The organism is Deltaproteobacteria bacterium GWC2_65_14 (genome assembly GCA_001797615.1).
Classification (GTDB): Bacteria; Desulfobacterota; Deferrimicrobia; order Deferrimicrobiales; family Deferrimicrobiaceae; genus GWC2-65-14.
In genome coordinates, this window is the sequence record MGPV01000023.1 from 1 (window position 1) to 42,852 (window position 42,852).

Consider the following 42,852-nt stretch of genomic DNA (forward strand, 5'->3'; position numbering starts at 1 on the left):
GTCCCCGGAAGGGTTTCGTCGCGAGACAAGGGAGACCCGAGGCGAGGCGGGCAAGCGCAGGAGCGAGCGCGGAGGCGTACGGTCAGTACGCCGCACAAGCGAGCGACGAGCACGCCCGACGCAGCCCGGGGATCGCTTGTCGCAGCAGAAAAGGCAGCCCTGGCGACCGGCGCCTGCGGCTCGGTCTGCACCGCCAGCCCTTTGTCGGACTCCCTGCGCCCGGCTCGGCGTACCGGAAGTACGCCTTCGCCGTGCTCGGTCGTCCTTCGCGGTCTGACGGCGCATCCGCTTCGCCTCGGCTGCCGACCCTTCCGGGGACAGGCCCCTCGCGCCAGCTTCGTTGCGCTTCTTGCGCAGGGGGGGACACTCTTGGTTTTCTCGCTGATCACACAAAGAGTGTCCCCCGCCATCCTCAGTCGCGCGCCTCGCTGGCGCGGCGCATCGACGCTCTCGGTGCCTCAAGCTATTTACGAGACGGTACACTAGGGGAGGAGACCCGGGCATGGCGAAGGTCGTGGTGTGCGGCGCGATGGGGAGGATGGGGAAGGCGATCCTCTCGGTGCTCGCGGGCAGCCCCCGCGTGTTCTCCCTCGCGGCCGCGGTGGAAACGCCGGGGCACCCGATGCTCGGACGGGACGCCTTCGAGGCCGCGGGGGCGGGGAAGGCCGGGATCCCGGTGACGGCGGATTTTCCCGGGGCGATCGCCGGCGCGGACGTGGCGATCGATTTCACCCATCCCGCCTCCTCCGTCGGCCACGCGCGGGAGGCGGCCTCCGCGGGGAAGCCGATCGTCATCGGGACCACGGGGCTCTCGCCGGAGCAGACCGGGGAGATCCGGGAGGCGGCGAAGTGGATCGCCTGCGTCCTCTCCCCGAACATGAGCGTCGGGGTGAACCTGATGTTCCAGGTGGCGGCGGACGTCGCGCGGACCCTCGGAGAGGAGTTCGACGTGGAGATCGTCGAGGTCCATCACCGCTTCAAGAAGGACTCCCCCTCCGGCACGGCGGTGAGGCTGGCCGACGCGGTGGCAGGCGCACTGGGGCGCGAGATGCGGGAGGCGGGCGTCTACGGCCGGCAGGGGATCGTGGGGGAGCGCACGAAGCGGGAGATCGGGGTCCTCGCGGTCCGGGCGGGAGACGTCGTGGGGGAGCACACGGTGATCTTCGGCGGGATCGGGGAGCGCTTCGAGATCACCCACCGTGCGCACAGCCGGGACACCTTCGCGAGAGGGGCGGTCCGTGCAGCCGGCTGGGTACTCGGCAGGCCCGCCGGCCTCTATGACATGAAATCGGTGCTGGGGCTGTAACGGGATGAAGATCGGGCGGTACGAATCGGACGGAAGGATTTCGTTCGGAATCGTCGACCCGAAAGGGGGGACCGTCCGGGAGATCGACGGAGCCCCGTTCGACGGGATCCGGGAAACGGGCGCAGTCCGGCGTCTTTCGGAGGTCCGCCTTCTCGCCCCTGTCGCTCCCACGAAGATCGTCGCGGTGGGGCTGAACTACCGGGACCATGCGAAGGAGATGGGGAAGAAGATCCCCGAGGAGCCGCTGATCTTCCTCAAGGCCCCCTCCGCCCTGAACCGTCCCGGCGGGGACGTGGTCTACCCGGCCGCCTCCCGCCGCGTGGACTACGAGGCGGAGCTGGCCGTCGTCATCGGGAAGAGGGCGAAGGACGTACGGGAAAGCGAAGCCCCCTCGGTGATTCTGGGGTACACCGGCATCAACGACGTGACCGCCCGGGACCTCCAGGCGAAGGACGGGCTCTACGCCCGCGCGAAGGGGTTCGACACCTTCGCCCCGCTGGGGCCCTGGATCGAGACGGAGCTGGACCCGTCCGGGCTTTCCGTCCGCTGCACCGTGAACGGCGTGGTGCGCCAGGACGGGAACACCCGGGAGATGGGGGCCTCGGTGTTCCGGCTCGTGGAGTTCATCTCGCACGTCATGACCCTCCTCCCGGGCGACGTCATCGCGACGGGGACTCCCCCCGGCGTGGGCCCCGTGCAGGTGGGCGACGAGATGACGGTCGAGATCGAGGGGATCGGCAGGCTCACGAACCGGATCGTCGCGCAGTAACGAAAACCAATCAAGGGAGACACCGCAGAGATGACCCGATTTACCCTGTCCGGGCGGATCCAGGCCCTTCCGCCCTACCTGTTCGCCGAGATCGACCGGAAGAAGCAGGAAGTCCGGGCCCGCGGAATGGACATCATCGACCTGGGCGTGGGAGACCCCGACCGCCCGACCCCGAAATTCATCGTGGACCGGATGAAGCGGGAGGCGGCCGTCCCGGCGAACCACCGGTATCCCTCGTACGAGGGGCTCCCGGCCTTCCGGGACGCGGCGGCAAAGTGGTACCGGCGGCGGTTCGGCGTTGCGCTGGATCCCGCCTCCGAGGTGGTCGCCCTGATCGGCTCGAAGGAGGGGATCGCCCACTTCCCGATGGCCTTCGTGAACCCGGGGGATGTCGTGCTCGTCCCCGACCCCGGGTATCCCGTCTACCACATCGCCACGATGTTCGCCGGAGGGAAGTCCCACCTCCTCCCCCTGCTGCGCGAGAACGGGTTCCTCCCCGAACTGGAGCGGATTCCCGCCTCCGCGCTGCGGAAGGCGAAGATCCTTTTCCTGAACTACCCGAACAATCCCACCTCGGCGGTGGCGGACCGGGCCTTCTACCGGAAGGTGCTGCGCTTCGCGGAGGCGCACGACCTGATCGTCGCGCACGACGTCGCCTATACGGAGATCTACTTCGGCGACGAGAAGCCGATGAGCATTCTCGACCTGCCGGGGGCGAAGAAGCGGTGCATCGAGTTCCACTCCCTCTCCAAGACCTACAACATGACCGGGTGGAGAATCGGGTTCGCGGTGGGGAACCCCGACCTGGTCGCGGGGCTCGGGAAGGTCAAGACGAACGTGGACAGCGGCGTGTTCCAGGCGATCCAGGGGGCGGCGATCGCCGCGCTGACGGAGGGGGACGCGGCGGCGGAAGCGATCCGGAAGGTCTACCAGGAGCGGCGGGACCTGCTGGTCCCGGGACTGCGCGCGCTGGGGCTCGACCCGGTCGACCCGAAGGCCACCTTCTACGTCTGGATCCCCGTGCCGAAGGGATACGGCTCGGCCTCCTTCTGCACCCACCTGCTGACCAACGCGGGGATCGTGACCACCCCGGGGAACGGGTTCGGCCGGAGCGGGGAGGGGTATGTCCGGATCGCCCTGACGCAGGAGAAGGGGCGGCTCCGGGAGGCGCTCGACCGGATGAAGCGGATCGGGTTCTGAACCCGGGGAAGGGGATCGCGGGCCGGTGTCGGAAGAGGTTCTCCTGCTCCTGGGAAGCAACCTGGGGCGCCGGGTGCGGCATCTCCGGGAGGGGATCGACCGGATCTCCCGGGAGGTCGAGGTGACCCGGGTCTCCGGGATCTACGCCGGGGAGCCGAGCGGCAGACCGCACCAGCCCTGGTTCCTGAACCTGGCGCTCCTGGGGACGACCGCCCTCCCGCCGGAGGAGCTGCTGGCGTTCGCCAAGGAGGTGGAGCGCGCCGGGGGACGCCGGGGGGCGGCCCGGTGGGGCCCCCGGGAGCTCGACGTGGACATCCTCCTCGTGGGCGGCCTTGTGATGAGGAAACCGCACCTGAAGATCCCACATCCCATGCTGGGGGAGCGGCGATTCTGCCTGATGCCCGCCGCCGAGATCGCCCCCGACAGGGCCGTCCCGCCGGGAGGGGAAACGGTGCGGGAGCTGCTCTCCCGATGCCGGGACACGCACGAGGTGACGCCTCTATGACGCTACGCACGGGCAGGATCCTGATCCTGGGAGTGGCGCTGGTTTCCCTGATCGTGGCGGGGGGATGCCGGAAGAAGGAGGCTCCGCGGGGAGGGGAGGGGGAGCCGATCCACCTCAACGCCCTCGCCGAGATCGAGAACTACAAGGAGATCCTGAGGCGGGACCCGAACAATCTCCAGGCCCGCATCAACATCGGGAATCTCTATTTCGACACGCGGCAGGACCTGTCGGCCATCGAGCATTACCGGAAGGCGCTCGAGCTGGACCCCCGGAACCCGAATGTCCGCACCGACATGGCGATCTGCTACCGGCGGAAGGGCGACCCCGACAGGGCGGTCGAGGAGCTGAAGAAGGCGATCTCCACCGATCCGCGCCACGCGCAGTCGCGATACAACCTCGGCGTCATCCTGATCCACGACAAAAAAGACATCGAGGGAGGGGTCCGCGCCTGGGAGGCGCTCCTCGAGAATGTCCCCGGCTATCCCTATCGCGATTCCCTGAAGATGGAAACCACCCGGATGCGGGCCCTGCTCGAGTCGATGAAGCCGAAGGGCAAGTAGTCCGGGTTCGCGCTCGAGATTCCTCCGGGAAAAACGACGAACAAACTTAATCCGTTCGCCGAGTTGCGCCCACACCGTGGCGTTTCCACCCCGGTTTCTTTCCCGAAAGGGACCCCCATTCCCATTTTGCTATTGACAGTATCGGCATCAGAGAATATATGTAACATTGTTTTGTTTGTTTCGATCCGGATCCCGCGCAGGGGGAGAATTCCATGGTGCGTCGTGACAAGTCGAACTATATCATCCAGTCCGTTTCCCACGCGCTCGATGTCCTCGAACAGTTTCGGGGGGAGCACGACGAACTGGGGGTCACCGAGCTCAGCAAAAAGCTGAAGCTGCATAAAAACAACGTGTTCCGGATTCTCGCGACTCTCCAGTCTCGCAACTACATCGAGCAGAACAAGGCCAACGAAAACTACCGCCTCGGGGTGAAGTGCCTCGAGCTGGGGCAGACCTTCATCCAGCAGAGGGGGATGCTCAAGCAGTCCAAGGCGATCCTCCGGGAGCTCGCCGAGAGCTCCGGGGAGACCAGCTACATCTCGCTCCTGCGGGGGAACGACGTCGTATACATCGACGCGGTGGAGACTTCCTCGACCGTGCGGGTCGTTTCCCGTCTCGGGTTGCACATGCCCACCCACGCGACGGCGGCCGGAAAGGCGCTGGTCGGGTTCGATTCCGAGGAGGAACTCCGGAAGCGGTTCGGGAAGGAGCTTTCCCGGCACACGGAAAACACCTTCCGCTCGTTCGACGATCTGCTGCGGGACCTCGAGAAGATGCGGGAGAGGGGGTATGCCACCGACCTCGAGGAGTTCGAGGATGGGCTCCGGTGCATCGCCGCCCCGGTGCGCGACTACACCCGCAAGGTGATCGGCGCGGTCAGCGTGTCCGGTCCCGCCAACAGGATGACCGACGAGCGGATCGAGCAGACGATCGCCCCCGCGGTGGTCCGCTCCGGGAAGGAGCTTTCCGCCCGTCTCGGGTACCGCGATTAGGAACGTTTCCGCGGTCGTTTTCCAGGCAGCCCTCCGGACCCTCTTGACATCGACCTCCCCCCTTGGTACCGTTTTTATTGAATGACGGTTCATTCAAGGGAGGCGCGATGGCCAGGCGGGGGCCACAGGGAGGCGGAACGGCGAAGCGGGTGCGGATCCTGCGCGCCGCCATCCGGATCTTCTCGCAGAAGGGGTTCTTCAACTCGAAGGTCTCGGACATCGCGCGGGCCGCGGGCGTCGCCGACGGGACCATCTACCTCTACTTCAAGAACAAGGACGACCTGCTCATTTCCCTGTTCGAGGAGAAGATGGGTGAGGTCGTAGCGGATGTCCGCGAGCGGGTTGCCCAGGGAACCGGGCCCCTGCATCGCCTGCGGATCTTCATCGAGAACCACATGGATCTCCTGGTGCGGGAGGCGGGGCTGATCGAGGTCATCCAGGTCGAGCTGCGCCAGAGCAACAAGTTCATGAAGGAGTATGTGCCGGTGAGGTTCCTGGAGTATCTCGACGTCCTCGGCGGGATCCTGGAGGAGGGGATACGGGACGGGACCTTCCGGGCGGACCTGAACGTGAAGACGGCCCGGCGCGCGATCTTCGGAGCGCTCGACGAGATCTCGCTGGCGCACGTGCTCTCGAAGAAAAAGAGATACCTGCCGACCGAGGCGGCCGCGGAGATCTACCGGATCTTCGCGGACGGCCTCTGCGCGGAAGGGACCCGGAGGGAGGAACGGAGATGATCGGATTCGATCTGACCCAGGAACAGGTCGCGCTCCAGGACATGGCTCGCAAGTTCGCGGCGAACGAGATCCGCCCCAGGGCGGCCGAGCATGACCATGCGGGGACCTTCCCCAAGGAGATCCTGGAGAAGGCCTTCGGGCTGGGACTGATGACCGGCTTCATCCCGGAGGAGTACGGAGGGCTCGGCCTCTCCGCGCTCGAGGCCTGCCTCATCGAGGAGGAACTGGGGTGGGGATGCTCCGGGATCACCACCTCGATGACCGCGAACGGGCTGGCGCTCTCGCCGATCCTGATCGCCGGGACCGACGAGCAGAAGAAGCGGTTCGTCACCCCCTTCGCGGAAACGCTGCAGTATGCCTCCTTCTGCCTGACCGAGCCGGGGGCCGGCTCCGACGCCGGCGCGATCGCGACGACCGCGAAGCCGGACGGCGACGGCTACATCCTGAACGGGCGGAAGTGCTTCACCACGAACGGCAGCTACGCCTCCCAGTACACGGTCTTCGCCTCCACCGACCGCTCCAAGGGGCACAAGGGGCTCTCCGCCTTCATCGTCCCCCGGGAGACCCCGGGAGTTTCCGCCGGAAAGAAGGAGGACAAGATGGGGCAGCGCGCCTCCGACACCGCGGACGTGCTTTTCGAGGACGTCCGGATTCCCGCCGGAAACCGGATCGGGAAGGAGGGTGAAGGGTTCAAGATCGCGATGATGACGCTCGACTACGCCCGCCCCACGGTTGCCGCGATGGCGGTCGGGGTCGCCCGGGCGGCCTTCGAGCTGGCGATGCAGTACTCCAAGGAGCGGGTCCAGTTCGGCGTCCCGATCGCCATGAACCAGGCGATCCACTTCATGCTGGCCGACATGGCGATGGATATCGAGGCGGCACGCCTGCTCACCTACAAGAGCGCCTGGCTCCTGGACCAGGGGAAGCGGAACACGAAGGAATCCTCGTTCGCGAAGGCCTTCGCGGCGGACCTCGCCATGCGGGTTACCACCGACGCGGTGCAGATCTACGGGGGCTACGGGTACATGAAGGATTACCCCGTGGAGAAGCTGATGCGGGATGCGAAGCTGCTGCAGATCTACGAGGGCACGAGTCAGATCCAGCGGATGGTCATCGCGAAAGAGATCATGATGCGGTAGCTTCGCGGCGGGAGAGGGCGAGGAGCGCGTCCGCCGCGGCTTCCGCCTCCTTCCTCCACGGGATCCCTGCGAGAAGCCGGTCCGGGATCCCGGAAGCCCCCCGGTAGGCCCCCGCGAGGCTTCCCGCCAGCGCCCCGTTCCCCTCCGCGTTGTGGCCGAGGTTCACCGCGGAGAGCACCGATTCCGCGAAATCCTCCGGCGTGCGCAGGAAACAGGCCCAGGAGAACGGGATCCCCTCCAGGGGAGACGGGCCGTTTCCCAGCAGCTCCCGGATCTCCTCGATATCCGCTCGCCGCAGCAGCAGCGCCGTAAGTTCCGTCCCGAGCTTCCGCCAGAGGGTGGGGGAGGGGCGGCCCGATTTTCCCCGTCCTCCCCTGTCCGGCTCGATCCCGGAAACGGCATGGGAGAGGGAGCGGCCGAACCCGATCACGTCGAGGCCGCCGGCGGGTGTGTGGAGAAGCCGCGCGATCGCCGTGGCCTGGGCGACGGATCCCGCGATGGAAGCCGCCGCAGGATGGGTGATCGCGGCCTCGATCCCGGCTTCCAGCCGCATCCTCCGGGAATCCCCTGCGCGCAGCAGGGCGAGCGGTGCGATCCGGGCGGCCGGCGCGCAACTCGGCTCCGGGTTTCCCGCCTCGAACCAGGGGTACCCCCGTTCCAGCAGGTTTCTCGCGAATTCCCCGCCGGAGCTCCCCCCCCCGCGGGATTCCGATGCGTAGGCCGCCGCGGCTGCATCCGGGTCGAGCATCTTCTCCCTGAGGAGGACCCTGGCGAGAAGCAGCAGGGAGGGGGAACCGGCGTCCGCCTCCGCAAGCCCTCCGCAGGATTCGATCCGCCCGAACAGCGCCTCGACGTCTTTCGGGGACAACCCCTGGGACCGCCGGCCGAGCATCTCCCCGATCCCGGCCCCCAGCAGGGCCCCCCGGAATCGGTCCCGGTACTCGATCCCCTCGACGAACGAGAGTGGAACCGGCTCTCCCTTCGACATGTAGGAGGGAACGGTTCCCTTCCGGACCAGGAAATGGTAGACGGCCTCCGGCTCCTTGCCGAAGAGCAGCGGCTGCTCCGCTTCGCGCTTCGCCTGACGGGAGGCCTTTCTCTCGGCGAGGAGGGCGATCGCGTGGAGCGTCTCCCAGAAGTCCTCGTTCCCCCTCCGGGGGATCCTGGGGAGGGATCGCGTCAGGCCGGCGAGGATCTCCGCGGGATCCTCGCCCGGCTGGGGCGGGGAGATCCTCTCCCCGTTGTCCGAAGGAACGGAAACCCCGGGCTCCCCGGATTCCTGGCGCATCGCTTTCCCCGCCCGGTCCCGCTCCTCCGCATCTCCCCGGACGGCGGGGTCCGGCTCCCGCCGTTCCTCCAGCGGAAACCCCCGGATGCAGAGCTCGAGGATCTTGCGGACCTGGGACGGGGGAAACCGCATCGCCCGGAGGACCGCAAGGAGCGTCTCCGCCCGGGGTACCCTTCCCCCGTACACGACCTGGCGGAGGAGCTCGTAGCTGAACCCGATTTCCGGGCGGTCCTGGTGGAACTTCTTGAGGGAGGGATACCCGAGGGATTCGATCCGTTTCTTCAAAATATCCGTGAGGATGAGTTTTTCAGAAGGAGGCATCGGTTCAGGTCGCTCCCCGGGGACTGGCGCTCCTGTTGTCCATGGTTACAAGAAGTATTGTACAAATACAAGTACAGGTGTCAATCAAAATAATAATATTGTACTAAGGCAAAGTTCGTTGTATGGACGGTTTCCGAGAAGGGCGGCGCTACAGGGATTCCGCCACGATCTCCGCGATATCCTTCGCCTGGACCGATTCCTCCAGGTCGTGGAACTTCACGGCGTCGTCGAACATGATCAGGCAGTAGGGGCAGGAGGAGACGGTCGTGTTCGCGCCGGTGCGCATCAGCTGGTCGAACCGGAGGTGGTTGATCCGCTTCCCCGGAAGCTCGAGCCACATCCCTCCTCCTCCCGCGCCGCAGCAGAAGGCGTTCTCACGGCTCTTGTCGGGCTCGTTCAGGGTGATCCCCGGGACGGAAAGCACCGCCTCCCGCGGAGCGTCGTAGAGGTCGTTGTGCCTGCCCAGGTAGCAGGAGTCGTGAAACGCCGCCAGCCGGTTGATCGGCTTCACGGGGGAGAGGCGCCCCTGCGCCACGAGATCCCGGATCAGGACCGAGTGGTGGATCACCTCGACGTTCACGCCGAACTGGGGGTACTCGTTCCGGAAGGAGTTGAAGCAGTGGGGACACTGGGTGATCACCTTCCGGACGTCGTAGGTCGAGAAGAGCTCGCGGATCCTCTCCACCATCCCGAGCTGGAAGAGCCCCTCCTCTCCCATTCTCCGGGCCGACTCGCCGCAGCAGAACTCCTCGGGACCCAGCGTTGCGTACTTCACCCCGGCGCGGTTCAGCAGGGAGACGATCGTCCGGGTCACCTTCTGGTTCCTCGGGTCGTAGGCCCCTGCGCAGCCGACCCAGTAGAGGTACTCGAACTCCTTCGTGTCCGAGGCGAACGGGACCGTAAGCCCCTTCGTCCACTGGACCCGGTCATCCTGGGGCAGCCCCCAGGGGTTCCCCGTGTCCCCCATCTTCCGGAGCGCGGTGCGCGCCGTGTCGGGAATCCTCGCGTTCGCCACGTATCCGCGGCGGACGTCCACGATCATGTCGATATGCTCGATCAGGACCGGGCAGGACTGCATGCAGGCCCGGCAGGTGGTGCAGGACCAGATCTCGTCCGGGGTGAGCACTTCCTTCGAGAAGTCCGGGACGACGGGTTGCCCGGTCTTCTTGTCCAGCACGGCGGCGGCGGGGACCAGACTCCAGTAGAGGTCCCGGCTCATCTGCTCCCTCGTCTTCAGGACCACGTCCCGCGGCGAGAGAGGCATCTCCGCGGCGTACGCCGGGCACTCGTCCTGGCACCGGCCGCACTTCGTGCAGGCGTCTGCGGAGAGCAGCTGCTTCCAGGAGAAGTCCCGGACCTCCACGACCCCCGGCTTCTCCTCCTCCTCGATCCCCGGGATCGGCTGGAGAGCTCCCTTCGGGCGGGAGGTCCGCAGGAAGATGTTCGCCACGCCGGCGCCCAGGTGGTACATCTTCGTGAACGGGATCGTGGCGAGGAAGCCGAAGGCGAGGAGCAGGTGGATCCACCAGAGGGCCCGGTGGGTGGACAGCAGCGGCTCGATTCCGCCTCCGCGGAAAAACGGGGCGATCGCGTTGGCGACGTAGGAGACGTTCGCTGCGGCCGGATTCGTCGCGGCGATCCGGGCCGCCTCGACCAGGAAACCGGTGGCGGCGATCGCGCCGATCAGGAGCAGCTGCAGGAGGTCGTCCCCGTCGCGGGTCAGCCCCTCCGGGCGGAAGAGGTATCGCCGTACAAGGGCCACCGCGATGCCGACCAGGAGCAGCAGCCCGAAGGTGGTCGTGAAGAGCTTGAAGACGATGTAGAAGTTCCCGTCCAGGATCCGCACGCCGAGGTCGAATTCGACCGCGACGAGACAGGTGGCGATGAAGAGGACGATGAAGGCGGAATAGATGGCGAGGTGCATCAGCCCGCCGATCTTCCGCTCCAGCACCTTCGTCTGCCCGAGCCCGATCCGCACGGCGTCGAGGAGGCGCGCGAAAAGGTCGTCCAGACGGTCCTCCCGCTCCGCGCGGCCCCGGAGGTATCCGCCGATCCGCTCGTACATCCCCCACGCGAAGACGAGCAGGACCACCCCGAACAGGGAGTACAGGATCACGGCGGCCGAGTGTGGGAGATTCCAGAGGATTTCGCGGCCGACGGTTTTCATGAACGCCTCCTTCCGGAAATTCGGCGGATAGTATACGCCGGAACCTCGGGGTGCGTCTCAAGACAATTCTTGGCGGGGGAGCGTTCCTTTTTTGGCTATACTGGAACGAATCTTTCCCGGAGGTCCGCCATGCCGGAAGCCGTCGTCGCGGGAAAGCAGGTGCACTACCAGGACACGATCCAGCCGGCCGGGCGCACGATCCTGTTCCTCCACGGTGCGGGGGGAACGCACCATTCCTGGCGGGACCAGTGGGCGGGGCTGAAGGGGACCGCGCGGCTGGTGATTCCCGACCTTCCCGGGCACGGCGGATCCCCGGGGCCGCCCCGGACGTCGATCGGGGAGTATGCCGCGTGGCTGCGGGAGTTCGTCCGGGAGGCGGGACTTGGGCGGTTCGTCCTCGCGGGCCACTCGATGGGCGGTGCGATCGCCCTGCAGGCGGCGCTCGACCGGATCGGGGGGCTGGAGGCGCTGGTGCTGGTGGCCACCGGGGCGAAGCTGAAGGTGAGCCCGGTCATCACGGACGGGATCGGGATGCGGTTCCGGGAATTCGCGCGGGAGCTGGCCGAGATGATGATGGCGGGGGCGTCCGCCCCCTACCTGAAGGAGGACGTGTCGAAGGACATCCTCTCCACCCGTCCGGAAACCTTCCTGTCCGATTTCCGGGCCTGCGACGGGTTCGACGTCCGGGAAAGGCTCGGGGAGATCCGCCTTCCCACCCTCGTCGTCGCCGGCGGCGAGGACCGGCTCACGCCGCTGCGGTACGCGGAATTCCTGGCCACGAGGATTCCGGGGGCGGTCCTGAAGATCCTCCCCGGAGCGGGGCACATGGTGGCGCTCGAGAATGCGTCCGAGGTCAACGACGTCCTCTCCGCCTTCGTCCACTCTCTGGGCGGGTGAGGGAACGGAACCGGGGGAAACGGAGAAGAGCCGTATGGCGATCCGCTGGACGGAAGATCTGGCCGTCGGGGTGGAAACGATCGACGGACAGCACCGGGACCTGTTCGACGCCGCCGCCTCGCTGATCGAGGAGGCGGGCCGGGGAGGGGGGACCGGCGAGGCCGCGAAGACGGTCGTCTTTCTCGAGGAGTATGTCCTGAACCACTTCGCCCTCGAGGAGCTTTACATGAAGCGACTGTACTACCCCGCGTTTCCTTCCCACAAGGCCGAGCACACCGCCTTCATATCCTACTTCTACGACCTGCGGGAGGCGATCGACCGCGACGGGGCCACCCCGGAGCTGGCGGTCCGGCTGGCCGACTGGATCGGCAGCTGGCTCGTGGAGCACATCGGCCGGCAGGACAGGGCGCTCGGGGCATTCCTGAAGAAGAGCCGCGGGCAGCGATCCTGACCCCGCCGCTCCTGCCGGATCCTCTCCTCGTGATACCATAATCCGATGGATGAACTTGCAATTTCCGCCCTCCGCGGGATCTTCGGGGGACGCCTCCGGACCTCCCGGGAAGAGCGGGTCTGCTATTCCTACGACGCCACGGGGAAGGAGCATCTCCCCGACGCGGTCGCCTTCCCGGAGACCGCCGAGGAGGTCCGCAGGGCGATCCTCCTCGCGAACGAGCTCCGCTTTCCGGTGATCCCCCGGGGGGCCGGCTCGGGGTTCTCCGGAGGATCGGTGCCGGTCCGCGGAGGGCTGGTGCTCTCCACGGAGCGGATGGACAGGATCCTGTCGATCGACGAGGAGAACCTGGTCGCGGTCGTCGAGCCGGGCGTGGTGACCGAGCGGCTGAAGGAGGAGGTGCGCCGCCGCGGCCTCTTCTACCCGCCCGACCCGGCCTCCCAGCGGTTCTGCACGATCGGGGGAAACATCGCCGAATGCGCGGGCGGGATGTGCGCGGTCAAGTACGGCGTCACGAGGGACTATGTCCTGGGGCTGGAGGCGGTCCTGGGGACGGGGGAGCTCATCCGCACCGGCGTCTCCACCGTCAAGGGGGTGGTGGGGTACGACCTCACCCGCATGCTCGTCGGGTCCGAGGGAACGCTGGGGGTCGTCACGAAGGCGACGCTCCGGCTGATCCCCCACCCCGAGACGGTCGAGACGCTGGTGGCCTTCTTCCGAAGCAACTCGGAGGGGTCGAGGGCGGTGGCCGGGATCGTCCGGGAGCGGATCGTTCCCTGCGCCCTGGAGATGATGGACCGCACGGCGATCGACTGCGTCCGGGAGGCGGCGGGGCTGCCGGTGCCGGAGGAAACCGGGTGCGCCCTGCTGATCGAGGTGGACGGTCCGGCGCATTCCACGGCGGCGGAGGCTGTCCGGGTGGAGGAGGCCTGCCTCCGGTTCGGCGCGGTCGAGGTCCGGAGGGCCTCCGACGCAGACGGGCGGGAGCGGCTGTGGAAGCTGCGCCGGTCGATCTCCCCCGCGCTCCGGAAGGTGAACCCGGTGAAGATCAACGAGGACATCGTCGTCCCGCGCAGCCGGCTCCCCGCGATGATGGACTTCCTGTCGGAGCTGGCGGTCCGGAAGAACCTGAAGATCGTCACCTTCGGCCACGCGGGGGACGGCAACGTCCACGTGAACCTGATGCTCTCCGGGACCGACCTGGAGGAACGCCGGAGGGCCGACGAGGCGGTGGCCGAGATCTTCCGAAAAACCATCGAGCTGGGCGGTACGATCTCGGGGGAGCACGGCATCGGGATCTCGAAGGCGCCGTTCCTCGAAATGGAGGTGGGGCCGCTCGGCGTCTCCGTGATGAAGCGGCTGAAGGCCTGCTTCGACCCGAACGGGATCCTGAACCCGGGGAAGATCTTCCCGGACGAGCAGGCGGTCAGGGCATGAAGGACGCAGGGATCGCCTCCCGGATCGCCGCCTGCTCGAAGTGCGGGACCTGCCGTACGGTCTGCACCCTCTATCCGGAGAGGAAGGCCGAGACCGCCGTCGCCCGGGGGAAGATCGCCCTCCTGGACGCGGCCTCCCGGGACGGGAAGGGGAGCGCGGAAAATCTCCGGGAGGCGCTCTCCGACTGCCTCCTCTGCGGGCGCTGCGAGCGGGGCTGCCCCAACCAGGTCCCCGTCGAAGAGATTCTCCTGAAGGGGAGGGCCGCCCTCGCGGAGGAACTGGGGATCCCGGCCTGGAAACGGGTCCTGTTCGGAAAGGTGATGGGCTCGGACACCGCGAAGGGGGCCGCGCGGGTCGCGGCGGCCGCCGGGCAGCGGCTCCTGCTCCGGAGAGTTCCCACCGCGAGCGGGCTTCACTACCGGTTCCCGGAGGCGTTCGGCCTTTCCGGGCGGACCCTGCCGGCCCTCCCGCGGGAGCATTTGACCGGCTCCCTCCTTCCGGGGGAGGCCGGGCGGGGGGAGGTGACCCTCTTCCCCGGCTGCGTCTTCGACCATGTCTTTCCCGAGGTGGGGCGGGCCGCCTACGAAACGATCCGGCGGTCCGGGAACAGCGTCTCCGTGTACCGCGGGGGGGCCTGTTGCGGGCTTCCCGCGATGGTCTCCGGCGACCGGGAGGCGGCCCTGGCGAACGTCGAGGAAAATGTCCGGCGCCTTGCGGACTCGGGGACCGGGAAGGTCGTCTTCCCCTGCGGCTCCTGCCTCCTGATGTTCCGGAGGAACATGTTCTATCTGCTGGAGGAGGACCACCCGCTGCGTCCCGCCGCCGAGCGGGTATCCGAAAGGTGCGAGGACTACGCCGGATTTCTCCTCTCGTCGGGGGCGCTCTCCCGCCTCCCGGAACCGGGGGCGGGTGGCGGAACCGTGGGCTACCACGACCCCTGCCACTTGTCGGGGACACTCGGGAAGGGGGAGGAGGCGCGGGAGCTGCTGCGCAGAACGGCGGGCGGCTCCTACCGGGAGATGGAGGGGGCCTCCCTCTGCTGCGGGTACGGCGGCACCTTCAACGTGCGCGACTACCCGACCTCCGGCCGGATCGGGGAGAACAAGGTCCTGCTCGCGCAGCGGGGGGGGACCTCCGTGATTGCGACCTCCTGCTCCGGCTGCATCCTCCAGATGCGGGACATGGCCGCCCGGTCGGCGCCCTCCCTTCGGGTGGTCCACCTCGCGGAGCTGGTTTTCCGAAAGATTTCCCGACGTTGACATCCCGCAAGGCGGGATGGTATGGAACGTTATCTCCGTTTCTCACACCGCCCGGGGGGGATCGCATGTCACTTCAGGGGAAGTTCGACGAGCTCCGCAGGAAGAATGCGCTCGCGCTGGAGGGGGGAGGCGGGAAGCGGATCGAGACGCAGCATGCCCAGGGCAAGCTCACCGCCCGCGAACGGATCGACCTTCTCCTCGACCCGAACTCCTTCGTGGAGCTGGACCGCTTCGTCCAGCACCGCTGCACCGATTTCGAGATGGAGAAGTTCCTGGGCGACGGGATCGTCACCGGGTACGGGCAGATCAACGGACGGCTCGTCTACCTCTTCGCCCAGGACTTCACCGTATTCGGCGGCTCCCTCTCGGAGACCTACGCGCAGAAGGTCTGCAAGATCATGGACCACGCCTCGCGCAACGGGGCGCCGGTCATCGGCATCAACGATTCGGGGGGAGCCCGGATCCAGGAGGGGGTTCAGAGCCTCGCCGGGTACGCCCACATCTTCCTGCGGAACACGCTCTATTCGGGAGTCGTCCCGCAGATCTCCGCCATCATGGGGCCCTGCGCGGGAGGGGCGGTCTACTCCCCGGCGATCACCGACTTCATCCTGATGGTGAAGAACACCTCCTACATGTTCGTGACCGGCCCCGACGTCATCAAGACGGTGACCCACGAGGAGGTCACCAAGGAGGCGCTGGGCGGTGCGATGTCCCATAACGAACGCAGCGGCGTCGCCCACTTCGCCGCCGAGGACGAGAAGGAGTGCCTGTTCCTGATCCGCGAACTCCTCTCGTTCGTTCCCCAGAACAACATGGAAGACCCTCCGGTCATCGCCACCAACGACCCCCCCGACCGGATGGACGAGAGCCTGAACCAGCTCGTACCGGACATCCCGACGAAGCCGTACGACATCCGGGACGTGATCAAGAAGGTGGTGGACGACGGCTATTTCTTCGAGGTCCAGGAACATTTTGCGAAGAACATCGTCATCGGCTTCGCGCGGATGAACGGCCGGCCCGTCGGGATCACGGCCAACCAGCCGGCGGTTCTCGCCGGCTGCCTCGACATCAACTCCTCGATCAAGGGAGCCCGGTTCGTCCGGTTCTGCGACGCCTTCAACATTCCCCTCCTTACCTTCGTCGACGTCCCCGGCTTTCTCCCGGGGAGCGGGCAGGAATACGGGGGGATCATCAAGCACGGGGCGAAGCTTCTGTACGCCTTCGCCGAATCGACCGTCCCGAAGGTGACGGTCATCACCCGGAAGGCGTACGGCGGGGCCTACGACGTCATGGCTTCCAAGCATATCCGGGGAGACGTGAACTACGCGTACCCGACCGCCGAGATCGCCGTGATGGGGCCGGAGGGCGCGGTGAACATCATCTTCCGGAAGGAGCTCGTCAAGTCGGACAATCCGGAGAAGACCAAGGCGGAGCTGGTGGCCGACTACCGCGAGCGCTTTGCCTCTCCCTACAAGGCGGCCGAGCTTGGGTTCATCGACGAGGTCATTTTGCCGGAAGAGACGCGCCCCAAGGTCATCAAGGCCTTCGAGATGCTCAAAAACAAGAGGGAATCCAATCCGCCGCGCAAGCACGGCAACATTCCCCTGTAGAGGAGGCCGGCCTTGTTCCAGAAAATCCTGATTGCGAACCGGGGAGAGATCGCAGTCCGCGTGGAGCGGGCCTGCCGGGAAATGGGGGTCCGGACGGTGGCGGTCTACTCCGATGTCGACCGGCACGCCCTCCACGTCCGGTACGCCGACGAGGCGTACCTCATCGGGCCGTCCCCCGCGTCGGAATCGTACCTCGTGATCGACAAGATCATCGACGTCGCGAAAAAAAGCGGCGCGGAAGCGATCCACCCTGGGTACGGCTTCCTGGCGGAGAACCCCGTCTTCGCCGAGCGGTGCGAAAAGGAGAAGATCAAGCTGATCGGCCCTTCCGCCCATTCGATGCGGACGATGGGGTCCAAGACGCTCGCCCGGAAGACGGTGCAGGCGGCGGGGGTTCCGGTGGTCCCCGGGACGCTGGAGCCGATCGCCACGGAGGAAGAGGTGTTCCGCGTGGCGAAGCAGATCGGGTTCCCGGTCATGCTCAAGGCCACCGCCGGCGGCGGCGGGAAGGGGCTTCGGCTGGTCCAGGGAGAGGGCGACCTGCGCTCCGCGCTGCGGATGGCGAAGTCGGAGGCGAAATCGGCCTTCAGCGACGATTCGGTCTACCTCGAGAAGTATATCGAGAACCCCCGGCACGTCGAGATCCAGATCCTCGGGGACCGGCACGGGAACTACGTCCACCTGTGCGAGCGGGAGTGCTCGATCCAGCGGCGTCACCAGAAGGTGATCGAGGAATCCCCCTCGGTGATCATCACCCCGGGAATCCGTGCGGCCATGGGGAAGGTGGCGATCGATGCCGCACGCGCGGTCCGCTACGAAGGGGCCGGGACGATCGAGTTCCTCGTGGACAGGAACCGGAACTTCTACTTCCTCGAGATGAACACCCGGCTCCAGGTCGAGCACCCGGTCACGGAGATGGTCACCGGGGTCGACATCGTCAAGGAACAGATCCGGATTGCCGCCGGCCTGCCGCTCTCAATCCGGCAGGAGGAGGTCCGGCAGGACGGGCACGCGATCGAGTGCCGGGTCTACGCCGAAGACCCCGACCGGAACTTCATGCCCTGCCCGGGGAGGATCACGTCGCTGCGGACGCCCGGCGGGCCCGGGGTGCGGGACGACTCCGGGGTCTTCGAGGGGTTCGAGATCCCGATCTTCTACGACCCGATCATCTCCAAGCTGATCGCCTGGGGGAAGACCCGCGAGGAGGCGATCGCCCGGATGAAGCGGGCGCTGCGGGAATATGTCGTGACGGGGGTCAAGACGACGATCCCCTTCCACATCCGCGTGATGAGCAACCGGCATTTTCTCGAGGGAACCTTCGACACGAATTTCATCGACAAGGTCTTCTTCAAGGAGGAGCGGGAGCGGGAACTCCCCGAGCCGGATGCCGCCCTGATCACCGCGGCGGTCCAGCTCTTCCTGGACGAGAGGAAGCGCGCCGTCGCCCGGCGGCCCGCGGAGGCGGGGGAACCGGTCTCGATGTGGAGATATTCCTCCCGCCCCGGCGTGCGGAAAACCCTGTAGGAGCGGACCATGAACTATATCGCCACGATCGGGGAGAGGGAAGTCCAGGTTGCGGTGGAGGAGGTCGGGGTCGCCCGCTACAAGGTGACGATCGACGGGACGGAGCACCTGGTCGACGCCCACCAGGTCCAGGAGAGCCTCTGGTCTCTCCTGTGCGGCGCGCGGGCGTTCGAGGTGGATGTCCACCACCGGGAGGACGAGTACGAGGTCCTGATCGGAGGGGACTGCTACAAGTTCTCGCTGATGAACGAGCAGCACAAGGCGCTGGTCCGCTCCGGGGGGAAGGGGGCGGCCGGGAAAGCGCTGCTCACCTCCCCGATGCCGGGGAAGGTCGTCAAGCTGCTGGTGAAGGGAGGGGAGGAGGTCCAGGTTGACCAGGGGGTGATCGTCGTCGAGGCGATGAAGATGGAGAACGAGCTCAAGTCGGCGCTCGCGGGAAAGGTCAAGGAGATCTTCGTGAAGGAAGGCGAGATCGTCGAGTCGGGAGCGAAGCTGCTCCTGGTGGAATAGCGGGGGGCGGGATGGCGAAGCGGGGCAAGGCGACGGGGAAAGGGTCCCGCATCCGGGAGGCGAGAGGGCGGTGGGAGCGGGAGACCCTCCTGCCCGTGACGGCGAAGGCCCCGGAGCGGGCGAAGCGCTTCGAGAGCACCTCCGGGTCGGAGATCGAGCGGCTCTGCGATCCCGGCCACCTGGAGGCGTTCGACTATCTCCGGGACGCGGGGTTCCCCGGGGAGTACCCGTTCACCCGAGGGGTCCAGCCGACCATGTACCGGGGGCGCTTCTGGACGATGCGCCAGTACGCGGGGTTCGGGGACGCGCGGGAGTCGAACCGGCGGTACCGGTTCCTCCTCGAGCAGGGGCAGACCGGCCTGTCGGTGGCCTTCGACCTTCCCACCCAGATGGGGTACGACTCGGACCACCCGATGGCCTTCGGCGAGGTCGGGAAGGTCGGGGTCGCGATCGACTCCCTCGAGGACATGGAGGTCCTCTTCGCCCGGATCCCCCTCGGGGAGGTCTCCACTTCGATGACGATCAACTCCACGGCGGCGATCCTGCTCGCCATGTACATCGCGGTGGGGGAGAAGCAGGGGGTGCCGGCGGAGTCTCTGAACGGGACGATCCAGAACGACATCCTGAAGGAGTACATCGCGCGGGGGACCTACATCTATCCCCCGGCCCCCTCGATGCGGATCATCACCGACATCTTCGCCTACTGCAAGGACCGGGTGCCTCGGTGGAACACGATCAGCATCTCCGGGTACCACATCCGGGAGGCGGGGTCGACGGCGGCGCAGGAGATCGCCTTCACCCTGGCGAACGGGATCGCCTACGTCCAGGCGGCGATCGACGCGGGGATGTCCGTCGATTCCTTCGCCGCGCGTCTCGCCTTCTTCTTCAACGCGCACAACAGCTTCCTGGAGGAGGTGGCGAAGTACCGGGCGGCCCGCCGCCTCTGGGCGAGGATCATGCGGGAGCGGTTCCGGGCGAAGGACCCCCGCTCCTGGATGCTCCGGTTCCATACCCAGACGGCCGGCTCGTCGCTGACCGCGCAGCAGCCGGACAACAACGTCGTCCGGGTGACGCTCCAGGCGCTGGCGGCGGTGCTCGGAGGCACCCAGTCGCTCCACACGAATTCCCGGGACGAGGCGCTCTCCCTGCCCACCGAGGAATCGGTCCGGATCGCGCTGCGGACCCAGCAGGTGATCGCGCACGAGAGCGGCGTCGCGGACACGGTCGATCCGCTCGGCGGGTCCTATTTCGTCGAGGCGACGACCTCCGCCCTGGAGCGGGAGGCGGAGGAATATCTCGCCCGGATCGACGGGATGGGCGGGGTGGTCCGGGCGATCGACCGCGGGTATATCCAGAAGGAGATCCAGGACGCCGCCTTCCGGTACCAGCAGGAGATCGAGCGGAAGGAACGGATCCTCGTCGGCGTGAACGCCTTCGAGGTCGAGGAGCCGAGGCCGGAAAATCTGCTCACCGTCGACCCGAGGGTGGAGCGGGAGCAGCGGAAGCGGCTTGCGGCCCTGCGGAAACGGCGGGATCCGGCGGCGGTCCTGTCGGCGTTCGCGGCCCTGGGGAAGGCCTGCCGCGGGACGGAGAACCTGATGGTCCCCATCCTCGCGGCGGTGAAGTCCTACGCCACGCTCGGGGAAATCTCCGACGTCCTGCGGGAAGTGTTCGGCATCTATCGGGGGAAGGTGACGGTCTGAGCCGGGGACTGCCCTTCCGGCTCGCGCTCCTCCTGCTCGCTGCAGCGTCGTCGGTCCGGGCCGCGGAGACGCCCCCGGGGATCCGCTCCCTGGCGCAGGAGCGGCGGACGGCCGCCGCCGCGGGCTCTCCCGTCATCGCCGTCCTCTGCTATCACGACATCTCGGACCGGCCGGGGGCTCCGTCGATCACGATCTCCCCCTCCCTGCTGCGCGCACAGGTCCGCAGCCTCAAGCAGGGAGGATGGACCTTCCTCTCCCTGTCGGAGCTTCTGGCCTTCCGGGGCCGCCCGGAGAAGATCCCTCCCCGCGTCGCCGTGCTGACCTTCGACGACGGGTACCGGAGTTTTTCGGAGGCGGTCCTCCCGATCCTCCGGGAAGAGGGGGTCAAGGCGACACTGGCGGTGGTCACCTCGTTCCTCGAACGCCCTCCTCCCGATCTGCCCCCCATGATGTCCTGGGACCAGGTCCGGGAGGCGGACCGGAGCGGCCTGGTGGAGATCGCCTCCCACAGCCACGACCTGCACCGCTACGTGGCGTCGAACCCGTACCGGGACACCGATCCGGCGGTCACGACCCGCCTCTACCGGGTCGGGGAGAAGCGGTACGAGGATCGGGACGAATACTGGAGCCGGATCCGGAAGGATCTCCGGACATCCCGGAGGATCCTGGGGGAGCGGCTCGGGCACGACGTGTCCTTCCTGGCGTGGCCCTACGGGGAGCACACGGCGGTCGCCCGGCGGATCGCGGCGGAGGAAGGGTTCACGGCGACGCTGGGGCTCGACGGCGTCCCCGCCGCCCCCGGGGACCTTTCGGGCGGATATCTGCCCCGTGTGATGGTGTACCGGGGGAGCGGGATCGACGGGAAGAGCGTGCGGTGGCTGTTCGACCCCCGGCCGACCGTGCGGGCCGCGCAGGCGGACCTGGACGAGGTGTACGACCCCGATCCGGCCATGTTCCGGCTCAGGCTCGAGCTGCTCAAGGACCGGATCCTGCGTCTCGGCGCCACCGACGTCTTTCTCCAGGGGTGCCCGGACCCGGGCGGCGACGGGTTCTTCCGGGCGGTCTGGTTCATGAACCACCAGGTGGCCGTCCGTGCCGACGTCTGGTCGATGGCGGCCCACCTCTTTTCCCGGGCGGGGCTGCGCGTCTGGATCCGCGCCCCGGTCATGAACCTCTCCTGGGAGTGGGAGAAGCATCCGGAGTGGAGGATCCCTGCCGGGGAGAAAGGCGCGGGGAAGAGCCCCGCCCCCTGGTACCGGAGGCTCTCGCCGGACCTCGAGGGGGCGCGCCGCGCGGCGGTGGATTTCTTCTCCGACATCGCCGTCTACCTGCCGATCCGGGGGATCCTCTTCGACGACGACGCCTTCATGCTCGAGGGGGAACGGCTCCGGGGAAGCGGAAACGGATCCCCGGAGGCCAAGTCCGCCGCGATCCGGGGGATGATCGAGGAGATCAAGGCGGCGGTGCTGGCGTGGAGGCCGAACTGCCTCTTCGCTCGCAACCTGTATGCCCCGGCCGTGGAGCGTGACGCCCTCCACCCGGGCTTTTCCCAGGACTTCGGCCGGTTCCTGTCCGACTACGACCTGACCGTGGTGATGGCTTACGCCCGGATGGAGGGGCGCCGGGAGGACGCGGGAGCATGGACGGAGTCGCTCGCGAGGCGGGCGATCCGGAAGTGGATTCCCCCGCCGGGACGGGAGTCGGAGCCTCCCCCCGTTCTCCTCAAGCTACAGGCGTACGACTGGTCGGAGGAGGCGTGGGTTCCCGCGGAGGAGCTGCGCGAGCAGGTCCGCGGAGCGCGGCGCGCCATGGTGAACGGCCTGGGGATCTACCCGGTCCTCCCGGCGTCCGGGCCGGTCCCCGACGGTCTGCTCGGGGGAAAGGCGGCGGGGACCTCAGAACGGTATCCGTACCCGGAATAGCCCGCCGTAGCGGCGGAACCCCTCTCCCTGCCCTCCCGTGTTGGAGTCGGAACCGAATCCGCCGATGGAAATTCCGCCGAGCCCGATCTTCCGGTCCAGAGCCGCCTCCACGGAGTAGGTCGGCCCGCTTTTCGCCCCTTTCTCCTGCTGGGCTCCCGCCAGGGCGGTTCCGTGGAACTCCCAGCCCGGACGGAGCCGGAAGCGCCAGTCGATGCCCGCCTCCTGGCTCGTGTACCGCTTGGGGTCGAACACCCCCACGTCGAGGTCGCGGTCGAATCCGAGTCCTCCGAACCGGAGGATCCCCGCCAGGGAGGCGGCATCCCCCCGGAGATAGAGCCGCCGCGTAATCGTCAGGCCGTACCGTGCTCCCCGGTTTTCCCGCTCCTGGTTCGTGGTGTTCTCGTTGCGGTGGAAGAGGAGGGCGGCCGAGGCGGAGACCTCCGTCTTCCAGGCGAAGTGCTTGGACACGGTGAGGCTAACCGTGTCCAGGACGACCCGGTTCTGGAAGGAGAGGATGGAATCCCAGTGCCCCCGTTCCCATTCCAGGTCGAGCTGGAAGGTGTCCCGGGGATTCGCCGTCACCCCGAGGTTGGCCGACCAGGGGTGGAAGTCGGCGACGTCGTACCGGGTGGACCCGACCCCCGCGCGCCATCCGATCGCGGGGGACCGGCGCCAGGCGGCGGAAAACGACCCGCCGGTTCCGTCGGCCGAATCCTCGGCGCCGAGGTTGTCCTCCTTCCCCGGCGATCCCTGGCGGAGGAAGAGCTGCCTCACCGTTCCGTCCAGGTCCAGCCCCCGGGCGGGCCGCCCGTGGACGGAAAGGGACAGCTCGTAGGAGGAAAGCTCGTCGGAGTCCCGGGATCCCCGGAACCCGAACTCCGTGTATCGGGCGAGCCGCTCCCGGACCCTCAACGACTGCTCCCGGACCTCCGGGATCCCCGGGGCGGCCTTTTCCGCGCGGGAAATCCATTCCTCCGCCTCCTCCGGCATGTCCTGGAACAGGCGGGCGCGGGAGAGGCCGGTGAGGGCTTCCGGTTCGTCGGGCCGTTCCTCCAGGACGCGCCGGTACTCCCGCGCGGCCGCCTGGAACCGGCCCTGCCAGAGGAGCGACTCGGAAAGCCCCAGCCGCGCCCTGTCGTCCCGGGGATCCTTCTCCAGGATCTGCCGGTAGAGTCCTTCCGCCTCCCGGAGCCGGTCGGACCAGCGCAGGGCGAGCGCCAGGTAGCGCCTGGCCTCCGGATCATGGGGACGGTTCTCGGCGACGGAGGCCAGCAGGGGGACCGCCTCCTTCGGCCGGTCCGCCCAGAGGAGCTGGATTCCGATCGACATCCGCAGCTCCGGCTCGAGCGAGGGATCCGCGGTGGCCGCGGCGCGGTAGGCGTCGACCGCCTCCCGGTGCCGGTCCGCCTCCGCGAACAGGTCTCCGAGCTCCCGCCAGGTACCCCCTCCGGGGTGAAGGGCGAGCGACTCCCGGAACTTCCCGAGAGCCCGGGGGAGGTCCCCCAGGTCCCGGTGCTGCCGCGCCTCCTCCGCAAGCGATTCGGCCCGCTTCCTGGGAGTCGGGGGCTCCTGCGCGCACGCGGGCGGCTGCGGGACTCCTCCGAGAAGAAGGAACGCGGCGAGCAGGAAGGGGAGGATCCTGAGGGTGGAGAGCCCGGGCAACGGTCAGGTCCTTTCCGTTTTCCAGAGGGTGATCCGGGGCCGCTTGCGGAGCAGCCCGACCGGAGTATACAGGAACGCGACGGTCGAGGTGATGGCCCAGTAGATCAGCGGGTAGAGGACCGTGTAGGTGGCGTAGGGGAGGATGGAACGGTCGTAGTGCCGGTCGAGGGCGACCCCTGCCGTGAGCTGGAGAATGCACACCGTGGCGATCGTCATCCCCCAGAAGTTCGGGATCGGGTGGGCTCCCACGGGCGGGATTCCGATCGCGTACGAGAAGATCCAGAGCGAGGTCAGGATCACGAAGCAGAAGGCCCACAGGATGGAGAGCACCGACTCGTAGGCCACCGGCCACTGCCGGAGGTTCTTCCTCCGGAGGAGGATGCCGAGGTGGCTGCGCAGGACCTGCCCCAGCCCGACGGCCCAGCGCTTCCTCTGCGAGAAGAAGGCGCCGATCGTCTCCGGCACCTGCATCCAGACCAGCCCCCGGGGCTCGTACCGGATGTCCCAGAATCGCATCTGGAGCCTCCAGGACATGTCGATGTCCTCGGTCGCCATCGACGGGTCGAACAGCCCGACGTCGAACAGCGCCTTCTTCCGGAAGGCCACGACGACCCCGGACACGGTCTGGATCCGCCCCCACACGCGCTGGGCCCGGCGCAGGAGGCCCACGATCGAGGTGAACTCGATCAGCTGGATCTTGCTGAGCAGGGTCCGCCGGTTCGAGACGCGCGGGTTCCCCGTCACCGCGGCGACCCGGGAGGAGGAGAAGTGGGGAACGATGTGAAGCAGGATCTGCGGGTCGACGACCGCGTCCGCGTCGATGGTCAGCACGATCTCCCCGTTCAGGCAGAGCAGGGCGTCGTTCAGCGCCATCGCCTTCCCCTCGTTCACGGTCTTCCGGATCAGCCGGATCCGCCCGGACTCCAGGTAGGGAGCGAGCCGGGCGACGGTGGCGTCCTTCGAGCCGTCGTCCACCACGACGACTTCGAAGTCCGGGTAGTCGATGCGGAGGGCCCCCTCGACGGTCGCCTCGATCACCTTTTCCTCGCAATAGGCCGGGATGAGCACCGACACCGCCGGAGGCGGGTCGGGAAGGGTGTAGAGATCGGCCTCCGCCTCCCCGGGGAGTTTTTCCTTTCCGGAGAAATAGATGGCCGAGGTGACGAGCCAGACGATCGCGGAGAGGATCGGGTAGAAGCCGAAGAACAGGAGCATGATCCAGTAGACGGTGGTGTGCTGGAAGGCGATGAGAATTCCGGGGATCTCCGCCATCGTCAGACGCTCCGGGGAACCGAGAAGCTTTTGCGTTCCCCCTCGCAGGAGACGACCACGGCCCGGGAGCGTTTCAGGGAATCATATCCCGGGTGGTCGAGTCCTCTGCCGAGGCGGTCGGCGTCGCATTCCTCGGACACGGGGGGAAGGCCTTTCCTGGGTCCCTTCCGCCGGAAGATGGCGACGTTGTAGCGCACCCAGACCAGCGTGAGGACGGTCGTCGCCAGGATGGTGAGTGCGATCAGGACGATCGCCCCGACAGCATCCCGCGCGGAGGTCTGCGGGATGACCCGGAGCCACCAGTACACGAAAAGACACCAGAAGAACAGCGTGACCGCCGCGTGGATCGTACCGCGGACCGTCACCTTGGGATGAAGGATCGCCACTGGATCGCCACCGCCGGTCCCCGCGTGGGGATTTATCCGTCCCATCGGCATTTTTCCCTGAAAAGTTTACTTTTTTCCACTTTTTCCCCCCGGCGCCATAACGATTGCCCGTTTTCGGGGAATCCAGAAGGGCAGTTGCAGGTTCCATTCCTTCCGCACGGAGCGGTTTCTCCCATCTTTTGGTTGATTTCCTTCCGTGCGGAATGCTTAATAGAACGAAGGGTTATCCTGAAACATCGCACACGGGAGAGGGATGGCGGAACAACTCCGGCGGATACTCGAGGAACACCCGGGACGCTACGTTTCGGGGGAGGAGATCGGACGGCGGCTGGGGGCCTCCCGCGCCGCCGTGTGGAAACAGGTCCAGACGCTCCGTCGGCGAGGGTTCGGCATTGAAGGCGCCCGGGGGGCCGGGTACCGGCTCCTCGGGCGACCCGACCTGATCGAGAAACAGGAACTGTTTTCCCGTCTTCCCGACGCCTCGATGTGGAAATCCTTTCACGTTTTTCCGGTCACCGACAGCACCAACAGCCGGGCGGTCCACCTCGCGGAGGCGGGAGCCCCACACGGAACCGTGCTCTGCGCCGATTCCCAGACGGCAGGGCGCGGGCGGCTCGGGAGCAGGTGGGAATCCCCCCCGGGGGTGAACCTCTACCTGTCTCTCCTGCTGCGCCCCCCCTTCGAGCCTCCGATGGCCCCCCGGCTGACCCTGGTCGCCGCGGTCGCCCTGGCTTCCACGGTCGAGGAGGCGACCGGGCTTCCGGTATTCCTCAAGTGGCCGAACGACCTGTTTCTCGGGGGGAGGAAAACGGCGGGGATCCTGGCCGAAATGTCCTCGGACCTGGACCGGCTCCGGCACGTGGTGATCGGCGTCGGGCTGAACGTGAACGCGGAAGCCGCAGACTTCCCGGAGGAGCTCCGCCGGACGGCGACTTCCCTCCGCGGGGAGACCGGACGCTCCTTCCCGCGCGTCGAGCTCCTGTCCCGGTTCCTCGTCCGGTTCGAGGAGGCGTATCAGCGGTTTCTGGCGGGCGGCCTGGCGCCCCTTCTTCCCGAATGGAACCGCCGCTGCCTCCTCTCCGGGAAGCGGGTGCTCCTGCGCCGCCGGGACCGGGAGGAGCGGGGAACGGCGATCCGGGTGGACGAAGAGGGGGCGCTGCTGTTTCTCCCGGAAGGCGGCCGCGGCAGGGAACGGATCCACAGCGGGGAGATCCTCGAGTTCGAGAGGTGACCGGGGGATGCTGCTTGTCATAGACGTGGGGAACACCCACACGGTGCTCGGGGTGTACCAGGGGGAGCGGCTGCTTCACCACTGGAGGGTGTGGACCGACCGGGAGAAGACGAGCGACGAATACGGGATCCTCGTCCGGAACCTCTACGACGGAAGCCACTTCTCCTCGGAGGAGATCGCGGCGATCGTCCTCTCCTCCGTGGTGCCTCCGCTGACCCCGACGATCATCGAACTCTGCGTCCGCTACTTCGGGATCCAGCCGCTGGTCGTCGGGCCCGGGATCAAGACCGGCATCTCGATCCAGATGGACAACCCCAAGGAGGTCGGCGCCGACCGGATCGTGAACGCCGTCGCCGCCTTTGCCCGGTACAACAAGGCCTGCATCGTCCTGGACTTCGGCACCGCGACGACCTTCGACTACGTCTCCTCGAAGGGGGACTACATGGGGGGGATCATCGCCCCGGGAGCCGGGATCTCCGCGGAGGCCCTCTTCCGTCAGGCGTCGAAGCTCCCGCGGGTCGAGATCGCGAAGCCGCCGTCGGTGATCGGGAAGAACACCGTTACGGCGATGCAGTCGGGGCTGTTCTACGGATACCTGGGACTCGTGGAGGGGATCATCGACCGGATGAAGCGGGAGCTTGGCTCCGATCCGGTCGTCGTCGCCACCGGGGGGCTGGCCGGGATCCTCGCGAAGGAGTCCTCGAAAATCCACGAGATCGACGAGAATTTGACTCTCGAGGGGCTGCGTATAATATACGAGAGAAACCGGGCCTCCGGACCGTAGCGGAACGGGATCCCCAACGAGGAGGGACAGTCGGACGTGGACATCCAACAACTGCGAAACGTGGGGATCATCGCGCACGGCGGGGCGGGGAAGACGACGCTGGCCGAGGCGCTCCTGTTCATCGCGAAGGCCACCGACCGGATGGGCAAGGTGGACGACGGCAGCTCGAACTTCGACTACGACCCGGAGGAGATCCGGCGCAAGATCACCATCAGCACCTCCTTCCACCACTACAGCTGGAACAAGGTGGAGGTCACCGTGGCGGACACGCCCGGGTACATCAATTTCGAGGCGGACACCCACGCCTGCCTCCGCCTGCTGGACGGGGCGGTCCTCGTGGTGAACGCCGTCTCCGGGGTCGAGGTCCAGACGGAGAAGATGTGGCACCTCGCTTGCGACACCGGGGTTCCGGCCGTGGCCTTCGTTTCGAAGATGGACCGGGAGCGGGCCGATTTCGGCAAGGCGGTGCAGGAGATCCAGGAGATCCTGAAGGTCCATGCCGTCCCGGTGCAGATCCCGATCGGCGCCGAGGCGGAATTCCGGGGGGTCGTGGACCTCTTCGGGATGAAGGCCCTCCTCTACAAGGGGGAGGCCGGGGAGTACGACACGGCGGAGATCCCCAAGGAACTGGCCGAGGCCGCGGCGAAGGGGCGGGAAAAAGTGGTCGAGGCGGCGGCGGAGGCGGACGACTCCCTCCTGGAGAAGTATCTGGAGGGGACCCCGCTTTCGGAGGAGGAGATCCGGAAGGGGTTCACCGCCGGCGTCCACGCGATGAAGATCCTGCCGGTCCTCTGCGGATCGGCGACCCGGTGCGTCGGCATCCAGCCTCTCCTGGAGATGATCAACCTCGTCCTGCCGGACCCCTCCTTCCGCAAGGAGTGGAAGGGAACCAACCCGAAGAAGAAGACCGAGGAGGTGCGGCCGATTTCCGCCTCCGCCCCCTTCTCCGCCTTCGTGTTCAAGACGCTGGCCGATCCCTACGCCGGGAAGCTCTCCATCTTCAAGGTAGTTTCCGGCACGCTGACCCCCGACATGTCCCCGCTGAACGCCGGGAAGAACGCCACGGAGCGGATCGGGGCGATCTTCCGGCTGGAGGGGAAGAAGCAGAAGCCGGTCGGTTCCGGATTTGCCGGCGAGATCGTCGCCGTCGCGAAGTTCAAGGAGACCTCCACCGGCGACACTCTCTGCGACCCGAAGCACCCGATCCTCTACCCGCCGCCTTCCGCGGGGGAGCCGGTGATCTCCTTCGCGATCCGGCCGAAGACCCGCTCCGACGAGGACAAGCTGGGCAGCTCTCTCTCCCGGATGATCGAGGAGGATCCGACCCTCCAGTTCGGGAAGGACACCCAGACCCGGGAGTTCATCCTCTCCGGGATGGGGGAGATCCACCTGGAGGTCGCGGTGGAGAAGCTCCGTCGCCAGTTCGGGGTGGAAGTGGAGCTGCGCACGCCGAAGATCCCCTACAAGGAGACGATCAAGGGGAAGGCGGAGGCGCAAGGGAAGTACAAGAAGCAGACCGGCGGACGCGGACAGTACGGCGACTGCTGGCTCAAGGTGGAGCCGCTGCCGCGCGGCGCGGGGTTCGAGTACGTGGACGCGATCGTGGGGGGGTCGATCCCGAGGCAGTACATCCCCGCCGTCGAGAAGGGGGTCGTCGAGCGGATGGTCAAGGGGGTGGTCGCGGGCTACCCGGTGGTCGACGCCCGGGTGACCGTCTTCGACGGGTCCTTCCACAATGTCGACTCCTCCGAAATGGCGTTCAAGATCGCGGGGTCGCTCGGGTTCAAGAAGGCGGTGGCCGACGCGAGGCCGGTCCTGCTGGAGCCGATCATGGAGATGGAGATCGTCGTCCCCGAGGAGAACGTCGGGGACATCATCGGCGACCTGAACAGCCGCCGGGGTCGCGTGCTGGGGGTGGAGGCGCGGGGGAGAAGCCAGATCGTGAAGACGCTGGTTCCCCTCGCGGAGGTCCTGCGGTACTCCTCGGACCTGCGCTCGATCACCTCGGGGAGGGGCCAGTTCACCATGCGGATGTCGAACTATGAGGAGGTTCCGGCGCAGGTCGCCGACAAGGTCATCGCAGAGGCCCGGAAGGAGATGGGGGAAGAGGCCGAGGAATGATCGCGGAGCAGGACGACAGGGGGAAGGTGAAGGTCAGCCTGACGGAGGACCGGGAGGTTCCCGAGGAGGTCCGGGGATCGCTGCAGACCTACGTCTCCGGGCTGCCGATGCCGAAGAAGGTGGAACTGGCGACGAGGGGGAACCGGGATGTGAGGAAGATCCTGTCGCGGGATGCGAACCATCTCGTGGCCCGGGCGGTGGCGAACAGCCCCCGCCTCTCCGAACTGGACGTGCTGGAATATTCGGGGTCCTCGCTGACGAACGAGGACGTGCTGCGCGCCATCGGCGAGAGCCGCGAGTGGTCGAAGAACCGGCGGGTGAAGATGCTCCTGGTGTCGAACCCCAGGACGCCGGTGTCGCTGGCGATGCGGTTCCTCGGACACCTCTCCGTGCAGGAGCTTTCCCTCCTGGCGGCGAACCGGAACATCCCGGCGGCCGTCTCGCGGGAGGCAAAGCGGCGGGTCGTGGTGTCCAGAAAATAGGATCCGGGGGAACCGATGGCACTGTTCAACTACGCTACGAGGGAACTGAGCGCGAAGATCGTCTACTACGGGCCGGGTCTCTCGGGGAAGACCACGAACATCGAGATGGTGCACCAGATGCTCCGTCCCGAGCAGAAGGGGAGGCTCATCTCCCTTCCCACCGAAACGGACCGGACCCTCTTCTTCGATTTCCTTCCAGTGGACCTGGGGGAGATCAAGGGGTTCAAGGTCCGGTTCCACCTCTACACCGTTCCCGGCCAGGTGTTCTACAACGCGACTCGGCGGCTTGTCCTGCAGGGGGTGGACGGGGTCGTGTTCGTCGCCGACTCCCAGGTCGACATGATCAGCAGCAACCTGGAGAGCCTGAAGAACCTTCGGGAAAATCTCGCCACCTACGGGAAGAAGCTCGAAGAGCTTCCCTTCGTGATCCAGTACAACAAGCGGGACCTCAAGCACATCGACACCGTGAAGACGCTGAACGCCAAGCTCAATCCCATGCACGTTCCGTCCTACGAGGGGATCGCCGTCAACGGAGTCGGGGTGACCGAGACGCTGGTCGCGATTTCCCGGAAGGTGTTCCAAAGCCTCCGGAAGACGCTCCTCATGCCCGGGGAGACGGCGGAGTCGGAGGAGTTCGAGGACCTGGCGGGCACGACGATCGGCGAGAAGTTCCAGAGCCAGGAGGCGGAAGCCCGGCCGGGCGAGGGATCGGAGGGGCTGGAGGAGATCGCCGATTTCGAGGAACTCCGGGAAACGGCGGAGATCGAGGAGGAAGTCGAGCTTGCGCCGGGGAAGGCGGAGGACGGGGAGGAAACGGAAGCCTTGGGGGTCGCGGGATTGCTGTCTTCCGGAGTCGACACGGGTGCGGCGGTCGAAGAGGGGTTCGTCTCCGCGGAGGATTTCGAGGAGATCGAGATCGACCTTCCCGAGCGGCCCTCCGCGCCCGTGCGGGAGACGCCGCCGGCCGTGGGGATTTCCGTGGAGACCGGGGAAGGGCTGACCTTCCTGAAGTTCGAAAACCTGTTCGTGTCGCCGGAAGGACACGCCGTGCTGCCGGCCGTGTTCCTCGACGCCGATGGGAATCCGGTCCGGCTCCGGATCCGCGTGTCGCTGGAGGGGGAGAGTGAGTGACATGCCATCCGATTTTCTGAGGCAGACGGGCGACATCCTCCGGTCGGGGAAACCGATCGAGGAGCGGCTCCGGGAATTCTGCGCGGCCGCGGGGCGGTTCCTCCCGGGGGCCGTCGCCTCCGTGCTTCTGTTCGACCGGGACACGGAAGAGTTCTTCATCAAGTCGACCACGATGCGCGTCTCGCCGGGCGCACAGGTCCTCTCCTTCTCCTCGGGCGGGACGATCGAGGAACTTGCTTTGCGGGAGCGGCGGCCCGTCACGCTGGGCGAGGTGCACCGCTCCCCCGGGAGCCGGCTGCGGGGGGAGGTCTTCCTCTTCCCCCTCTCCTCCGGAGGCGATCCGCTCGGGGTCTTCGTCGTCCAGTCGGTCTCCGAGACCGGCGTTCCCGCGGAGAGGATCGAGGGGCTCCGCGAGGGGTCGGTCCTGCTGTCCGATTCGGTCGGGGTCTCCCTGCGGGAGGAATCCGCCGCCCAGCGGATGACGAAGATCGCCGCGATCAACGAGGCGGGGATCAACATCATTTCCACGCTCGACCTGTCGAGGCTGCTCAAGCTCGTCGCGACCTCCGCCTCCCTCATCCTGGAGGCGGAGTCCTGCGTGATTCGCCTGCTGGACGTCCAGACCGGAAAGTACGGCATCCGGGAGTTCTTCGGGATGAAGGGCGAAGGGGACCAGCAGGACCTCTTCCGGATGGACAAGAAGGCGGTCACCGAGATCCTGAAGGGAACCCCGTCGGTCCTCGTGCGGGACGTGGCGGAAGAGGAGGGGTGGGGGGAGTTCGCCGGCCTCGCCCGCACGATGATGTGCTTCCCCCTGAAGCGGGAGGGGGAGATCCTGGGAACCCTCTCGGTGTTCGACAAGTTCCCGCACAAGACCTTCTACCCGGCCTCCTTCACCGGGGACGACCTGGGGACCTTCGAACGGTTCATCCGGTACGCCGAGAAGGCGATCGCGAACTCGATCGTGTTCGAGAGGAACGAGCGGCTGAAGAACCTCGACGGCTCCACGGGGCTCCCGACGCTCCAGTACTTCCAGAGCCGGATCCTCCACGAGCTCAGCCGGGCCAAGCGGTTCCAGCGGCGGCTCGTCCTGATGATCTGCGAGGTCAACCCGAGGGTCCCGGGGAAGGGGTTCTCCGCGGTCGACCGGGAGGAGTGGGTGATCCAGCGGATGGCGAAGGTGCTCCGGAGCTGCCTGCGGGAGTACGACGTGGTGGCCAGGATCAGCGAGTGGAAGTTCGGGATGATCCTTCCCGAGGCGGAGGACGGCCGGATGAGCGCGATCCCCCGGATCAAGAAGTCGATCACCACCGAGGTGGAGGAGATGAAGGCGCACATGAAGGGGCTGGCCGTCGATCTCCGCTTCGGCCACGCCAGCTTCCCCGAGGACGGGGAGGACCACGAGAAGCTGATCTTCAAGAGCAATCTCCTGAGGTAGCGATGGCGGTGCGGACCGGGAAGGTGGTCGCGGTCTCCCGGAGCGGACGGAAGGGGGAGAAGAAGGTTCCCGAGCCCTCCGTCGTCCTGGAGCGGGAGCACGGGGTCCGGGGGGACGCCCACGCCGGGCCCGGGATCCGGCAGGTCAGTCTCCTGGGGGAGGAGAGCATCGGAAAGATGCGCGACCGGGGTCTTTCCGTGGGCCCCGGGGATTTCGCCGAGAACCTGACCGTCGAGGGAATCGACCTTCCGCAGCTGGGAATCGGGAAAAAGCTCCGGGTCGGGGAGGCGCTGCTCGAGATCACCCAGGTCGGCAAGGAGTGCCACGACCGCTGCGCGATCTACATTCAAGCGGGGGATTGCGTGATGCCGCGCGAGGGGGTGTTCGCGCGGGTGCTCCGGGGAGGGAGGGTCGCCCCCGGAGACCGGGTCGAGGTGGGGGAGTGATCCGCGCCGCCGTCGTGACGGTGTCCGACCGCTCCTTCCGGAAAGAGCGGTCCGACGGCTCCGGCCCGGCGGTCGCGGCCCTTCTCGCCTCCCTTCCCGCCTCGGTGGAGCAGCGGGTGGTCATCCCGGACGAGGTGGAGTTCATCCGCCGGACCCTGCGCCATTTCTCCGACGTTCTCGGCCTCGATCTCGTCGTGACGACCGGCGGGACCGGCGTCGCCCCGCGGGACGTCACCCCGGAGGCGACCCGGGAAGTGCTCGACCGGGAGATCCCGGGGATGGCGGAGGCGATGCGCGCCGGAAGTCTCCGGAAGCTGTCGACCGCGATGCTCTCCCGGGCGGTCGCCGGCGTCCGGGGCCGGACCCTCATCGTGAATCTCCCCGGCAGCCCCGGCGGGGCCAGGGAGAATCTCGAGGAGATCCTTTCCGTGATCCCGCACGCCGTCGGGAAGATCCGGGACGAGGGGGGCGACTGCGCCTGAGCCCCGTTGGCCCAGGGCGGCGAATCGGGACGACATGGAAACGATCGTGCTCGGATCGGGGACCTCCGTTCCGCACCCGAAGCGGGGATCGGCCGGCCACCTGGTCCGCCGCGGGGGGGTGACTCTTCTGGTCGACGCCGGCCTGGGCACCCTCCAGAAGCTGGCGGTCCTCGGGATCTCCCTGGGGGATCCGGACGCCGTGGCCTTCACCCACCTCCACCTGGACCACACGGCGGAGCTTGCCCCGCTGCTGTTCGGGCTCCGCAACCCCGGGATCGGACGGACGAAGAAGCTGACCCTTCTCGGCGCCCCCGGGTTCCGCGACTTCTACGCGAGGCTGCGCCGGATGTACGGCGGCTGGGTGGAGCCGCTGGGCTATCCGCTGGAGGTCGAGGAGGTCTCCGGGGAGCCGGTCCCGCTCGGGGGGGGGCTCGTTCTTTCCGCCTTCCCCGTCGCACACACCCCCCAGAGCGTCGCCTTCCGGGTGGAGGACCCGGGCTCCGGGAAGGCGGTCGCCTTTTCCGGGGACACCGACGTCTGCGAAGGTCTCGTGGCGGCGGCCCGGGAGGCGGATCTCGCGGTCTTCGAATGCTCCTTCCCGGAAGGCCGGAAGGTGGAGGGGCACCTGACGCCCGGGGAAGCCGGTAGGATCGCCGCACAGGCCGGCGCGAAGCGGCTGCTCCTGACCCATTTCTACCCGGAGTGCGAGGGGGAGGACATCCTCGGGCAATGCCGGAAGGCCTATTCCGGCGAGATCCTCCTGGCGGAGGACCTGCTGCGCGTTACCGTCTGAGGCGGATCAGGCGTCGAGGCCGGGAGGAAGACCCCCCACGACCCCCCCCTCGTTCATCGACCCGGTGCGGTACCCCTTCAGGTCGACGGAAACGTAGAGGAAGCCCTGCTCGCGGAACCCCCGGTGGATCGCTTCCGAAACCTCCGGCTCGAACAGGCGGGGGATCTCCTCCGGCCCGACCTCGATCCGGGCGACCGGGTCATGAACGCGGACGCGGAACTGCCGGAAGCCGAACCGCCGGAGGATCTCCTCGCAAGCCTCCACCCGCCGGAGTTTCTCCCCGTCGATCGTCGTCCCGTAGGGGAACCGGGAGGAGAGGCAGGCGAAGGCCCCCTTCTCGGCGGTCGGAAGCCCGAACCGGCGGCTCAGCGCCCGGATCTCCTCCTTCGAGATCCCGCACTCGAGGAGCGGGCTGTGGACTCCCAGCTCCCTCGCGGCCCGCCGTCCGGGCCGGAAGTCGTTCGCGTCGTCGGCGTTGGTCCCGTCCAGGACCCGCGAGAAGCCGGACTCCGCCGCGATCCCCGAAAGGATGTGGAACAGCTCCTTCTTGCAATAGTAGCAGCGGTCCGGGGGATTTTCGGAGAAGCCGGGGATCTCCAGCTCATTCGATTCCACGAGCCGGTGGGGGACGCTCCATCCTTCCGCGATCCGTTCCGCCTCCTCGCGCTCCGACGCCGGGTAGGTGGGCGAGGTGGCGGTGACCGCGAGGACCTTCCCGGGGATCGCCTGCAGCGCCGCATAGAGGAGGAAGGTGCTGTCCACGCCGCCGCTGTAGGCGATCACCGCGGATCCCGTCTCCCGCAGGGAGGCCAGGAGCGCCTCCCATTTTTCCAGGAGCGCGGGCGGGAGCGGGGCCAGCCCCCCGGGTTCAGCCGAGGATCGCATTCCCGACCTCCGCGAAATCGACGTCGCCGGAAAGGGAGATCCGCCGTTCCCCCGCGGGGGACACTTCCCGGACCGGGAAGGGTGGCGCCGTTCCCGGCTTGCTGTAGCGGGTGAAGACCTTCCGGAGAAGGTCCGACGGGAGGGATCCGTTCCCTCCCTGGACGCAGACCGAGGGGCCGGAAAACCCGTCGGCCACGTAGACGGCGTGCCTGCCCCGGCAGAGCCCCTCCAGCCGCCGGTTTTCCGCCTCGTTCCGCGCCACGATCACCTTGCGGCCGTCCGGCATCCGGAAGTGCCTTCCCACCTTGAGCAGGGAGAGCTCCACCATGTCCGGCTCCGCGACATGGTCGAGGAGGTCCCGCACCTTCCGGGAGAAGGAGCGGTCGGTCAGCAGGCATCCTCCGGCGGGGCAGGGGGTGTCGGGAAGGCTCCAGTCCGCGGCGAGGCGGAGCTGCTCCCGGCGGGAGCGCCCCGCGATGTCGAGCAGCCTTTCCCGGTCGACCCATCCCTCCCGCTCGGGGATCGTGGGCTCGAAGTGCTTGGCCGAGAGGGGTCGGAGCACCAGCCCCCGGCATCCGCTCTGCTTCTCGATGATCCGGATCGCGTCCTCGCGCTGGGACATCGGCCGCTGTCCCACGACCTCCCCGGTGACCAGGAAGGAGGCCCCGATCTCCTCCATGTACTCGCGGGCCTTCTTCATCGTGAAGACCCTGCAGTCGATGCACGGGTTCATCCCGGCACCCCGGCCGTGGCGGGGAGAGCGGATGATCCCGACATATTCGTTCCCCTTGGAGACGGTCCGGATCGGGATCCCCATTTCCCCCGCGACGACCTGCGCCTGGGACCGGCATCCGACTCCCTCCTCGCGGCCGACCGGGCCGCTCCTCGTGCAGGTGCAGAAGGGGGAGGTGAAGTGGATCGCGTGCAACTCGATCCCCTGGTCGAGCATCATTTTCGCGGCCAGCGTGCTGTCCAGTCCCCCCGACAGGAGGATCACCGCACGCTTCCGTCCGGCGTTCGCCGCTTCCCTCATCCTGCGCAGCTCCGTTCCAGATCGTATTCCTCCCCCCTCAGGGGAATCCGGATCCGGGGGGCCTCCCCGCAGGCGGGGCATTCCGGGCTCCGGGAAAAGGGGAGCACCGACGCCGCCCCGGTGAGCGTGTCCAGGGAGAGGAGCCGCCCCGCCAGCGTGTCGCCCGCGCCGGTGATCAGCTTGACCGCCTCGACCGCCTGGAGCGATCCGAACACCCCGGCGGCGGCCCCCAGGATCCCCGCCTCGGAGCAGGTGGGGGCGTCCTTCCGGGGGGGGATCTCCGGGATCAGGCAGCGCAGGCAGGGTCCCCTGCCCGGCACCACGGTCGTGATCTGACCCCCGAACCGGAGGACGCCCGCGTGCACGAGCGGAACCCCGGAGAGGACGGCGGCGTCGCTGCACAGGTATTTCGTGGGGAAGTTGTCGCTCCCGTCGATGACGACGTCGTACCGGCGGAACATCGCCACGGCGTTCTTCGCCGTGAGCGCCTCCCCGTGCTCCTCCACCGTCAGGTCCGACCGGACCGCCCGGAGGGTCGCCCCCGCGGATTCCACCTTCTTTTTCCCGATCGAGTCCTCCCCGTGGATCACCTGGCGATTGAGGTTCGACAGGTCGACCCGGTCGCCGTCGAGGATCCCGATCCTCCCGACGCCGGCCGCGGCGAGGTAGAGAAGCGCGGGGGATCCCAGCCCCCCCGCTCCCACGACCAGCACCGAGGAGGAGGCAAGCTTCTCCTGCCCCCCGGGGCCGATCTCCCGGATCAGGATGTTCCTGCTGTACCGCAGGATCTCTTGGTCGGACCGTCCCATCCGGGTATTATACCGTAAGCACGGGGGGATCCCGGGAATCCGGGGCGACATGTCCCCGCGAAGGGAGGGAATGTGCCGATCGACGTGGGGCCGATCCGGGCGGCCGAGTTTCCCGTCACGGAGCGGTATATCTACCTGAACCACGCGGGGGTCTCGCCGATCCCCGCGGCCGCGGCCGCGGCGGGGAGCCTCCTCCTTTCCCGGGTCCGCGACGAGGGGGCCTCCCGCCCCCGGAAATGGCTGGAGGAATCGGAGGCGGCGCGGGGGAGGTTCGCCGCGCTGATCGGGGCGTCGCCGGACGAGGTCGCCTTCATCAAGAACACCTCGGAAGGGCTCTCCTTCATCGCGGCCGGCTTTCCCTGGAAGGAGGGGGACAACCTGGTCACCGCCGACGTGGAGTTTCCCTCGAACATCTACCCCTGGCTCCGGCTGGAGGCGCACGGCGTGGAGGTTAGGCTGGTGAAGGCCCGGGAGGGGCGCGTGCCGAAGGAGGATCTCTTCGCCGCCTGCGACGGGAAGACCCGCCTGATCGCGCTCTCCTCCGTGGAGTTCGCCAACGGATATCGGAACGACCTGGCGACGATCGGCGAGTTCTGCCGGAAGCAGGGGATCTTCTTCTGCGTGGACGCCATCCAGAGCCTGGGAGTGCTCCCGATGGACGTGAAGGCCTGCGGAATCGACGCGCTGGCGGCGGACGGGCACAAGTGGCTCCTCTCCCCGGAGGGGATCGGGGGGTTCTACCTCTCCCGGGAGGTTCTGGAGATGGTGGAGCCGGTCGTGCTGGGATGGCATTCGGTCTGCAACCGCTTCGATTTCGAGCGGTACGATTTCCGTCTCTCCCCGGACGCCCGGCGGTTCGAGCCCGGGAGCTTCAACGCGGTGGGGATCGCCGCCTTCGACGCCTCTCTCGAGCTTCTGCTCGGGGTGGGGGTGGAGCGGATCTGGGAGCGGGTTCGGCGGCTGACCGAGGGGGTCCTCGAGTCGGCGGAACGGGAGGGGTACGAGATCGTGAGCCCGAGGAACCCGGAGGAGCGTTCCGGGATCGTCACTTTTCGTGTCCCCGGCGTCGACCCCCAGGCGCTGTGGAAATCGCTTCTTGAGCGCAACGTCGTCTGTTCCCCCCGGTCCGGCGGGATCCGGGTCTCCCCCCACTTCTACAACACTCCGGGGGAGATCGACAGGTTTTTCGAGATCCTCGCGGAGGAAAGAAAACGGTAAAGATCCCCCGGAGAACGGCCGAATAAAACCCTAAAGCCTTCCCGGGGGGTTCGTTGTGGGGAACGGAAGAAAATCGAAGATCCTGATCGTCGACGACGAGGCGGGGGTCGTCGATGTCATGGGAGCGATCCTCGAGCACCAGGGGTTTTCCGCCGAATCGGCCTCCGACGGGGTGGAGGGGCTGGAAAAAGCGAGGAAACTATCCCCGGATCTCGTCCTCCTGGACATCTCCATGCCCCGGATGGACGGGTTCGAGACCTGCAGGCTTCTCAAGAGCGATTCCGCCACCATGGGGATCCCCGTGGTGATGTTCACCTCGCAGGCGGACCGGGAGTCGCGGATCACCGCCCTGCAGGCCGGTGCGAACGACTTTCTCTCGAAGCCGGTGGACGGCACGGAGCTGATCGTCCGGGTGAACAACCTCCTCAAGGTCAAGAAGTACCAGGACTTCCTCGAGTCGCACAGCAGGATCCTCGAGCTGCAGGTGGAGGACCGGACCCGCCAGCTTCGGGAGTCGCTGCTCGACACCGTCCAGCGTCTGACGCTGGCCGCCGAGTACCGTGACGAGGACACCTACGTCCACATCAAGCGGATCAGCTACTACACGTCGGTGATCGTGAAGGATCTGGAGATCTCGCAGCAGGAGGCCGACGTCATGTTCTACGCCTCCCCGATGCACGACATCGGGAAGGTGGGGATCTTCGATTCGATCCTGCTGAAGCCGGGTCCCCTCACGCCGCAGGAGTTCGAGACGATGAAGACCCACACCACGATCGGGGGTCGGATCCTGCGGGGGTCGGAGAGCCCGTACCTGAAGTCGGCCGAGAAGTTCGCCCTCTACCACCACGAGCGGTGGGACGGGAAGGGGTACCCGCAGGGGCTGAAAGGGGAGGAGATCCCGATCGAGGGGAGGATCCTGAACATCATCGACCAGTACGACGCGTTGCGGAGCCGGCGCCCCTACAAGCCTCCCTTCGATCATCAGACCGCCGTGAAGATTCTCACCGAGGGGGACGGCCGGACGACCCCCGACCACTTCGACCCTCGGATCCTCCGGATCTTCCGGGAGAGCGCGGAAACCTTCCGGGAGATCTTCGAGACCCACCAGGAACTGTAACGCACCCGGGGGTCAGTGCCGGGAGAGCCCCTCCTCCCGCGCGAGGAGCGCGGCTCCCAGCGCCCCCGTCAACTGCGGCTCTTCGGGGACCAGGAGGGGGAGCCCGAACCTCTCCTCCAACGCCCTGCGCGCCCCCGGGTTCTTCGCGACCCCGCCCGTCATGACCGCGGGGGGGGCCATCCCGACCCGCTCGGCGAGCGCGGCGATCCGGTCCGCCACGGCGTTGTGGATCCCCCGCGCGATGTCCTCTGGGGAGGCGCCGGAGGCGATGAGCGAGATCACCTCCGACTCCGCGAACACGGTGCACATCGAACTCACGGTCAGCGCCTTCGCGGAGAGGAGCGACCGGGGGCCCAGCTCCTCGAGGTCCATCTCCAGCGTCCGCGCCATCACCTCCAGGAATCTCCCGGTGCCGGCCGCGCACTTGTCGTTCATCGCGAAGTCGGCCACCTTCCCCTCGTGGGAAAGCCGGATCACCTTGCTGTCCTGGCCGCCGATGTCGAGGACCGTCCGCACCTCCGGAAAAAGGTGCCGGGCTCCCCGCGCGTGGCAGGTGATCTCGGTGACCCTCCGGTCTGCGGTGGACACCATCTCCCTTCCGTATCCCGTGGAGATCGTGTAGGCGACGCAGGAGGCGCCGGCTCCCGCGATCGAAAGAGCCCGGGAGAGCGCCTCCTCGCAGGCTTTCCGGGTGGAGGCGCCGGTGGCGACGATGGCGGACCCGGCCTCCGCACCTTCCGCGTCCAGGAGGACCGCCTCGGTGGAGAGGGAGCCGATGTCGATTCCGGCGAAGAGGGTCCGGTGCCGGGTCATACCGTCTCCAGCCGGTAGCGTCTCGTCCCGAGCCCGATCTCCTCGCCGTGGGAGAGCTGGACCGTCCAGTCGATCTGCGGGTGGGTCTCGCGGAAGGGGTCCCTCCCGGCCGCCCGGATCACCAGGTCCGCGCAGGCCTGGTCCAGCGCCACCGGGTCGGCCGATGCCAGGATCCCCACGTCCGGCGCGATCGGCCGGTCGTTGTTCCCGTAGCAGTCGCAGTAGGGGGAGAGCTGCTGGACGAAGGTCAGGAACAGGCTCGACTCCCGCTTCCCCCGCAGGGCGCCCAGCGCATGCTCCGCCATCTTCCTCTGGACGATCGGGGCCGCCTCGTTCCAGTCGATCGTCACCGCCCCCTCGGGACAGACCACGATGCAGTCCGCGCACCCGATGCAAACGCCGGGGTCGATGAAGGCCTTTTCCGGGACCGTCGAGATCGCCCCGGCGGGGCAGTGGAGGACGCAGGTCCCGCAACCGGTGCAGCCCCCGGGGTCGACCGACGGCGAGACCGTCGAGTGCTGGGCCAGCTTTCCCGACCTCGCGGCGCATCCCATCCCCAGGTTCTTGATCGTTCCGCCGAACCCGGCGAGTTCGTGCCCCTTGAAGTGGGTGACCGCGACCAGCGCGTCCGCGTGGACGATCTCCGCCCCGATCGCCACCTCCCGGTAGAGGCTCCCGTCCACCGGCACCATGACGCGGCTTTCCCCGCGGAGACCGTCCGCGAGGATCACGGGGGCGTTGACGACGGAGAAGGCGAAGCCGTTCGCGACGGCCGTGCGGAAATGGTCGACCGCGTTGCTGCGCCCCCCCACGTAAAGGGTGTTCGTGTCGGTCAGGAACGGCCTCCCCCCGGCGGCGGCGATCTCCTCGACGACCCGCCGGACGAAGACGGGCCGGACGAAGGAGGTGTTCCCCCGTTCCCCGAAGTGGAGCTTGACCGCGGTCAGGGCCCCCGGCCGGATCCGGGAGGAGAGCCCCGCGGCGCGGAGCAGCCCCCCCGTCTTGTCGAGGAGGCTTTTCCCCGGCCCGGAGGAGAGGTCGGTGAACCAGACTGTCGACTGCATGCGAAACCCCCGCGAATGTTAGGAGCAAGTAGAAATGTCCGGTTTTGTAGCAAGTGGATTGTCCGCTTTTTGTTTTCGGGTGGGGCACTCGGATTTTGATGTTGATTCGAGCGCTTTCCCCGGCTGTTTGCGGCGGACGTTACGCACTGGCCTTCGCCTCTTTGTTTCCGATCAGGATTCCGTCGGCGTCGTAGCCTGCCAGTTTCCTCGGGCCGTGGAAGACGGCCAGCGTGTCATCGAGGTAGCGATGCACCCGGACGGTGGCCTTGATGTAGTGGCAGCGGTGCCTGTCGGCCGGGATCTGGAGTTTTTTCCCCTCGAAGGAGACGCAGTTGTCTCGTCCGACGACCCGCTCGTGCTGTTCGCAGAGGATGTCGTCGAGGTTGGGGACGACACACTCGACGAAGGCCGACCCCTCTTCCTGGGGCGGCTGCATGAACTCGGCGTTGTAGGCAGGCAGGTAGACCTCTTCGAGGTACCGGTTGGCCTTCTCCATGCCGGTGATGCCGTGCAGGGCCAGTTCCTTGGGGAGGCGGTCCTGGTGAGTCCGGAACGCCCGCTCGATCCGTCCCCGGGCCTCGGGGGAGTAGGCAGGGATCATCTCGATGCCCAGCTGCTTCATGGCGCGTCCGAACTGTGTGAGGGTTTTCTTGTCCACCTTGCCGCCCTCCTCGGGGGTGTACCAGTAGTGGCTTCCCCGGTCGGAGTAGAAGGAGCTGAACAGCCCCTTGGCCCGGATGACCTCCCCGATGCCCCGGAAGCTGCTCTTTGTGCCTTCCTCGTCGACGAAGAACATCGAGTAATGCTCATTGGTCGCGTCGTCCATGGTGAGGATCAGATCCCACTTCTGCCCGGGGACCCACTCGTGGGTGCTGCCGTCCTGGTGGATCATCAATCCGGGCCAGGGAGCTCTCTCCCGTCGTTTGCGGTGAACACCGCGTCGTGGCGCCTTTTTGACCAGCCGGGCCTCCTGGAGGCGTGTCTTGACCCAGGTGTAGCTTCGGGTTCCCCCCGAGCGCTTGTACCAGGAGTGAAAATGCTGTGCGGTCCATCCGTCATGGCGAGCCCGATACCGTTCGGTCAGAGCCATCACCTCGTCCACCGGGGCCTTGCGGTGGGATATCTGGGTCAGGCGCTTGTCGACGAGGGCCTCCAGCCCCCCGTCGTCGTACCGCTCGACATAGCGGCGAAACGTGCGGTCGGAAACCCCCAGGATCCGCGCCGCTTCCTCCTGGCTGAGCCGTCGTTCCCGCCAGCCGCCGTACACTTCCCGGAATCGCTTCATCCGGACCTCCTGCAGCCACTCCGCCGGTCTCATGGTCACCTCCATGGAGAACATGAAAACCGGACAGATCGCGTGCTACAAGACCGGACAAATCATAAGCTCC

Annotated in this window: 40 protein-coding genes; 28 read left to right on the forward strand and 12 right to left on the reverse strand. The window is 67.3% G+C overall.

Annotated features, from left to right (window positions below; translation table 11 throughout):
• The first annotated feature begins 502 nt into the window (after positions 1-502).
• From A2X88_04575 to A2X88_04610, 8 genes are all read left to right on the forward strand, one after another.
• Positions 503-1,306 carry a 4-hydroxy-tetrahydrodipicolinate reductase gene (locus A2X88_04575; protein ID OGP34729.1) on the forward strand — a complete coding sequence of 268 codons (804 nt, stop codon included), beginning with the start codon at positions 503-505 and terminating at the stop codon, positions 1,304-1,306.
• 4 nt (positions 1,307-1,310) lie between these two features.
• Positions 1,311-2,075 (forward strand): 2-hydroxyhepta-2,4-diene-1,7-dioate isomerase, encoded by a 765-nt coding sequence (locus A2X88_04580; GenBank protein ID OGP34730.1) that lies wholly within the window; start codon positions 1,311-1,313, stop codon positions 2,073-2,075.
• Between the two features lie 30 nt (positions 2,076-2,105).
• Positions 2,106-3,275, forward strand: coding sequence for an LL-diaminopimelate aminotransferase (locus tag A2X88_04585; GenBank protein OGP34731.1), 1,170 nt, complete (start codon positions 2,106-2,108; stop codon positions 3,273-3,275).
• A gap of 25 nt (positions 3,276-3,300) precedes the next feature.
• The gene (locus A2X88_04590) at positions 3,301-3,780 is read left to right on the forward strand and encodes a 2-amino-4-hydroxy-6-hydroxymethyldihydropteridine diphosphokinase (GenBank protein ID OGP34732.1); all 480 of its coding nucleotides are present in this window, start codon (positions 3,301-3,303) and stop codon (positions 3,778-3,780) included.
• Positions 3,777-4,340: a hypothetical protein gene (locus A2X88_04595; protein ID OGP34733.1), complete on the forward strand. Its 564-nt coding sequence runs from the start codon at positions 3,777-3,779 to the stop codon at positions 4,338-4,340. The genes A2X88_04590 and A2X88_04595 overlap by 4 nt, the downstream gene beginning before the upstream one ends.
• A gap of 212 nt (positions 4,341-4,552) precedes the next feature.
• The gene (locus A2X88_04600) at positions 4,553-5,332 is read left to right on the forward strand and encodes an IclR family transcriptional regulator (protein OGP34734.1); all 780 of its coding nucleotides are present in this window, start codon (positions 4,553-4,555) and stop codon (positions 5,330-5,332) included.
• A 107-nt stretch (positions 5,333-5,439) separates the two neighbouring features.
• Positions 5,440-6,069: a hypothetical protein gene (locus tag A2X88_04605; GenBank protein OGP34735.1), complete on the forward strand. Its 630-nt coding sequence runs from the start codon at positions 5,440-5,442 to the stop codon at positions 6,067-6,069.
• Positions 6,066-7,208: an acyl-CoA dehydrogenase gene (locus A2X88_04610; protein OGP34736.1), complete on the forward strand. Its 1,143-nt coding sequence runs from the start codon at positions 6,066-6,068 to the stop codon at positions 7,206-7,208. Before A2X88_04605 ends, A2X88_04610 begins: the two co-directional genes overlap by 4 nt.
• On the opposite strand, the gene A2X88_04615 is transcribed toward A2X88_04610, so the two are convergent.
• Together A2X88_04615 and A2X88_04620 are read right to left on the reverse strand one after the other, a co-directional pair.
• A complete protein-coding gene (locus A2X88_04615; GenBank protein ID OGP34737.1) occupies positions 7,195-8,781 on the reverse strand; it encodes a hypothetical protein in 1,587 nt (528 codons plus the stop codon). The two genes, A2X88_04610 and A2X88_04615, sit on opposite strands and share 14 nt — an antisense overlap.
• Positions 8,782-8,965: 184 nt before the next feature.
• A complete protein-coding gene (locus A2X88_04620) occupies positions 8,966-10,984 on the reverse strand; it encodes a hypothetical protein (protein OGP34738.1) in 2,019 nt (672 codons plus the stop codon).
• Between the two features lie 129 nt (positions 10,985-11,113).
• On the opposite strand from A2X88_04620, the gene A2X88_04625 reads away from it, so the two are divergent.
• The 8 genes from A2X88_04625 (at position 11,114) to A2X88_04660 (ending at position 20,375) form a co-directional block, all read left to right on the forward strand.
• The gene (locus tag A2X88_04625) at positions 11,114-11,881 is read left to right on the forward strand and encodes a hypothetical protein (protein OGP34739.1); all 768 of its coding nucleotides are present in this window, start codon (positions 11,114-11,116) and stop codon (positions 11,879-11,881) included.
• A gap of 34 nt (positions 11,882-11,915) precedes the next feature.
• On the forward strand, positions 11,916-12,332 hold the full coding sequence (locus A2X88_04630; protein ID OGP34740.1) for a hypothetical protein: 417 nt from the start codon (positions 11,916-11,918) through the stop codon (positions 12,330-12,332).
• Between the two features lie 45 nt (positions 12,333-12,377).
• Complete coding sequence (locus A2X88_04635; GenBank protein OGP34741.1) at positions 12,378-13,769, forward strand: glycolate oxidase subunit GlcD; 1,392 nt, start codon at positions 12,378-12,380, stop codon at positions 13,767-13,769.
• Positions 13,766-15,028, forward strand: a complete 1,263-nt coding sequence (locus A2X88_04640) for a hypothetical protein (GenBank protein OGP34742.1) — start codon at positions 13,766-13,768, stop codon at positions 15,026-15,028. Before A2X88_04635 ends, A2X88_04640 begins: the two co-directional genes overlap by 4 nt.
• A 65-nt stretch (positions 15,029-15,093) precedes the next feature.
• The gene (locus A2X88_04645) at positions 15,094-16,638 is read left to right on the forward strand and encodes a methylmalonyl-CoA carboxyltransferase (protein OGP34743.1); all 1,545 of its coding nucleotides are present in this window, start codon (positions 15,094-15,096) and stop codon (positions 16,636-16,638) included.
• Between the two features lie 12 nt (positions 16,639-16,650).
• Positions 16,651-18,162, forward strand: a complete 1,512-nt coding sequence (locus tag A2X88_04650) for an acetyl-CoA carboxylase biotin carboxylase subunit (GenBank protein ID OGP34744.1) — start codon at positions 16,651-16,653, stop codon at positions 18,160-18,162.
• Positions 18,163-18,171: 9 nt separating this feature from the next.
• On the forward strand, positions 18,172-18,672 hold the full coding sequence (locus tag A2X88_04655) for a hypothetical protein (GenBank protein ID OGP34745.1): 501 nt from the start codon (positions 18,172-18,174) through the stop codon (positions 18,670-18,672).
• A 50-nt stretch (positions 18,673-18,722) separates the two neighbouring features.
• A complete protein-coding gene (locus A2X88_04660) occupies positions 18,723-20,375 on the forward strand; it encodes a methylmalonyl-CoA mutase (GenBank protein ID OGP34782.1) in 1,653 nt (550 codons plus the stop codon).
• A gap of 151 nt (positions 20,376-20,526) precedes the next feature.
• Here A2X88_04660 and A2X88_04665 read toward each other — a convergent pair whose 3' ends face one another.
• On the reverse strand, positions 20,527-20,763 hold the full coding sequence (locus A2X88_04665) for a hypothetical protein (protein OGP34746.1): 237 nt from the start codon (positions 20,761-20,763) through the stop codon (positions 20,527-20,529).
• Between A2X88_04665 and A2X88_04670 the strand changes: the two genes are divergently transcribed.
• On the forward strand, positions 20,690-22,297 hold the full coding sequence (locus tag A2X88_04670; GenBank protein ID OGP34747.1) for a hypothetical protein: 1,608 nt from the start codon (positions 20,690-20,692) through the stop codon (positions 22,295-22,297). The two genes, A2X88_04665 and A2X88_04670, sit on opposite strands and share 74 nt — an antisense overlap.
• Here the strand turns inward: A2X88_04670 and A2X88_04675 are convergent.
• The 3 genes from A2X88_04675 to A2X88_04685 are packed head-to-tail and all read right to left on the reverse strand — an operon-like array spanning position 22,271 to position 25,617.
• Positions 22,271-23,959 (reverse strand): hypothetical protein, encoded by a 1,689-nt coding sequence (locus tag A2X88_04675; GenBank protein OGP34748.1) that lies wholly within the window; start codon positions 23,957-23,959, stop codon positions 22,271-22,273. The two genes, A2X88_04670 and A2X88_04675, sit on opposite strands and share 27 nt — an antisense overlap.
• A 3-nt stretch (positions 23,960-23,962) precedes the next feature.
• Positions 23,963-25,213 (reverse strand): N-glycosyltransferase, encoded by a 1,251-nt coding sequence (locus A2X88_04680; protein ID OGP34783.1) that lies wholly within the window; start codon positions 25,211-25,213, stop codon positions 23,963-23,965.
• 20 nt (positions 25,214-25,233) lie between these two features.
• A complete protein-coding gene (locus tag A2X88_04685) occupies positions 25,234-25,617 on the reverse strand; it encodes a hypothetical protein (GenBank protein OGP34749.1) in 384 nt (127 codons plus the stop codon).
• 253 nt (positions 25,618-25,870) lie between these two features.
• Between A2X88_04685 and A2X88_04690 the strand changes: the two genes are divergently transcribed.
• From A2X88_04690 to A2X88_04730, 9 genes are read left to right on the forward strand one after another with little or no spacing between them, the layout of a single operon-like run.
• The gene (locus A2X88_04690; GenBank protein OGP34750.1) at positions 25,871-26,848 is read left to right on the forward strand and encodes a biotin--[acetyl-CoA-carboxylase] ligase; all 978 of its coding nucleotides are present in this window, start codon (positions 25,871-25,873) and stop codon (positions 26,846-26,848) included.
• A gap of 7 nt (positions 26,849-26,855) precedes the next feature.
• Entirely contained in the window at positions 26,856-27,632 is a 777-nt protein-coding gene (locus A2X88_04695) for a pantothenate kinase (protein ID OGP34751.1), read from the forward strand.
• A gap of 36 nt (positions 27,633-27,668) precedes the next feature.
• Positions 27,669-29,753, forward strand: coding sequence for a translation elongation factor G (locus tag A2X88_04700; GenBank protein OGP34752.1), 2,085 nt, complete (start codon positions 27,669-27,671; stop codon positions 29,751-29,753).
• Entirely contained in the window at positions 29,750-30,235 is a 486-nt protein-coding gene (locus A2X88_04705) for a hypothetical protein (GenBank protein OGP34753.1), read from the forward strand. Before A2X88_04700 ends, A2X88_04705 begins: the two co-directional genes overlap by 4 nt.
• A 15-nt stretch (positions 30,236-30,250) precedes the next feature.
• Positions 30,251-31,366 (forward strand): hypothetical protein, encoded by a 1,116-nt coding sequence (locus A2X88_04710; GenBank protein ID OGP34754.1) that lies wholly within the window; start codon positions 30,251-30,253, stop codon positions 31,364-31,366.
• Position 31,367: 1 nt separating this feature from the next.
• Positions 31,368-32,804, forward strand: a complete 1,437-nt coding sequence (locus A2X88_04715) for a hypothetical protein (protein OGP34755.1) — start codon at positions 31,368-31,370, stop codon at positions 32,802-32,804.
• Between the two features lie 2 nt (positions 32,805-32,806).
• Complete coding sequence (locus tag A2X88_04720; protein ID OGP34756.1) at positions 32,807-33,250, forward strand: molybdenum cofactor sulfurase; 444 nt, start codon at positions 32,807-32,809, stop codon at positions 33,248-33,250.
• On the forward strand, positions 33,250-33,732 hold the full coding sequence (locus A2X88_04725; GenBank protein ID OGP34784.1) for a molybdenum cofactor biosynthesis protein: 483 nt from the start codon (positions 33,250-33,252) through the stop codon (positions 33,730-33,732). The genes A2X88_04720 and A2X88_04725 overlap by 1 nt, the downstream gene beginning before the upstream one ends.
• 34 nt (positions 33,733-33,766) lie before the next feature.
• Entirely contained in the window at positions 33,767-34,525 is a 759-nt protein-coding gene (locus A2X88_04730) for a hypothetical protein (protein ID OGP34757.1), read from the forward strand.
• A gap of 6 nt (positions 34,526-34,531) precedes the next feature.
• Here A2X88_04730 and A2X88_04735 read toward each other — a convergent pair whose 3' ends face one another.
• From A2X88_04735 to A2X88_04745, 3 genes are read right to left on the reverse strand one after another with little or no spacing between them, the layout of a single operon-like run.
• Positions 34,532-35,410: a TIGR00268 family protein gene (locus tag A2X88_04735; protein OGP34758.1), complete on the reverse strand. Its 879-nt coding sequence runs from the start codon at positions 35,408-35,410 to the stop codon at positions 34,532-34,534.
• Positions 35,394-36,443, reverse strand: coding sequence for a hypothetical protein (locus tag A2X88_04740; GenBank protein ID OGP34759.1), 1,050 nt, complete (start codon positions 36,441-36,443; stop codon positions 35,394-35,396). Before A2X88_04740 ends, A2X88_04735 begins: the two co-directional genes overlap by 17 nt.
• Positions 36,440-37,252, reverse strand: coding sequence for an adenylyltransferase (locus tag A2X88_04745; GenBank protein ID OGP34760.1), 813 nt, complete (start codon positions 37,250-37,252; stop codon positions 36,440-36,442). The genes A2X88_04740 and A2X88_04745 overlap by 4 nt, the downstream gene beginning before the upstream one ends.
• A gap of 78 nt (positions 37,253-37,330) precedes the next feature.
• Here A2X88_04745 and A2X88_04750 point away from each other — a divergent pair, with 78 nt between their 5' ends.
• The gene (locus A2X88_04750; protein OGP34785.1) at positions 37,331-38,470 is read left to right on the forward strand and encodes a hypothetical protein; all 1,140 of its coding nucleotides are present in this window, start codon (positions 37,331-37,333) and stop codon (positions 38,468-38,470) included.
• A gap of 55 nt (positions 38,471-38,525) precedes the next feature.
• Positions 38,526-39,587, forward strand: a complete 1,062-nt coding sequence (locus A2X88_04755) for a two-component system response regulator (protein ID OGP34761.1) — start codon at positions 38,526-38,528, stop codon at positions 39,585-39,587.
• A 12-nt stretch (positions 39,588-39,599) separates the two neighbouring features.
• Here A2X88_04755 and A2X88_04760 read toward each other — a convergent pair whose 3' ends face one another.
• From A2X88_04760 to A2X88_04770, 3 genes are all read right to left on the reverse strand, one after another.
• The gene (locus A2X88_04760) at positions 39,600-40,400 is read right to left on the reverse strand and encodes a 2-hydroxyglutaryl-CoA dehydratase (protein OGP34762.1); all 801 of its coding nucleotides are present in this window, start codon (positions 40,398-40,400) and stop codon (positions 39,600-39,602) included.
• Positions 40,397-41,464: a 4Fe-4S ferredoxin gene (locus A2X88_04765; protein OGP34763.1), complete on the reverse strand. Its 1,068-nt coding sequence runs from the start codon at positions 41,462-41,464 to the stop codon at positions 40,397-40,399. Before A2X88_04765 ends, A2X88_04760 begins: the two co-directional genes overlap by 4 nt.
• A 139-nt stretch (positions 41,465-41,603) precedes the next feature.
• Complete coding sequence (locus tag A2X88_04770) at positions 41,604-42,782, reverse strand: transposase (protein ID OGP34786.1); 1,179 nt, start codon at positions 42,780-42,782, stop codon at positions 41,604-41,606.
• Positions 42,783-42,852 lie beyond the last annotated feature (70 nt).

Coding starts and splice junctions, on each gene's coding strand:
- A2X88_04600 (OGP34734.1), top strand. CDS start 4,553: ATGGTGCGTCGTGACAAGTCGAACTATATCATCCAGTCCGTTTCCCAC.
- A2X88_04620 (OGP34738.1), bottom strand. CDS start 10,984: ATGAAAACCGTCGGCCGCGAAATCCTCTGGAATCTCCCACACTCGGCC.
- A2X88_04735 (OGP34758.1), bottom strand. CDS start 35,410: ATGCGATCCTCGGCTGAACCCGGGGGGCTGGCCCCGCTCCCGCCCGCG.
- A2X88_04575 (OGP34729.1), top strand. CDS start 503: ATGGCGAAGGTCGTGGTGTGCGGCGCGATGGGGAGGATGGGGAAGGCG.
- A2X88_04585 (OGP34731.1), top strand. CDS start 2,106: ATGACCCGATTTACCCTGTCCGGGCGGATCCAGGCCCTTCCGCCCTAC.
- A2X88_04655 (OGP34745.1), top strand. CDS start 18,172: ATGAACTATATCGCCACGATCGGGGAGAGGGAAGTCCAGGTTGCGGTG.
- A2X88_04605 (OGP34735.1), top strand. CDS start 5,440: ATGGCCAGGCGGGGGCCACAGGGAGGCGGAACGGCGAAGCGGGTGCGG.
- A2X88_04740 (OGP34759.1), bottom strand. CDS start 36,443: ATGAGGGAAGCGGCGAACGCCGGACGGAAGCGTGCGGTGATCCTCCTG.
- A2X88_04630 (OGP34740.1), top strand. CDS start 11,916: ATGGCGATCCGCTGGACGGAAGATCTGGCCGTCGGGGTGGAAACGATC.
- A2X88_04765 (OGP34763.1), bottom strand. CDS start 41,464: ATGCAGTCGACAGTCTGGTTCACCGACCTCTCCTCCGGGCCGGGGAAA.
- A2X88_04715 (OGP34755.1), top strand. CDS start 31,368: ATGCCATCCGATTTTCTGAGGCAGACGGGCGACATCCTCCGGTCGGGG.
- A2X88_04745 (OGP34760.1), bottom strand. CDS start 37,252: ATGGGACGGTCCGACCAAGAGATCCTGCGGTACAGCAGGAACATCCTG.
- A2X88_04645 (OGP34743.1), top strand. CDS start 15,094: ATGTCACTTCAGGGGAAGTTCGACGAGCTCCGCAGGAAGAATGCGCTC.
- A2X88_04720 (OGP34756.1), top strand. CDS start 32,807: ATGGCGGTGCGGACCGGGAAGGTGGTCGCGGTCTCCCGGAGCGGACGG.
- A2X88_04580 (OGP34730.1), top strand. CDS start 1,311: ATGAAGATCGGGCGGTACGAATCGGACGGAAGGATTTCGTTCGGAATC.
- A2X88_04770 (OGP34786.1), bottom strand. CDS start 42,782: ATGAGACCGGCGGAGTGGCTGCAGGAGGTCCGGATGAAGCGATTCCGG.
- A2X88_04690 (OGP34750.1), top strand. CDS start 25,871: ATGGCGGAACAACTCCGGCGGATACTCGAGGAACACCCGGGACGCTAC.
- A2X88_04705 (OGP34753.1), top strand. CDS start 29,750: ATGATCGCGGAGCAGGACGACAGGGGGAAGGTGAAGGTCAGCCTGACG.
- A2X88_04760 (OGP34762.1), bottom strand. CDS start 40,400: ATGACCCGGCACCGGACCCTCTTCGCCGGAATCGACATCGGCTCCCTC.
- A2X88_04640 (OGP34742.1), top strand. CDS start 13,766: ATGAAGGACGCAGGGATCGCCTCCCGGATCGCCGCCTGCTCGAAGTGC.
- A2X88_04695 (OGP34751.1), top strand. CDS start 26,856: ATGCTGCTTGTCATAGACGTGGGGAACACCCACACGGTGCTCGGGGTG.
- A2X88_04635 (OGP34741.1), top strand. CDS start 12,378: ATGGATGAACTTGCAATTTCCGCCCTCCGCGGGATCTTCGGGGGACGC.
- A2X88_04595 (OGP34733.1), top strand. CDS start 3,777: ATGACGCTACGCACGGGCAGGATCCTGATCCTGGGAGTGGCGCTGGTT.
- A2X88_04610 (OGP34736.1), top strand. CDS start 6,066: ATGATCGGATTCGATCTGACCCAGGAACAGGTCGCGCTCCAGGACATG.
- A2X88_04730 (OGP34757.1), top strand. CDS start 33,767: ATGGAAACGATCGTGCTCGGATCGGGGACCTCCGTTCCGCACCCGAAG.
- A2X88_04625 (OGP34739.1), top strand. CDS start 11,114: ATGCCGGAAGCCGTCGTCGCGGGAAAGCAGGTGCACTACCAGGACACG.
- A2X88_04710 (OGP34754.1), top strand. CDS start 30,251: ATGGCACTGTTCAACTACGCTACGAGGGAACTGAGCGCGAAGATCGTC.